Genomic DNA, 54,126 nt, shown 5'->3' with positions numbered 1-54,126 from the left:
GGGGTTCAATCACCACGGACGCGCTACAGGAAGGGAAAAAATCACTACTGTGTAATAGATTCATCTTACCCCCGTTCCTTGGCGCGGCGGGATTACCGCGCAACGTCGGTTACCGATAGTAAGAGAAGCATCAAGGAAGATACCTTAAGTTTTTAACCGAAAAACACGCTAAATCTGTGCATTTTTTAAGAAATGCCGCAGCAATGTTGAGAAATGCGTACAAGGTCACAACCCACAGAAAACCGGGCTGAATGGCAAACTGTGAGCTGCTTCACCTTTACCTTTGCCATTTTGCCAACACATCTTCGGCACTGGCAGTAGCGAGAAGGCTTCGCTACCCGCAACTTTCTACACTGCCCGTCATCAAGCAACAACGGGCTTTCTCTTATGACCACACGCAACATTGCAGCCATCGATCTGGGTGCCTCTAGCGGGCGCGTAATGCTGGCCAGCTATCAACCAGGACAACAGCGGCTCCAGCTACGCGAAGTCAGCCGTTTTACCAACCGTTTGCAACAGCGGAATGGGCAAGATTGCTGGGACTTGGATACGTTAGAGCAGCACATCCGCCAGGCACTTGATCGGCTTGATGGACAGGGCATCCAGCTCGACAGTATTGGCATCGACACCTGGGGCGTGGACTTTGTGCTGCTGGATGCCCAGGGCGAGCGTGTCGGCCAAGCTGTCTCTTACCGCGATGCCCGCACGCAGGGCGTGATGGCACAAGCCCAACGCGCTCTCGGGCGGAGCAATATCTATCAGCGCACCGGCATTCAGTTTTTGCCCTTCAATACCTTGTATCAACTGCGTGCCTTGCGCGAGCAACAGCCTGAACTGTTAGAACGCGTAGCACACCTGCTGCTGATCCCGGACTATCTGCACTTCCGGCTGACCGGGCAACTGAATTGGGAATACACCAATGCCAGCACCACTCAGTTACTGAATATTGAGAGCGACCAATGGGACACCGAGCTGCTCACTTGGGCGGGTGTGCCAGCACATTGGTTGGGTAAACCGACCCCGCCGGGCAACCGCGTAGGTTACTGGACCAGCGCCCGTGGCCAGCACGTGCCGGTGATCGCCGTAGCCACCCACGATACCGCCAGCGCGGTACTGGCTACACCGTTGCAGGATGCCGATGCGGCTTACCTCAGTTCCGGCACCTGGTCGCTGATGGGGATTGAAAGCCCGGTACCGATTGTTAACTCCAGCTCGCTGGCAGCCAACATTACTAACGAGGGCGGTGCCACCGGTTATCGGGTACTGAAAAACATCATGGGCCTGTGGCTGCTGCAACGTACAACGCAGGAACTGAATATCAGCGATTTACCGGCGCTGATCGCTCAAGCCGCGCAACAACCTGCCTGTCGCTCGTTGGTTAACCCCAATGACGATCGCTTTATCAACCCAACCAATATGTGCCAAACCATTCAGGCCTATTGCCGTGAACAACAGATGCCCGTCCCAGAGACGCCTGCTCAGTTGGTACGTTGCATCTTCGACAGCCTGGCCATGCTCTACCGACAAGTGGCACAGGAACTGGCTACCCTGCATGGCCGCCCGCTGAGCCATTTGCATATTGTGGGTGGCGGCAGCCAAAACCATTTCCTCAATCAGCTATGTGCCGATGCCTGTGGGCTGGCCATCAGCGCTGGGCCGATCGAAGCCTCGACGCTGGGCAACGTCGGTTGCCAGTTGATGGCGCTGGATGCCGTCACCGATATCAGCCAATTCCGCCGCATCTTGGCACAGAATTTCCCGCTGCAACATTTCACCCCTCGCGACAATCCCGACTTTGCCGCCCACTGGCCGCAATTTCAGTCGTTGAGTCAACTACCTAAGGAACTTTGTGTATGAAAAGCTCTATTGAACAAGCCTGGGAACTGGCAAAACAGCGCTTTGCCGCCGTTGGCGTTGACGTTGAGGCCGCCATTCAGGCCATGGATACCTTGCCTGTCTCCATGCACTGCTGGCAGGGTGATGACGTAGCCGGCTTTGAAAACCCGCAGGGTTCGCTGACCGGGGGGATTCAGGCGACCGGCAGCTACCCCGGCAAAGCGCGTAATGCCAAAGAGCTACGCGCCGATCTGGAGCAGGCGCTGGCGCTGATCCCTGGCCCGAAGCGCTTAAACCTGCATGCGATTTACCTCGAATCCGAGACGCCGGTAGCGCGTAATAAAATCGAGCCGCGCCATTTCAGGCACTGGGTGGAATGGGCAAAACAGCACCGACTGGGCCTGGATTTCAACCCTTCGTGCTTCTCGCACCCGCTGAGTGCGGACGGTTTTACCCTGTCGCACGCCGCTCCAGAAATCCGTCAATTCTGGATTGAACATTGCCAGGCCAGCCGCCGGGTTTCTGCCTATTTCGGCGAACAGCTCGGCACGCCGTCGGTGATGAATATCTGGATCCCGGACGGCATGAAAGATACGCCGATCGATCGCTTGGCCCCGCGCCAGCGTTTGCTGAGCGCACTGGATGAAGTGATCGCCGAAAAACTCGACCCGGCCCACCATATCGACGCCGTGGAAAGCAAACTGTTCGGCATCGGCGCAGAAAGCTACACCGTCGGCTCCAATGAGTTCTACCTCGGTTACGCCACCAGCCGCCAGACTGCGCTGTGCCTGGACGCCGGGCATTTCCATCCCACCGAAGTGATTTCCGACAAAATCTCCAGCGCCATGCTGTATGTGCCACGCCTGTTGCTGCACGTTAGCCGCCCGGTACGCTGGGACAGCGATCACGTGGTGCTGCTGGATGACGAAACTCAGGCCATCGCCAATGAGATCGTGCGCCACAAGTTGTTCAACCGCGTGCACATCGGCCTGGACTTCTTCGATGCCTCGATCAACCGCATCGCCGCTTGGGTGATCGGCACCCGCAATATGAAGAAAGCGCTGCTGCGCGCCCTGCTTGAACCAACCGAAATGCTGCGGCAAATCGAGCAGCGTGGCGATTACACCGCGCGTTTGGCCCTGCTGGAAGAACAAAAATGCCTGCCGTGGCAAGCGGTGTGGGAAACCTACTGTCAGCGCAACGATGTCCCGGCTGATGCCCGTTGGCTCGACAACGTGCGCAGCTACGAACAACAGATTCTCAGCCAACGTTAAGGATACTGCGTAATGCAACAGCTACTCTCCTCTTGGTTTATCCAGGGTATGATCAAGGCCACCAGCGATATGTGGTTCAAAGGTTGGGATGAACGTAACGGCGGCAACGTCAGCCTGCGGCTAACGGCGGAGGACGTTGAACCATTCCGTAGCAGCTTCGCCGCTCAACCGCGTTGCGTTGAATTGACGCAACCAGCCAGCGAACTGGCCAATTGCTGGTTTCTGGTCACCGGCTCAGGCAAGTTCTTCCGCAACGTGCAGTTGGCCCCAGAAGAAAATCTGGTGCTGCTGCAACTGAACCATAATGGCACCGCCTATCACATCCACTGGGGGCTACCGCAAGGCGGCTTACCGACTTCAGAACTGGCGGCTCATTTCCAGTCGCATATCGTGCGGATGCGGGTCAGTTCTGGTCGCGATCGCGTCATCATGCATTGCCACGCCACCAACCTGATCGCGCTGAGCTTTGTGCAGGAACTGGACAACGCCCGCTTTACCCGCCTGTTGTGGGAAGGCAGCACCGAATGCCTGGTGGTGTTCCCGGATGGCATCGGCATTGTGCCGTGGATGGTGCCGGGCACCGATGGGATCGGCACCCAGACCGCCGAACAGATGCAGGCACACAGCCTGGTGCTGTGGCCGTTCCACGGCATCTTCGGCAGCGGCCCAACGCTGGATGACGCTTTCGGCCTGATCGATACCGCAGAGAAATCCGCCGAAATCATGGTGAAAGTGCTGTCGATGGGCGGTAAGAAGCAAACCATTTCTGCCAGCCAGTTAGCCGCTCTGGCCCAGCGCTTTGGCGTCACCCCGCTGGCAGCAGCGCTCAAGGATTAGCGCCGATCACCACGTTGTCATTCGGAGGAAATTCGATGATCCGTAAGGCTTTTGTCATGCAGATTAACCCAGATGCTCACGCGGAATATCAACAGCGCCATAACCCGATCTGGCCAGAGCTGGAACAGGTGCTGAAAGCTCACGGGGCGCACCGCTATTCCATTTTTCTGGACGAAACACGCAACCTGCTGTTTGGCTATGTTGAGATCGAATCGGAAGAACGCTGGAACGCCGTGGCTAATACCGCCATCTGCCAGCGCTGGTGGCGTTTTATGGGCGATGTGATGCCGAGCAACCCGGATAACAGCCCGGTCAGCTCAGCACTGCGTGAAGTGTTTTATTTGGCGTAAACAATCAGGCGGCGGTTAAATCCCGTCGCCGTATTTGAAATATCAACGTAATTACATGTTATTTATTAACTTCATTAAATATAGATGTGTTTCATAGTCCTTTATGTAGTCCCATAGGCAAAAGTCACCATCACTTTAGCCTGCTTTTTGGCCTCCTACCGTCACCCCTGCCGTCCAGGGAAAAACTGCTTAGCCTCGCTCAACCGATCCCAGCCTGAGAGCTGTCCTCGTCCATTTGGGTACATACGGGATAAACCCGCATCATGGTGAAGAATGCCCCGGCTGTGATTTCTTATTGTAGGATAGATGTATCCCACATTAAGGAATCCACCAGCCATGAGAATGACCAGCCGCAAAAAAGAGATACTGAGCTACTTTGAACCTGATAACGCCAAATGGGTGACGGGTGAGATTGGACCACCGCCTTTCGACGTGTCTGGTGTGGCCTACCTGCTCCACGGTATAACCTCGCATGATAACCGCCACCAGATCGAATCTACCCGGCGAACGCTGGAGGCAATGACGAAAGACGGCCTGTTAGAAAAGGTAATCAGCTACGAACAGCGGCAGGATACTACGCAATCAGGCGGCGGCGCGGGTGTTTGGTGTAACTGCTCCCGTTATGGCCTGCCCGGTTCCTGTAAGCTGCGACGTGATGAAGGCGGTAGGCGTGACGCGATAGAGGGTGAGGCGGTGCGGGTAGAATAGCTGGGGTGCGATACCAAAATGCTACGCTACCGGTATCCGCTCAGAAATAGCCTTTTGGGTGGCAACCGACTTGGCAACCTCACATCTGGCAACCAGTATCACCCCCTGGAACGCCGCTGCTTTTGTTGGTTGGTGTAAGCGTGACCTACCTCTTTTGCTGCCTGGGTCATGATTTTAGCGGTTAACGCATAGTTGCCCATGCTTTCCGTGCGCCTTGCCATGCGATCGAGGATGCGTAGTCGGCATACCTTATTGGCGATCGGCGTATCACTCACTACGCACTGAAATCGCGCCCTGGTAGCTTGGAATAAATCTACCCACACTTTGCCGAGAGCCTTACCGTTCGCCTTGGTTGGGTCGTACAGCTCTATCTGCTGCTTGGTCGTTATCACGCCAAATTCTTGTTTTACAAACTCAACCACTGCTGAGGGGGTTTCATAGCAGGCAAGATGCTGAACTATAAATGCTTTAACCTCATTCGATAACGCTGCCATTGGCTACCCTTTGTCAATGCTGGTCAATGTAATCAGGCCGATTTCAGCACCCGCCCGCCATAAATTATTCAGGACGATAACATCACAACAATGATACTCGAACCCAGACGGGATGAGGCTTTGAGCATTTTACGCGATTCCCGTTTGTCTCAAACAGTCAAGGTTGGGCCCGTGCTTGATAACGGATTGCGGGCTTTGATAACGGATAGGGTGATTTGGTGGCGCTTCGGCATGACCGGCCACCATGAAACGCTTACGACGTTCCTATTTGTTCCTATCCGATCTGCTCAAACGTCTATATTTGTCGCTATTTGATGCCTTGAAAAACGTCTGAGCCTTACTATTTCTTACTATCTTGACGCATGGCGGCTTTTGCTTGGGCAAGTTGTGACTTTACCTGCGCCAGTTCCAGCCGTGCCAGCTTGAGCGCCAGCCTGGACTTACCCAGCTCCAGCTTTGCCATGCGCCTGGTATGCTGCCACATGATACCGTCCAGCAGCATCAGTTCACGCTGTGTCGCCGGGTCAGCGTTCGGGGAGGTGCGCCATAATTCCCCTATGCGTTCGGCGATAGCCAAATTATTGGCTCGTAGGGACACCAGCGGCGGTAACTGCTCAGCGCCAGACAGCGTAAAGAATGCCCGTCTACTCCGTTCGCCATGCTTCACGGCGTTCGTGTTACCCAGGGGAGCGCCAGCACCCGCACGCTTACCACCCCAGCCCGATCTTGATTGTTGGTTCGATTTTTTCATTTTGCGGCCCTTCTGCGCGGCACGGGCTTTTTCCACTCATACGCCGGCGCTCTGATTTTTTGAATAAAACGTTCACGGTTTTCCGCACTGCGGATAATCAGCCTTTCCAGTTCCCGGCACTCAAACGGCGATACCGAACCGCCGTTCGCCCGAATGCTTGCCGCGGCTATTTCTGCCAGGTGCTTTGGTTTCATGGTCGTTGCCTCAAGGATTGCGCTATTTGATTTTACCTTGGATAGCGTAATGAATACCGGCGCACTGTCGTTCCGCCAGTTATGTCACCTGCAGGAGCGTTACAGCCAAGCCGATTTTATCTTGAGGTTTCCACTCTGGTTTCCGGTGGAAACTTTCCAGTGGAAACTTTTGCGATGTGGAAACTTAAGCGACAACTCAAGCCGGAACGCTTCGGGCGGTGGTACGCAATCCACGTATCGGTTTCGTATCTGGCGTTGTATCGTTCGGCCTTGGTGCGTACTTTTCGCCATTGCCAGCAGTGAAGGGGCTTTACTTGGTACGCACCTCGGTTTTTTTGCGTACCTGCGTACCATTTTTGCGTACCGCTCAATCTCCCATCGATGGGACTAAAAACAACAAAACACAGAGCAACCGGTAATCAACTGCCAGCAAAGCCGCATTCCACCGTTTGAAAGTGCCTTTTTCCCCTGAAATTTCTCTATATATAAGCGTAAACATGTTGGTTCAGTCGGTTCAGTTGGTTCAATTTGTAAAGACGATTGTTTTATATGGATTTATTTTCAAAAAGTGAACCAACACAAGGCCATTTTGAACCAACAACCGGGGTTTTCGTGTTGGTTCAGTGCCGATCACCCTGCAGCGTGCATCACGGCTATCACCTTAGCATTTCTGTACATCCGGCTTGTGTTGCCGTGCGTGGCCTTGCTGTGGGTCGCTGGTGGAGCGTGCGGAGCATTACAGGCGCGGTACTGCCTTCTTCCACTGGTAGGCCGGTGCGTTCATGTGCTGTCGGTGGAGTGTCGTTTCTTATTCGCTCAATACTCAATCGGCGGATTTCTCCGCCGATTACCAATCTAACACCTGGCCTACCGCTACTCGCTGTGCACAAAAAAACCACGAAACACCGCGATTAACCGCGCTGAAAAATGCGAAATACTTGCGCTTTCTTGCGGCTCGCCCCCTCTGAATTCGCAGTTACAGACAAGCCGTTGTCAGACGTGGCGGCCTTCTTGCCAGTTTTGCGAATTTCACCGTTCGCAGTTTTATTCGCAGTTTTTTTGCGAATTGCCAATTTTTATATGGCGCTTGGCAGTTGAATACTTGATACCCTGAGCTTTGCACCAATCCTCTGGAGATATACCTGTTTTGGCATGCTCAGCGAGGAACTGTTTCTGTAATGCTCCCCAGTCCTGTCTTGCCATAAATTCCTCTAGACATTTTTTTTAGTTTATTCGAAGGTTGGCAGTCGCGATGTTCGAGCAGCATCAACGATGAATTTTGCTTGTCGATACATGCTATTTAAAAGCCTCAGGAGGGTGAATGGACTCAAATATTTTTAATGATGGGGTTTCTATGGCTGCCTACAGGTTTCCTGTATGCACAAGTAAGCCTATCCATCTAGAGCAAAGGAAAGTACTTGGTCTTTATAATCAGTCTAACAAGGGATCACCCAGACAATCGGTCTGCGAAACTGTTCGTAATTGGCTCACTAAAGAGGCCCCTCGATATGGCTGGAGAAGCGTTACATTTACAGATAACGGAGGCGCAACCCTAATGCCGTGATTTGCTCCACAGCTAAATGCTGCCAACGCGCCTATCCTTAATCAATATGTAAAAGTAAAAAAGGGCTCTTTCACTGGGCCTTTTCTTTCTGTTATCCGTTAGATCTCAACGCTACTCATTACCTGATACTCCGCTGCTACTTAATCTCCCCTCAAGACGTGAGGCGCAGTTATCAAGTTCACTCTGAATTCGCCGTACATAAAATGCGAAATTTGGTTTTTCTTGGGGGCGCTATTCGCAGTTTGCGCATTTGTCCAAACCTGCCTGCAGGGCTGACAAAAGAAAAACCCGCGCTGGTGGCGGGCTTCCTGTAGGCTTTACTTACTGCAGGTGTTTAGCATTTCAGTATGGATTGATTCTTTACTGGTTGCTCTCTCACCGAATTTCCCTGCGCCCAATAACTCGCCGTGCGTAGCCGGGTCGTCGATGATTGGAGACTGGCCGCCATCAAGTGGGGTGATCTTCTCCAACTGTGCCGGGTTGCCCTGTGCTGCTTTGCTGTCGTTTTTCATTGTGGTGCTCCTGTGCTGCCGTTACCGGTTTGAACGCCGCCGTGTGTGTGCCCCTGCAAGCTTATATTGCCCGCTTTAATGTCGCCTCTAGCGTTGATGCTGCCGCCAAAGGAAGCATCCCCTTTGCCTTCTGACTGCGTTATGGTCGAGTTGAACATAACAGGGCCATTGAACACTACAGGCCCGTTTATCGTGATTTCCTGAGCCGTTGCGGTCAGTTTTCCCGATGTGGTGACCGTTACCGCATGGCTTCCCGGGTCCAGTTCGATAAATGCCGCGCCATCGTCGGTACGCAGTTGCGCCGCGCTGGTGCTAATACCGCTGATTTTCTGCGCCTGCGATTGCGGGCCTGGAATGACAAAAGCGTCCGACAAGTCTTGCATGCGATTATCCACGCGTTCTTGAGAGCCGCCGTTCTGCCACCAAAAATCAATACAGCGATCAGCAAACACCACCAGGCATTCGTCACCGGCTTTAACCGGGAACGTGAGTGTGACACCGCCCCCGCGTGGGAATATCACTGGCACATCCACCAGCAGCGGTAATTCTGGTGCCGCTTTGCCTGTTGCGCCATATTCGGTGGAGCGTTTGCCCTTTAACCCGAGAGAAACAACGCACGTCACCGACTCAGGATCGAATGATTGGATTATGCCGGGGGTCGCGCTTCGAGCCTGTGAAACGGCAAGCTTAACCCCCGCTTCAAATACTTCTTGGTCGTCTATAGGTCTTACGTTAGCCACTGAATCCCCCTTAATCCGATATCTTTTTACAGTCGAAAGAACCAATAAGGCGCGGTGCGTCCATGTCACGCCGGATAAGCTCAACGTTAAGCCACCGTTTCTTACTTCCGTCCGGGTGAATGTATTCAAAACCGTACATCTTTCCGTTACTGGCTGGCATCAGAGTCATATCCATTTTCATACCGCCACTTCCGAGCGCCGCTATTTTTTGCGACGTAACAAACTCGCCGTTAATTTTAGACATCGAGTTTTCGATCATTTCCAAGCGAAACTCACCGCAATTGTAACGATGCGTGGTAATTGATTGAGCGTTGCTCGCTGTGGAAATAAAAATACCGAGCAAAAAAACAACCCTTTTCATTATGAATCCTGTCGTTGTAGGAATGAACTTGACGGCAAATCAGTCGCTCCGCGAGCTTCACAAGCCATCTCCATGTACCAATCTTTACCGCGTGTATCGCCCTTGTAAGTGATATAACGCACAATATAAACGCCATCAGTAGCCACGCTGGCCGGTTGAGCCATAGGCGGCGCGTCAACCCAATTTCCCTCAGCATCCCGCACCTTTCCGATAGGTGCAAGGTTGCCGTTTATCTCCTTTTCGTTGAATACACCGCTGTAGATATCCTGATTTTGAAGCGCAGTGCGGTACACAGACGCCTGATCGAGCTGAATCAAGCCATTCAGCTTAATGTTGGGATTGATGAGACATTTCACATTTACCCCGGCCCCGATGGTCTGCTGTGGCATGCCGATCAGGCCCGTATGCGAGTTAAGAACAAACGCTTCATGCGCGATCATGTCTTTCGTGCGCATATCGACCCGACCATAAGCAAATTGCCAACGGGCGCTACACTGCTCGGCCAGATTATCAAGGTATTCATGTACGGGGCCATAAAACGATTTACCCCGAGGGAATACCGTTGCCGGGAAGTCTGGCACGCTGCCGCCAACAATCCCGTATGGTTCGAGTGAACGCATCAGCAAGTGATAAACGTCTTTCAGCGTGTAGCCTTTCGCTAGCGTGGCGCTGATAAACGCTTTTTGAAACACTTCCAGCCCATCACATGCCTGAATAAATACCCAGCTATCAGTGCCATTGTCTTTGCCTGAAACCGTGAACCGAATATCGCCGCTATAAATCAGACCGAAATTCATGCCGTTAATCTGGCCGACTTCCTGATCTGATATTTCCCGCACTTTACCAACGTCACTCGCGGGTACGTTCGGGGCGATCCCGTCATAGCCTGCAATAATCTTCATCTTTGAATACTCACGCGCCAGGATAAGATTTTGTGTGCTCGGCGATAGGTTATAAATCCTTACATTGGCATTGCTCGGCCATTTATTATCATTCCATTGGATATCAAAGGTAATTTTGAAATCACTTAAAATAATCCCTTTCCCGTCATTGTCGGAAAGAACAAGCTCAAAATGACGCATCCAGTTCTGGCTCATTTTCATACCTCAACAAAATATAAGTGGCTACCGATCCCGAGGTTGTCTTTCGTCGGGTATTCTTCTGCGGTGACATCGCTGGCTACAACCAGCATGCCATTGATGCCTAGGTGCCTAAACTGACCCAATAGGTCGCGCCCTGGCACCAACGGCAACCCATAGGCCATAGCGCCGCCTGCTTCGTCGGTTAAATCCAGAGTCCATCCAGCCACACCCCGCCACTGAATGCACATGTTGACGACTTTCCCGCCCAGGCTAATCCTGAATCGCTGGTTGTTAGGTGTGAGGGGGATTTCACTAATAATCATTGAGGCCTCCCGTTAGCGTAATTCAGCAGGGCCTGAAATCCGCCTTTGAGTTGTGAGCCAATACTTTCGTTAACCGGTACAAGGGTTTTCGTTCCGGCGTTCTGTATGGGTGCGGTACTGACACCAAACAGCATATCGGCCTTGTCAGCCGCGTTTATCTTCTGCGTTTCGGAAATAATGACCTCTCGCAACGTAAGAACACACATCAACACGTTTTCGCTTGTCTTATCCGTAGTGACCTCGATCGCCCGGATTAACATGTTGTTGTAAGAGCGTTTGCCCGTGATGACATCAAACGGGACTCGGCTTTCTTGCAAAGCAAGGAGCTGTTTGTAAACGTCGGCAGGACTGGTGCCTAACGACAACCCGGTATCGATATTGAATATCTTGGTCGTATCGATGCCATCAATCAGCGATCCTCCACCCGCAAAGCCCAATTCCATGGTGACCTCTGAAGGTCGCTTGAATGCGTGGTCGCTCAATGGTGCGCCAACCTCCACCGGGTGCTCGGTGATTTCCAATGCGTCGGAATGTTTTTCCGAGATAACCACGCTGGGGATGATTGCGCCAATACGGCGGCGCTGTTGGGAAAATAAAACAGAAAGAATATCCACTATTAAATCCTCTTGTTAATTGTTAATAAGTCATGCGCCGCCACCAGCCAGGGAAAATCCCTTTGTTGGTTCAAAACGGGCATTTGTTGGTTCAGTGTTGGTTCAAAATCGGTATCTCTGAAAAATAATTACTTTTAAAAACAATCATCTTTAAAAATTGAACCAACTGAACCGACTGAACCAACATGTTTTTGCCTCACGTGTAGAAACGTTATTCCTCTGGCTGGTCGCTCTCCGGTAGATGGTGGATCACATAAACGTTAATCTGCCGCCCATCAATGCGCGGTGATTTCCGTTGAAAGCCTCTCCCACTGGCTGGCGGTGTCAGCATCCCCGCTTCTGCCAGCGCCTTGGCGAAATGCTTCGAGTTGAACCCTCGCGCTATCTCATCCTCAAACGCTGCCGGAAACGTGTAGAACACCATCGCATCACAATCATGTTTCCCTTTGTCCCGGTACCCGGCCAAATCACGAATAGGCAGGCTCTGCGGATCATAGGGCAGCGGTGCGAACCGGCTCAGCCCGTAGGCATTAAGGAAGGCTTCAGTAGCCTCGATAATCTGCTGGTGTTCTTTGTTGCCGGTGCCGAACTCTTTGATCCAGGCATTGAAGTTGTGTTGTATCGCGTCCCGGCATTCCTGCGCATCCCAGCCGGTCACTACATGGCCCAGCAACAACGCCGCTTCCAGTACAGCGAACCGCGCCGCCACCCGGTGAACCTGCTCGCCATAGTCTGCCGGTATAAGCGAACGCCAACGACTCTCCGCCTCTCTCACGGCGGCTATGGCCTGCTGCTGCTGGTCGGCAAGGTACTTGATCCAGAAGCGCCCGGCGGCCCCGTAGTGGCTTTGATATGCATCTTTCAGGGCATCGGCGTGTGCTTTGCCGTTGGCCGCGCCGTGGAACTGTTGCGCCTTTTCCAGTGGGATATTCAGCAGGCGTACCAGTTGCCCCGCCTTCACCTTGCGGCCAGCGGTAGCAATGAAGGTTTCAATGTCCATCTCCCCGGTACTGAGGGCTACCGTGCGCCAACGTTTTAGCTCCCGGTTGCCGCCTTCCTTGGCCCCCTGGAGCTTGCCGACGCCGTTAAACAGGGTATAGGCCGATTTCGCCACACTATCCGGGTCAGCGCCTTGGCCTACCTCATCGAGCGGCATCAGCCCGTCATTGTGTGCGGCGGCCTCGTTGGCTATCCCTAACGCCGTACCGAACCACGTCAGGCGCAAGGCGTCCGGCTCACCGTACAGGCTGCTGGCCAGATTGGCGGTCGTCGTCTTACCGGCACTGGATTGCTCGTAGAAGTGAATGCCGAACCCATCAACGCCAGCCAACCCAATGAGGGGAGCAGCCAACGCCGCACCGATCCCGGCCATCATGGAGGGGTTACCCCGTGCCAAACGTGCCACCGAATCGCGCCAGCTCTCCGGCGTTCCTTTCACGGTGTACCCGGCAGCGGCAGCACTGCGACCATTGAACAGCACCGGCTTTTCTGGCGTGCCGATGATCTCCCCGTCCGGCATGATGTAGGCCCCGCATTGCCATCCCGTAGCCTGTGCCACACGCCAGATTTCACGAGAACCGCCACACTGTAGCCAGTCGGCCAGAATGGCCCTGAGGGTGTTTTTCGTGGTCACATTCACGCCACCCGCCTTGAGCGTTCGCCAACCCTCCCGCTCGCCAATATCGGCCAGCGGAATGGCGGCAGTTGTCGGCAGGCTTTCGCCCACCGGTAGCCAGCGGATAACCAGGTATTGGTCTTTGTCGTCCCTACCGGTGCCGATCACCTCCAGCGGTGAACACAACCAGCTTTCATGATTGATAACGTCGCCGCTTTGCTTGTCTACCTGTGGTGTTATCCAGAAAACGCCATCTTTCCGACTGACCACATGGGGCTTTAATGGATCGCGCTGAGTATTGTCCTGCTTGCCGCCCTCAATGGCTTTCAGTTGAGCGGTCACGCTTTCCCCCTTGGGTTTGTACAGAGAATTGTTAAATGCCTGCGTGGCGGCTTCCAGGCCGTTCTTCTGCCGGTAGTCGTCCCAATCGGCTTTGTGTTCTGTAGGTGGCACTGATACCCATCCAGAAACAGCGGCGGCAGCCTTCTCTGCGCCTATTTTTCCGCCATTCTTCTTGGGTCTGCCGTGCTCGTCCAGTTCACCGGGTAGGTGCCAGTCGTTATCCCCGGCAATGATGACCTGCGCGTCGGGATACTTCCGGCGTATCACCTCCGCAACAAGCAGAAGATTACCGGCATCAATAGCCACCACAACCACCGCGTCAGGGCGCATCAAATGGACAGATAAGGCGGTCGCCAACCCCTCAGCAAGGATTACGGTTTGTGATTGCTGCGGGGCTTCGCTGAGGATGTGAAAAGCCCCCCGCTTGGCCCCATCCGTCACCTGCCGTTTTTCTCCGGTGGGGGTAATAGTCTGCGCTGCTGCGACTATGCCGGTTTCGTCGGTCAACTCCACCAGCAACCGCCCATCGGCCAGCATAGGGAAGGTGAATCCGGTCAGCCCTTTGGCGTTCAGGTATGCTGAACGGCCTTCCACCGCACCGGCTATCAGTGATTTCCAGCGCCGATTAAATAGCGCTTTCCGCCGCGCCCTCTCCGCTTCGACTTCCTGCAGGTGATCCTGCTTGCGCTGCTGGCGATCCGCTTCTGCTGCCGCCTTGCTCTGGCTATGGGTCTGATTGCTGGTTTCCTCTGCCCGGTAAGCAATTCCCAGCACATCAGCCACCAGTCGCGCCGCTTCAGTAGCGTCGCATTGTTTTACCTTCTGGATAAGATCTAACCCGTCACCGGCCCCGCACTGGTTACAGAAATGAGAACCGCGCCCATTATCATCGAACCGGAACCGGTCGCGCCCACCGCAAGCCGGACAGGCCACCTGTGCGCGTTGACTGGCGGGAACGTCGATCCCCACCATCGGCAGCACATCAGGCCAGCGTCCCGCCGCCGCTTTGGTTACTTCGCGGATCAGGTCAATGTTACGCATCAAGCCGCCCTCCATTCCGCGCCAGGGTTGCGCCCATGTCGTTAACCATGCTCTGCCAGATTTGCCACCCGGCAGGCGTCAGATCATTGCCATCCAGGTATTGCCCAAACAGATGGATTGCCAAGGGTTCCCACTGCAGATAATTCTGCTGTAGCGCTTCCAGATAGTAGCTATCCACCAGCATACGAACCCCGGACACGCCGCCAAGGATATTCACACTGATCGCCTGCTCACCGGCTTTCATGGTGAAGAACTCGCCGCCGCTCTGCTGCGTTATGCGGTTGTATAGCGCTGCCGCATACTGATTAGCCAGCGCATTAAGACGGAAGTTTTTAGTTATCAGCTTCATCGGTTTAGCTCCCTTAACGCTGCCTTGTACGCTCTCATTACTGCGGGTGTTTTACCTGTAATGGTGCTTTTCACCATCAAGCCAATACGCCTGGATGCTGCAACATTCGCAGACAGCAACGCGGCATCAAGCACCCGGTTATGCCTGCGGTATTCGAGAATTAAGCCTGTTATGGTCAGCTTGGCTATCGCGCCACTGTCGAGGTAATCAATTTTCATGATTTACCATCCCGTTTCGCCTGTTCTTTAATCAGCCACGCCGCCACATCACCGGTAATACAGACTAATAACGCGGCAATGGCAGTAATTTCGCTATCAACCAAGCGGTGAGGGTAACTTTCCATCATGCGGCACACGATTTCAGCCTGGTGTGCCTTCTCAACTGCCTGTTCCAGTGTGATTTCTTGGCTCATGCTTTACCCTCCAGATGTTCACGCATAACGTAACCAGCCAGTTGAGCGTCTGCTTTTTCGATCACCTCCGGCACGCCATCTAGTAAAGACATCACCGCGCCTATCAGGATCGCGCTCCTATCATCAGCCATGGTGATCTCAAGCCACGTGCTCAGAACGACAAGCGCTTGCTCAACCCTGCATCCGGCATCAATCACAGGTGGGGTGTGAACCTGCTGATTCTGCTGAGTGACTTCTTTGTGCGCTTGAAGGTTAGATACACCGCCCCCCTGCCGGGTAAATTCACGCCTGAATGCCTCCAGTGAATAATCATGGCTGGCGGCGGGGTATGGCTCGTAGGAGAACACCACGCGCTTTCCTGCGCAGCGTTTAACAATAGCTGACATTCCACCTTCATTTTGCGTATAGCGATCGCCTGCCAGTGGCAGCGATTCAGGGAATTCCTGAGATGAGTTGTTATCAGAAATGTTACGCATGGCGCACCTCCATCACTTCGCCCGGCAAGCTGTTGCGTTCTGCAGGTAACTCGGTACGCTGCATGGCTGGATTTGCCCGCTCCAGTGTCTTCAACTGGCTTTCAATCATGCAAAGCATGGCGCTTACCTGCCCCATAGCGCCATGCATACGGGCATTCATCGGATCTTTGATTTCTAAACCGACCTCGTAGCGCTGGCTCCAGGCTGTAGCGATAAATTTCTGGTGTTTAGCCAACTCATTGAAGTACCGGCGTAGTTCAATAATCGCCTCTGCTGGTGATGCGTCAGCGGCAAGCAATTTGCCACTGATAACCACAGTCGATTCGATGGTGTCTGCCGGTGCTTGGGTAGTAGGTAAATTACGCATGGGTAGCCTCCTGAACCGGCAGGCGTGCGGCCAATGACAGGATGAAGTGAGGGGCCAGCACTTGGCGGGCTTCGCATTCGGTGGGTGCCTCAACGGACATGCGGCAAGGTTTGGCGTTACGGTCTGAGCGGGATACCGCCAGAAAGCGCCAGGTGAACTTATTCGGGGTGAGGGAATTCCGCCCGGTTAAGGGTGTGGTATGATCTGACATAGCTACCTCGATAATCACTCTATCGTTGTGGTTAGAGGCCCGGTTAGTGTTGACGCACTGCCGGGCTTCACTATTTGTGCAACACCTGTGGATAAGGTGTGTAAACAAAGTTAACCCATGGTGTGTAAACAAATCAACTCTTTTTTTTGTTCCACTCATGTTGTATTTTGTATAAACACCACCGCCACTAACCATAGGTTTTGAAATGGCTACAGGAAATAAGAACGGCAAATCAACATACAAAGGGATCAGGTTCCCAAACGAGCTAATCGACGAGATAGACGCAAGCGTAGAGCGAGAGAAGCCAGAAAACCCCAGCGCCAACTTTTCCGCCTGGGTGCTCGACGCCTGCGGTCGCAAACTCAAAGCTGAACAGCGCAAGAAAGCCAAGGAAACACCAGAGGGCTGAGCCAGTGGCGCACTGCTCCAAAGGGCAACATTATCTGTGCTGCCTTTTTTTATTGGCTCAGAGCCACCAGCAGAACGGTAAAGGCGGCCAGCCAGGGAAAAGGCTTCTTTCTGGCAGGCTGCGCTATTCATCCTCACCCCCGGCGATCAACTGGTAATCCTTACTGAAACACTCCAACGGCTGAATACATGGGTGTTCGTACCCGTCACGGTAAAAGGTCACACGCTGGTAATCGGCATGGGTCACCGTTACCCGGTGGCCGTGGGCGTCTTTGTAGCGCTGGTTTGGCTGCGGCTTGCTGGTGGGTTTACTCATGATCTGCCCCCAGGCGCTTAGCCATCCAACGTTGAGAGAGGCGGCATAGTTCCGCTTTACGCTGGTCGTAGGCCATACCCATATCGATCAGCGTTATGTTGGTGCTTTCCAGGTAGGTGAGGTGCTCCAGTTGTTCCGCGTTCATGCTGTCGTGTGGATCACCGTCAATGCCGTTCACCTGCGCCCACCGCTTCGCCGTCAGGCCACCAAGGACAATCCGGGCAATCATGTTGCTCTCGTTGTTGTAGTGGTGCTGTAACGTCTGCTTGCCCTGTTCGGCACGGGCAGCATCAAGCGCGGCGCACATCGGTTTAAACTGGTTGGCGGCACCGATGCGGGCTTTAAGTTGACGGCGTAAACGTGCCGCCACCTCTGGAACACTGCGGTGTAATTCTTCCTCACACTGGATGAAGTAACGGCGAACGGCGCGGCCCTGCTCGTTGCGCTCTACCATTGCCAGTTCTTTCGCTGTTGCTAAGGTGGGGTAGTAGTCTTTCTCAGGACGGCCACGCTTTTTAATATTCCCCGAAACGGGGGAATATTGTTCATTAATCAACCATGCAGCGCTTTGGTCATCGTCGGTAAAGTAATCCACACCACGGACAAAGCCATATTCCCGAATGCGTTCATTGAACCAAGTGGAAAGGTCACGCCCCACACCAAGCGTTTTATGTAATGCCTTGGCGCTTACGATATTGTTTTTACGTCCGCCAATCTGACCGGAAATAACCGGCACCAGTGCGGCAAAGTCATTACCGTTAATATCGCTATGGCTTTCTTTGGGGTGAGTTTGGCCCCGGCCAGTGTTGGCCGTATTTTTCATTGTCATGTTTTCAGGCTCCGATTAAGCGGCGGTGAAGGCGTCCGGGTATAGGCTCAGAATGTCGTTAACTTCCTGCTGTGACAGGCCACAATAGCCGCATGAGCTGGCGTTATGGTTTACCAACTGGATCACGCGCAGAACGTCAGCGCGGCAGGTGAAGCGATAGCGGAAATGGCTACCAATGCCGTCCGGGTTCTTCTCGTCGATACGCTCCAGGCAAATATCAAGGCTGCGTTCTAATTCGCTCGCGTAGTTGCGGCCAGACGATAGGCGGCAATATTTGAGGATGTCGTTTTCAGTCCAGCCATTAACACCGGTTTTCAGCATATAGACACGGGCGCGGTGCTTCTTCGGTGCTGGTTTGATAGCGGGGATGGCGGTATTATCGGAGGCGCTAACCTGTCCGATAATTCCCGCCTCTGTGCGGGTTTTCTTTTGCATTATGCAGCCCTCACGGTGCGCTCGGTATCACGAGCCTTTAACCACCCTTCCACCTCGTCGGCATACCAGCCAGTACGGCGAATGCCAATGCGGATCGGTTTAGGGAAGTCGTGAGTTTTCCACATTTCATCAAAGGCACTATCTGCCGAAATGCGCAGAATGGCCTTAACTTCTTTCTTGAGTAGGATTTTGCGATCTAGCAGGGACATATATCTATACTCCTTGGTAATAACCGGCTTACCGGTGGATACAGATATATTTACTTTTGACGAGGGGAAGTTAAATCACATCCCTCATCATTAAGGGAACTCGTCCCCTTATTAAGGGATTTAAGCAGCAGGTAATTTTAATTTTGATACATCTGACTTCCAACGCTTCACTGTATCTCTATTGAATTCGTACACATACCCAGCGACTTTAACCTCTGCGGTCATGATATCGGCAGCTCGTTGGTAATTTTTGCTGACATCACCATGCTGCTGCTCGTGTCTTGAGATAATAAGAACCTTTGCCGCGTCAGATAGCCTGCCGGAGGATGGTAGGATCGGCACTTCATGCTTAACAGCCAGGTTTAAACATTCTGGTATCTGGATTTGAACCGGATTAACATTGTTTCGAAACTCGATCTCTTTGAGCACTTCACGCTTACTAAGGAAAAAGTCAAATCCTTTGTTTTGCTCAAAGCCATCCTCAAGCGACAACTCTGATTCATAAGGCTGATTAGAATCCCCCAGTCTAAGGGTTTTTACGGTTCCCCTTTGAACGGCCATCTTGAACGCCTGCAAGCAAAGGTCATACTCGTAGTCCTTTGCAAGGAAATAGCCATCAAAATCAGTGTATCCATAAAAACCCAGCGCTCTAGCACCATCAATTGGATCAATGGGGTTTAGGCGGCATAGGTATTTTGTAGCAGTTTGCAGGTCATAACCCCCTATATCAGCAATACCTCTAATCAGTTGCCATACAGGAACAAAATTATGATGGTCATCAAGAATCTCCCAACTCATACCTTTCCCCGCCGCCGCTAAATGATGGTTACTATCTGTTTATATCTGCTATTTTAGCGCGGCACTGTACAGATATCCACCCACGAAGCACCCTCCAAAAACGGGAAGAACATACTTTTATGTTATTGAATTTTATTATTATATTTATTCACCCTGTGGATAACTTGGATGAAATACTTTATTGACAGTTTATTTATCGGTTGTGCCAGCGATGTATAATATCCGCCCACTAACTCGCAATGGATCTTAACCCCCTAAGCCCACCCGATGCCATGACCTGCCCGGATGCCGCCTGCTCTACATAATTGCCCCAAAAATCCATCATCACGCGCCGCTGCTCTAGGTAGGTGCTGCGGTTGTATGCGTTCCTGACCGCATCCTTGCCTCTATGCGCCAATGCTGCCTCGATCACGTCCGGGTTGAATCCTTCTTCGTTTAACGCAGTGCTGGCTATAGAACGCAAGCCGTGAGATACCAATTCCCCTTTGTACCCCATGCGCTTAAGCGCCATGTTTACAGTCTGGCTGCTCATTGGCTTTTGTGGGTTTTTGAATGACGGGAAAACATGCACGCGGTTGCCGCTAATAGCCTTCATGGCCTGAATGACGTCTAAGGCTTGCTGACAGAGGGGAATGACGTGCTCGCGCTTCATCTTCATCCTATCGGCGGATATAACCCAAACCTTGGCCTTAATGTCTATTTCACTCCATTCAGTATCGGCAGCCTCACGCGGTCTGGTCATTGTGAGCAATTGCCATTCGATCAGTAACCGGGTTTGCAGTTCTAGGCGCGAAACAGCTACCAATTGCAAAAGTCTCGGCAATCCCTCCGGCCTGATTGTTGGGTTATTGGTTCTTACTGGCTGGCTGAATGCGGTAGAGATCCGCGATATGGGGTTGGCGGTGATGTAACCAGCATTAGCGGCATAGTCCATAATTTCACGTAGGCGCTGAACGGCTCGGTGTATTGTTTCAAGCCTTCCCGCCTCCTTTAAGGTTTCCATCGCTTCAATAACCCGGCGCGGGGTAATCATGGTTACTGGCACCGAACCCATAGAGGGCAGCAAGTACACATTGAGCATTCTGTTGATCTGCTTAATCGTATTCTCGCTAAGGTTTTGAGAAATTTTCACCGCCAGCCAGTCAGCGGCAACCTTTGCCAGTGTGTTGGCTTTCGCCTCGTAAGCCTCTGTCATTACCTCCCGTTTGTACTCCTGCGGGTCTATACCCTTGGCAAGCAATGCCCTGGCGTCCTCACGGTGCTGGCGCGCATCTGCTAACGAGATTTCAGGGTATGCGCCAATAGTCATTGTCTGGCGTTTGCCGGTGATCGGTTTGTAGTACCTAAATCGCCACACCTTCGATCCTGACAGCTTTACATACAGGATCAGCCCATCACCATCATACAAAGACAAGTCCTTGCTGGTGGCCTTAGCGCTGCGAATCTCTGTATTGGTTAATGGCTTGGTTTTTACTGGCATGGGACTACACCTTTTGAGCCTACGTTAACGATAGTCCCTAGCATAGTCCCAAAATGAAAGAGTAATAACAAGGAATACAGATATAAACCGATACATGAATTTGACTACACACACCGGTTTACAAGGGTTTTTGGGATTTAAGAGGTATTCAAAGATAACTACAGATATGTCGATCAGATACCGTCGCCGTACTCAAACCCGTGATTTACGCCGTTGAAATACTGGTTCATGTCCATTGATGGCGTATCACTTTCAGGCCGCCCGACGATGCGCGCAGGCACACCTGCTGCGGTAGTATGCGGAGGGACCGGCTGTAGCACTACCGAACCGGCACCGATTTTTGCCCCTTTGCCCACTTCAATATTGCCAAGAATTTTGGCACCTGCGCCAATCATCACACCTTCACGGATTTTCGGGTGGCGATCGCCGCTGGTTTTGCCGGTGCCGCCCAAGGTCACCGATTGCAGGATGGAGACGTTATTCTCCACCACAGCGGTTTCACCGATCACAATGCCGGTCGCATGGTCGAGCATAATCCCGCAACCAATGGTGGCTGCGGGGTGAATATCCACGCCAAAGGCGACAGAGATCTGATTTTGCAGGTAAATGGCCAACGCCTGACGCCCTTGCATCCACAGCCAGTGTGCAATGCGGTAGGCCTGCAGAGCGTGAAAACCTTTGAGATACAGCAATGGCGTAGAATATTTATCCACCGCCGGATCGCGCAGCCGCACCGCGAGAATATCGCGAGCGGCAGAAACAATCATATGTGAGTCGGAGCGGTAGGCGTCTTCCGCCACTTCACGCACCGCAATCGCTGGCATGATCGGATTGGCAAGCTTATTGGCCAGGATATAGCTGAGCGCACTGCCCAGATTTTCATGCTTAAGCAACGTCGCGTGGAAAAAGCTAGCCAGCATAGGTTCACAATCAGCCAGTGCTCTCGCCTCTGATTTTATATTGCTCCAGACCTGCTCTAACTCTTCTACTGACATCGCTTTCCTCTCTGCCTTACACAACAAACCACCCTGCCGGGGCTGCCAGCAAGGTGGTTCAATACAATCCAGAGGCACAAGACACCTACTCGGTATTTTGAACCCTTCCTTAGGTCAAGCGCTATGTTTTTCGTCTTTTCTGGTGCGCCCCAGCAGACTCAGTGCCGCTTCACGGGCATTTTTATCACAATACAGCACCTGATAAATCTGCTCGGTAATCGGCATTTCCACACCGTAGCGTTGCGCCAGCGCCAATACCTCTTTGGTATTGCGATAGCCCTCGACCACTTGGCCAATGCTGTCTTGCGCTTCCTTCACGCCGACCCCTTGCCCCAACATAATACCGAAACGGCGGTTGCGTGATTGATTATCTGTGCAGGTTAACACCAGGTCACCCAACCCGGCCATGCCCATAAAGGTCGAAGGATCAGCCCCGAGCGCCGAGCCGAGGCGGCTCATTTCTGCCAGCCCACGGGTGATCAACGCAGTACGTGCGTTGGCACCAAAGCCAATACCGTCGGACATCCCGGCACCGATAGCGATCACGTTCTTCACCGCGCCCCCCAACTGCACCCCAATGAAATCCGGGTTGCTGTACACACGGAAGCTTTTGCCACAGTGCAGCAACTGCTGCAGGTCTTCGGCAAATTGCTCATCGGTAGCGGCCAATGCGATCGCCGTCGGCAACCCGGCAGCCAGCTCTTTGGCAAACGTCGGCCCGGAGATTACCGCCAGTGGGATATTGTCCCCCAGCGCTTCACGCGCCACATCCTGCAGCAGGCGACCGGTTTCCGCTTCCAGGCCTTTGGTCGCCCACACCACTCGGGCATCCGGGCGCAAATGCGGCTTCAACTGACGCAAGACGTCACCAAATACATGGCTGGGCACCACAACCAATACATCACGGCTGGCCGCCAGCGCACGAGCCAGATCAGCTTCAAGCAGTAAAGTATCGGGGAAAGTGACGTCGGGCAGAAACGCCTGATTGCAGCGATCGCGCTGCATAATCTGAATTTTTGCGGGGTCATGGCCCCATAACACAACCGGGTGGCCATTACGCGCCAGCGTAATGGCCAATGCGGTGCCGTACGAGCCGGCACCGATAACAGTCATTGAAGCATTGACGGTGTTCATCAGGCATCCTGATGTGGTTCTGCACCTTCGCTTTCGGCCTGCTGTTGTTGCTGTTGCAGATAGCTCATAAACAGCGCGTCAAAATTGACCGGTGCCAGGTTCAACTGCGGGAATGTACCGCGAGAAACCAGGCTGGTGATGCACTCGCGCGCATACGGGAACAGAATGTTCGGGCAGTATGCACCCAGGCAATGCGCCAGTTGCGTCCCTTCGATACCGGCGATGGAGAAAATACCCGCCTGCTGAACTTCACACAGGAACGCAGTTTCTTCACCCAGAGACGCCGTTACGGTTACACGCAGTACCACTTCATACACGCCATCAGCCAGTTGGCTGGAAGCGGTATCCAGATCAAGTTTAACTTCTGGCTGCCATTCCTGCTGGAATACCTGTGGAGCTTTTGGCGCTTCGAAAGAAATATCTTTGGTGTAAATACGTTGGATCTGGAAAGCCATTTCGGTCGTGTTTTGTTCTGACATTTGTCTGATACCCTTAGTTAAATATCCTTATTGACACTCAGTAACCGCTATACCCGAGTGACTTGCAACCGCAATGCGGTGCCAACCCCTCGAAGCACAACTAGCCGCTTAAAGCAGCGGATCAAGGCCACCGCGAGCATCGAGTGCATGTAAATCATCGCAGCCACCCACATGCTGGCCGCCGATGAAAATCTGTGGCACGGTGGTTCGCCCACTGCGCGCAATCATCTCTTCGCGTTTCACATTATCGCCATCGATGGCAATCTCGTTAAACGCTGCTCCCTTACTGTTCAGCAACGCTTTGGCGCGATGACAGAACGGACAGGTCGCCTTGGTGTAAATATCGATGTTAGCCATGGAAAAAACCACCTCAAACTACAAACTACTTGAACAAAATTACTTGCCGCGCGCCAATGGCAGGTTTTCACCGCTCCAGCCCGCAATACCGTCTTTCAGAGTGTAAACGTTGGCAAAACCGGCTTTACTCAGGTTTTCTGCTGGCTCACGCGACGTGGTGCCGTTAGCGCACGCCACAATTATTGGCTGGGATTTGTGTTTTTCCAACTCGCCAAGGCTGCCATTTTTGATCTCGCTCGCCGTCAGATTAATGGCGTTGGCAATATGGCCTTTGCGGAAATCGTCTCGGCTGCGGGTATCCACCACCACAGCATCTTCTTTATTGATCAGGCGAATAGCTTCACCGCGAGCGATCTCTTTCACTTTGGAAAAACGGCTCTTGATGGTCATGACGATCACAGCAGCCAACAGCGCAACCCAAGCCAGACTCAGTATGGGATGCCTGCTAACAAATTGCATAATTTCTTGCAGCATGGGGTGTAACAACTCCCGTCAGTTAAGGGAAAATAAGTCAAGGTTTCAGAGTATACCTGCCGAATGCGGCAAATACAGCCAATAAGCAAACGTGAATGCAGAAACTGCGGCCTGCACCGAGAAATTACCGCAAAGGCATCAGGAAAGTCGCCATTGTCACCGCAACTTTGATCTTTCTAGGCCCTTTTTGCCCCGCTTTGTTATAAAATCATCCGGTTCTGGAGGGTGAATAGCCATCACTCCAATGGGTTGATGGCTATTCACAACTTAAGCGATCATAACGAGGTTAGAGCAATGTCGAGTACGAAAAAGCCCATGGTTCTGGTGATCCTGGACGGTTATGGCCACCGGGAAGAACAGCAGGACAACGCGATCCTGAATGCCAAAACGCCGGTCATGGATCGTCTGTGGCAACAACAGCCACATACCCTGATTGCCGCCTCCGGTCTGGATGTTGGCCTGCCTGATGGCCAGATGGGCAACTCGGAAGTCGGTCACGTCAACCTGGGTGCCGGCCGCATCGTGTATCAGGATCTGACCCGCCTGGACAAAGAGATCCAAGACGGTGACTTTTTCACCAACGCCACCCTGACTGCGGCGGTAGACAACGCAGTGAAAGCGGGTAAAGCGGTACACATCATGGGCCTGATGTCCCCTGGTGGTGTACACAGCCACGAAGACCATATTCTGGCGATGATCAAACTTGCCGCGCAGCGTGGTGCCAAAGCCGTTTACCTGCATGCGTTCCTTGATGGGCGTGATACTCCGCCGCGCAGTGCTGAAAACACACTGAAACGTTTCAGTGATGAGTTCACCAAACTGGGTGCCGGGCGCATTGCTTCCATCGTTGGCCGTTACTACGCCATGGACCGCGATAACCGTTGGGATCGCGTGCAACTGGCTTACGATCTGATGACCCAGGCCAAAGGCGAATACACCGCCGATAACGCCGTTGCCGCATTGCAGGCCGCCTATGCCCGCGACGAAAACGATGAGTTTGTGAAGCCAACCGTGATTCAGGCCGCAGGCGAAGCCACTGCGGAGATGAATGACGGCGACGCGCTGATCTTCATGAACTTCCGTGCCGACCGCGCGCGCCAGATCACTCGCGCCTTTGTCAATGCCGATTTCGACGGTTTCCCACGTGCCAAAGTGGTGAAATTCGGTGATTTCGTGATGCTGACCGAGTACGCCGCCGACATTCAGACCGCCTGCGCCTATCCACCGGATTCCTTGGCGAACACTTTCGGCGAGTGGCTGATGAAGCACGATAAAACCCAACTGCGCATTTCAGAAACTGAAAAATACGCTCACGTCACCTTCTTCTATAACGGCGGTGTTGAAGAGCCGTTTAAAGGCGAAGACCGTGTGCTGATCAACTCACCCAAAGTGGCGACTTACGATCTGCAACCAGAGATGAGCTCCGCAGAACTGACCGAAAAACTCCTGACCGCCATCAACAGCGGCAAGTACGATGCCATCATCTGTAATTACCCGAACGGTGATATGGTCGGTCATACCGGTGTTTATGAAGCCGCAGTCAAAGCCGTTGAAACGCTGGATCACTGCATTGCGCAGGTGGTTGATGCGGTGAAAGCCGTTGACGGCCAGTTGCTGATCACCGCAGACCACGGCAACGCCGAGCAGATGCGCGATCCGGCCACCGGTCAGGCACATACCGCACACACCAGCCTGCCAGTGCCACTGATTTACGTTGGCGGCAAACCGGCCAAAGCGGTTGAAGGCGGCACATTGTCAGACATAGCGCCCACCATGCTGACACTGATGGGGATGGAAATCCCGCAAGAGATGACTGGTAAGCCGCTGTTCATCGTGGAATAATCCTTCTCCATGAGGGAGAAGGCGAATTTTGCACTATCAAGGGTCACCCGAAGCGCCAACCCAGGCAGCCAGCCGCTGCCTGAACGCTCTGCGCCATGGACGTTGACCACGGTTTGCGCCAGCGTACTTTTCGCTGGCGCATTGTTATGGCCGCTAACCAGCCATGCGGCAGAAGACAACAAATCCCAGCTCAAAGACCTGCAGCAAAGCATCGCCGAAAAAGAAAAAGCGGTTAAACAACAGCAACAACAGCGCAGCTCATTGCAAGAACAGCTCAAACTGCAGGAAAAGACCATCGCACAGGCCAGCCGTTCGTTGCGTGATACGCAAAGCACGCTCGGTGAACTGGGCAAAGATATTTCCGGCCTCAATACCTCAATCGCCAAACTGCAAAAACAGCAGTCTACCCAGCAGGAAATGCTCGCCAAACAGCTTGATGCCGCGTTCCGCCAAGGGCAGCACAGCGCGTTGCAACTGATCCTCAGCGGCGAAGAGAGCCAGCGCAGCGAACGTATTCTGGCCTACTTCAGCTATCTGAACGTGGCACGCCAGCAATCCATTGAGCAACTGCAACAAACCCGCACCCAGTTGGCTGAACAGAAAAGTACGCTGGTGAGCAAACAGGACCAACAGAAATCGTTACTCGGCGAACAGCAAACCCAACAGCAGCAGTTGGAACAGGCACGCAGCGCACGCAAGAAAACTCTGACGTCACTGGAAGCCTCGCTGGAAAAAGATCAACAGCGGTTGGTTGAACTGCGCCAGAACGAAACTCGCATGCGTGATCAGATCGCCCGCGCCGAGCGTGAAGCGCGGGCCCGTGCCGAACGCGAAGCGCGTGAAGCCGCCAAAGTGCGTGAACAGGTGAAGGCCAAAGAACAGCAGGCGAAGAAAACCGGCACCAGCTACAAACCAAGCGAAGGTGAGCGTTCACTGATGGCGCGTACCGGTGGCTTGGGCCGCCCTGCCGGGCAAGCCGTTTGGCCGGTCCGTGGCCGTACCGAACATCGCTTTGGCGAACCGCTGCAAGGTGAATTACGCTGGAAAGGGATGGTGATCTCGGCAACCGAGGGCAGCGAAGTGAAAGCCATCGCCGATGGCCGCGTTCTGCTGGCCGACTGGCTGCAAGGTTATGGCCTGGTGGTGGTGGTCGAACACGGTAAGGGCGATATGAGCCTGTATGGCTACAACCAGAGCGCCTTGGTCAGCGTCGGGGCGCAAGTGCGCGCAGGCCAGCCTATCGCGCTGGTCGGCACCAGCGGTGGTCAGGAAGCACCATCACTCTATTTCGAAATCCGTCGCCAGGGCCAGGCCGTTAACCCACTGCCGTGGTTAGGAAGATAGAGTGCACTCTACCAAATTGCGTATAGCTACCCTGCTGGGTGCTCTGCTGCTGGCTTGCGCTGCGCAGGCCGGGAAATTGTCTATCGTGATTGATGATGTCGGTTATCGCCCGCACGAAGAAAACGCCGTGCTGCAAATGCCGATAGCTATCTCTGTGGCCGTATTGCCCAACGCTCCCCTGGCCCGGCTAATGGCAACCAAAGCCCACAGCCAGGGGCGTGAAGTGCTGATCCATCTACCGATGGCCCCGCTCAGCAAGCAAGCGCTGGAGCCAGATACGCTGCAACCCTCAATGAGCAGTGAAGAAATTCAACGCATCATCCGTAATGCCGTCAACAACGTGCCCTACGCCGTAGGGATGAACAACCATATGGGCAGCGCAATGACTTCCAGCCTGCCGGGCATGCAACGGGTGATGCAGGCGCTCGACGGTTATCAGCTCTATTTTCTCGACAGTATGACCATCGGCAACAGCCAGGCAACACGCGCTGCTGCCGGTACCCATGTCAAAGTCATCAAGCGCAAAGTGTTTCTTGACGATACCGCCAACCCCGACGATATCCGCCGCCAGTTCAACCGGGCGGTTGATTTGGCACGTCGTAACGGCTCCGCTATTGCCATCGGCCACCCGCGCCCGGCCACGGTGAAAGTGCTGCAACAGATGCTGGCCACGCTGCCGAGCGATATTGTGCTGGTGAAACCCAGCGCACTGCTGAACGAACCACAGCAAAGTAGCGGCGGCTATGTTCCACCGCCGAAGCCGCACACGACCCAGCCGAAAAATCCGTTTACCGGGGCTATCAAGCAGTGCAAGGTTAAACCGCCGCAAGAGCAAGTGGATGCCAGCACCGCACTGATGGTGATTGGGGAGAGCGTGGCACAGTCGCCCGTGGTGCTGTTGCTCAAACACCACTGGCAGTATTGGTTGGGTGCGGAGCAGACTACACCAAAAGCATAAACCGCCCCTGCCTATGATGGATTGCCAGTTGCACGACGCTGCAACTGGCAAGACGAAGATGACATCAGCCCCAGCTTAAAACCACTTTCCCAGACTGACCAGAACGCATCACGTCAAAACCCTGCTGGAAGTCGTCAATCGAGAAACGGTGGGTGATCATCGGCGTCAGATCCAGACCAGACTGGATCAGAGCCGCCATCTTGTACCAGGTTTCGAACATCTCACGGCCATAAATCCCTTTGATAAATAGCCCTTTGAAGATCACCTGATTCCAGTCGATAGACATATCCGATGGTGGAATTCCCAGCATCGCAATGCGGCCACCGTGGTTCATGGCATTGAGCAACGTGCGGAAGGCCGGTGGCGCACCGGACATCTCCAGGCCCACATCGAACCCTTCGGTCATCCCCAGTTCGGTCATCACATCGTTCAGGTTTTCTTTGCTGACATTCACCGCGCGGGTCACGCCCATTTTGCGAGCCAACTCCAGGCGGTACTCGTTCACATCGGTGATCACCACATGGCGTGCCCCCACGTGTTTGCACACCGCAGCCGCCATAATGCCGATCGGGCCAGCGCCGGAAACCAGTACGTCTTCCCCCACCAAATCGAAAGACAACGCGGTATGCACCGCATTACCAAACGGATCGAAAATCGAGGCCAGCTCGTCGGAGATATTGTCGGGGATTTTGAATGCGTTGAAGGCCGGGATCACCAGATATTCCGCAAACGCCCCTGGGCGATTCACCCCGACGCCAATGGTGTTACGGCACAAATGCGTGCGGCCAGCGCGGCAGTTGCGGCAGTGCCCACAGGTGATATGGCCTTCACCGGACACCCGATCGCCAATGCTGAAACCTTTGACTTCTTGACCGATCGCCACCACTTCACCCACGTATTCGTGGCCCACCACCATCGGCACCGGGATGGTTTTCTGCGACCAGTCGTCCCAGTTGTAGATGTGCACATCGGTGCCGCAAATGGCGGTTTTACGGATTTTGATCATCACATCATTGTGGCCCAGTTCAGGCTCGGGCACATCGGCCAACCAAATGCCTTGTTCCGCTTTCAGTTTTGATAGTGCTTTCATGCAATGACTCCAAGTTGTTTGCCGATGCGGATAAACGCAGCAACCGCGCGCTCAATCTGCTCTGGGGAGTGATCGGCAGACATCTGGGTGCGGATGCGTGCCTGGCCCTTCGGCACCACCGGATAGAAGAAACCGGTCACATAGATGCCTTCCTTAAGTAAAGCATTGGCGAAATCCTGCGCCAATTTTGCTTCACCCAACATCACCGGAATGATGGCGTGATCGGCACCGGCTAGCGTAAAACCTGCTGCAGTCATTTTTTCACGGAACAGGCGGGCGTTGGCCCACAGGCGGTCGCGCAACGCATCGCCGTCTGCCAACAGTTCCAGCACTTTGAGCGACGCCGCGACGATCGCCGGAGCCAGTGAGTTGGAGAACAGATACGGGCGCGAGCGCTGGCGCAGCCACTCCACCACCTCTTTCTTGGCAGCCGTATAGCCGCCGGAAGCCCCGCCGAGCGCCTTGCCCAGCGTGCCGGTAATAATATCGACGCGACCCATGACTTCGCAGTATTCGTGCGTTCCGCGCCCGTTGTCACCGACAAAACCTACCGCGTGAGAGTCATCCACCATCACCAGCGCGTCATATTCATCGGCCAGATCGCACACGCTTTTCAGGTTGGCGATCACGCCGTCCATCGAGAACACCCCATCGGTAGCGATCATGATATGGCGAGCACCATCGGCCTTGGCCTGCTTGAGTTGCTCAGCCAGTTCACTCATATCATTGTTGGCGTAGCGATAACGCTTGGCTTTGCACAACCGCACTCCGTCGATGATCGAGGCGTGGTTCAGCGCATCAGAGATAATCGCATCTTCCGGGCCAAGCAGAGTTTCAAACAGGCCGCCGTTGGCGTCGTAACAGGAGGAATACAGAATGGCATCCTCCATCCCCAGAAAGTCGGCCAGCTTCCGTTCCAACTGTTTATGGCTGTCTTGCGTGCCACAGATAAAGCGCACCGATGCCATGCCAAAACCGTGACTGTCCATGCCCGCCTTGGCAGCAGCAACCAGTGCCGGGTGGTTCGCCAATCCCAGATAGTTGTTAGCGCAAAAATTGATCACATGGCGGCCATCAGCAACGGCGATATCGGCCTGTTGTGCAGAAGTGATAATGCGTTCTTCTTTAAACAGCCCTTCGGCACGGGTAGTCGCAAGCTGTTGTTCCAGTTGCTGGTAAAAGGACGTGGACATTCGGTAATCTCCAGAATAGGGGCGTTTTCAACATATTTTACTGATTTACTGGCAAACTGACGATATTGCACGATAGAGAATATGAAAAGTGCAGCAGATATCACGGCAGGCTATCATATACGCCCAGCAGGCGGGATATTAAGAGCCGTCACGCTGTTCCCGATGGCATGAAATGCTATTATAGGCAGCATATAGGGTGGGGCATTGTGCGTCACCGGGAAGAATACAGGGGTGAACCCAATGATTATCGTCACTGGCGGCGCTGGGATGATCGGCAGCAACATCATCAAAGCACTGAATGACACAGGGTACCGCGATATCCTGGTAGTAGATAACCTGAAAGACGGCACCAAATTCGTCAATCTGGTGGATTTGGATATCGCCGATTATATGGATAAAGAAGATTTCATCGCCAGCATCATGGCCGGTGACGATCTCGGTGATATCGACGCCATTTTCCATCAAGGTGCCTGTTCCTCCACCACCGAGTGGGACGGCAAGTACATGATGGATAATAACTATCAATACTCTAAAGATATCCTGCACTTCTGCCTGGATCGCCAAATTCCGTTCCTGTATGCCTCTTCCGCCGCCACCTACGGTGGGCGCACCGATAACTTTATCGAAGAGCGCCAGTACGAACAGCCGTTGAACGTTTACGGGTATTCCAAATTCCTGTTCGACCAATATGTGCGTGAAATCCTGCCAGAGGCGGAGTCTCAGGTGTGCGGTTTCCGTTACTTCAACGTTTACGGCCCGCGCGAAGGCCATAAAGGCAGCATGGCCAGCGTCGCATTCCACCTGAACAACCAGATCAACCGTGGCGAGAACCCCAAGCTGTTCTCCGGTAGCGAAAACTTCAAACGTGACTTTATCTATGTCGGTGATGTTGCGGCCGTTAACCTGTGGTTCTGGCAAAACGGCGTATCCGGTATCTTCAACTGTGGTACTGGCCGGGCAGAAACCTTCCAGGCGGTGGCCGATGCGGTGGTGGAATACCATCAATCAGGCGCAGTGGAATACATTGAATTCCCAGAAAAGCTGAAAGGCCGCTATCAGGCGTATACTCAGGCCGATCAAACCAAACTGCGCGCGGCAGGCTATAGCGCACCGTTCAAAACGGTCGCCGAAGGCGTCAAAGAATACATGGCCTGGTTGAATCGCACTGCCTAAGCGGAAGGAACCTGTAAAGGGTATGAAAATACTGGTTATCGGCCCTTCGTGGGTTGGCGATATGATGATGTCGCAAAGTCTCTACCGCGCCCTGAAGGCCGAATATCCGTCAGCGGAAATTGATGTGATGGCACCCGCCTGGTGCCGCCCATTGCTGGCACGCATGCCGGAAGTGAATCAGGCGCTGGCGATGCCGCTAGGCCACGGCAAGCTAGGGCTGGGTGAGCGCCGCCGCTTAGGGCACAGCCTGCGCACCAAAGGTTACGATCGTGCCTATGTGTTACCTAATTCATTTAAATCTGCCCTGGTACCGTTTTTCGCCAAGGTGCCGCAGCGTACCGGTTGGCGCGGTGAAATGCGCTATGGCCTGCTCAATGATATCCGGGTGCTGGATAAAGCCGCTTTCCCACTGATGGTGCAGCGTTATGTCGCCCTGGCCTATGGCAAACAGCAGGTACAACGTGCCGCAGATTTACCGCAACCCTTGCTGTGGCCGCAATTGCAGGTAAGCGACGAAGAGATTGCCGAAACCACCTCCGCCTTCAACCTCACCGATCACCGGCCAATTATTGGTTTTTGCCCAGGGGCGGAATTTGGCCCGGCAAAACGTTGGCCGCATTATCACTATGCTGCGCTGGCACAACAGCTTATCGACCAAGGTTACCAGATAACCCTGTTTGGCTCGGCCAAAGACCATGAAGCCGGGGAACAGATCCGCGCAGCACTGGCTGAAGAGGCGCGTGATTTCTGCCGCAATCTGGCTGGGGAAACCCAGTTGGAACAGGCCGTCATTCTGCTGGCTGCCTGTCAGGCAGTGGTCAGCAATGACTCAGGGTTGATGCACGTTGCTGCTGCGTTGAACAAACCACTGATAGCCTTGTATGGCCCAAGCAGCCCGGACTTTACGCCGCCGCTATCCAACAAGGCAAAAGTCATCCGCCTGATCAGCGGCTATCATAAAGTCCGTAAGGGTGATGCCGATCAGGGCTATCATCAAAGCCTGATCGACATTCAACCACAGCAGGTGTTGGACGCGCTGACGCCGTTACTTGCCGCCAGCGAGGAATAAATATGCAGGTTCTGCTCGTCAAAACTTCATCCATGGGGGATGTGCTCCATACGCTGCCTGCCTTGACCGATGCGATGCATGCCATCCCCGGCATTCGTTTTGATTGGGTAGTGGAAGAGGGGTTCAGCCAGATCCCTACCTGGCACCCGGCGGTGGACCGCGTTATTCCGGTGGCCATTCGCCGCTGGCGCAAAAACTGGTTTGGCCCCGAAACCCGCCAACAGCGCTGCGATTTCAAACGTCAGATGCAAGAGCGCAGTTATGACATCGTGATCGATGCGCAGGGGTTGATGAAAAGCGCCGCCCTGGTGACTCGGATTGCCCGCGGCAGCAAGCACGGCCCGGACTGTAAAAGCGCACGCGAACCATTTGCCAGTTGGTTTTACAATCATCGTCATGAAATTAATAAGCAGCAGCACGCGGTGGAGCGCATCCGTGAACTGTTCGCCAAAAGCCTGGGTTATGAAAAACCGCAGAGCATCGGTGATTACGCCATTGCCGCCCGTTTTCTCAACCAGCCACCTGCGGATGCCGGACAATATCTGGTCTTCCTGCATGCCACCACGCGCGACGAGAAACACTGGCCAGAAGCAAACTGGCACGAATTGATTGGATTAGTCGCTGCTACCGGGTTACAGATCAAACTGCCATGGGGAGCCACGCATGAGTATCAGCGCGCTTTACGCTTGGCGGAAGGGTTTGCACATGTCGAAGTATTGCCGAAACTCAGCTTGCAACAGGTAGCAGAAGTGCTGGCCGGAGCAAAAGCCGTGGTGTCGGTGGATACCGGGCTCAGCCATCTGACCGCCGCGCTGGATCGCCCAAATATTACGCTGTTTGGCCCCACCGATCCGGGGTTGATTGGGGGGTATGGGCAGAATCAATGTGCCTGCCGCCCGGAAGCGGGGAATAATATGGCTGATATTAGCGCGCAGCAGGTAATGGGGTTGTTAGCACCAATCTTGGTTCACAAGGATACGCGTTAATATGCCCACACAGAATATTTTGCTCAGTATTGTTATTGCTGCACACAATAGCGGCAACTACCTGCGTGACACGCTGCAGAGCCTGCTTGATGCGCTAGGTGAAAGCATTGCGAAATGCGAGATCATCTTAGTTAATGATGCTTCAACGGATAATACCGGGGAATTGCTCACCGACTTCGCCCAAGCGTTTCCTCAAGCACGTTATTTCAGCGTAAAATTCAAAAATATCGGTAAAGTGCGCAATTTTGCCGTTGCAAACTGTCAGGGTGAATACGTCACCATGCTCGACAGTGATGACCAGCTAAAAAGCGGTTCCCTGCATGAAATAAGTACTTTTCTCGACCACAAGAAGCCCGACCTATTGTTGACCAAACTGCATGAGGTGCATGACCTTACTAAAGCAGACAAAAACTGGAACGGTTTACAAACAGAAGCTCTGGCCCAGGATGATGCGATCACACGTTTCCTGCTCCATAAAGATTTTCAGGCACATTTGATCGGGCAATTTATCAAACGCTCGCTGTTACAAGCTAACCCGATCCCTGACTTTACCTGTTACGAAGATTTCTATGTGTTCCCAGAAATTCTCACACAATCTCAACATATTATTTTCTCGCGCGAGAGCCATTATCTGTATATCAAACGGAGCTCCAGCCTATCGAACTCACCATCAGCAGAAAAGATCCATAATCTGTTTTTATGTACCGAAAAAATGGATACGCTTTTTGGTTCCAAGTTCCATGATTTGGTCCTATGTCATTGGTTAGACATTGAACTAAAACAGAAAAAATGGATTAAACAAGGCGTACTATTGGATACTTTGAGTAAAAAAGTACGTGAAACTCGTTGTCTTGGTTTTTTTATCAATCCAACGATAAGATTCAGCTATAAGAAAAAAGCGGCAAAGTTATTATGGAAAAGATAGGGCAAAGGTTGTACTTCATCAGTTTTGTACTGGCTATTTTATCTGTTGTTTTTACTTTGATTATTACGGCCCGTCAGCGTGAGCTTTTCTATTTCTCATTCTACGCTGCTATGTTTGGCATTTTCATCGAAAGAAAAAATATCCGCTTGCCAAGGATGGATATTTCTTATGCTATCATTATGATAGGGCTGATTAAAATTATCTGGACGCTGGTACTGTATCGTCATACTCAAGGGTATGGTTATGGAGTTACGCAGTTGGAGGCGGGTAAAAAGTTGGTGATCGGTGGGATATTGATTTTTTACATAACCCAATTCTCACACTACTTAACCACTTTCAACTATCGCCAGTACTTACTTGCTGCATTTACTTTAGCTTTTGTACTATCGACAGGTTACGGCCTCTATCAGATTTATCACGGTATTGAGCGTATCGATCTCAGCACCAACCGCGCTACTATCGCGGCTTATATTTACTCAACACTATCAATTTTACTTATCTACCTGCTGGTCAAGTTAAAACACAGCACAGGCTACCGCATTGCAACAGCGGCGATCATTATTATTTCATTCCTGATCATAGTGATGACAGGAACTCGCGCCGCTATACTCTCACATCTGCTACTGATCCTGCTGATGATGCTGTTTCATTTCCGCAAAATCCATCTTAAGCCGCTACTGCTCGTCATGGCATTAGTGAGTTTGGCTGGCGTAGCCTCCTACGATAAATATATTAAGCCCAAGATAAAACAAACCAGTACCGAAATCATGTTGTACCAGAAAGGCGACGACTACTCCTCGCTAGGCTCTCGTTTCTCATTATGGTATGTCGGACTGGAAATATTCTCGCAGCATCCTTTCGGCAATACCGTGGAGGCGCGCCACACACAAACCGCTGAGATCATCATCGATGACCCAAAAAATCAAACGGCTCTGGTCTATATCAACTCACATCTGCATGACGAACTGCTCGAAGCCGCCTCATTGCAAGGTATTGCTGGCCTACTGACGGTGTTGTTTTTCTATGGATACATCATTACTAAATCGTTGGTTCAGAGAAATACCCCGTTACTGATGATTGGCGCCTGTATGATCGTCTATGGCTTAACTGACGTCTTGTTAATTAGCGCAGAATCATTACTATTCTATATGACGTGTATCGCCCTGTTTGCAAGAAATAACCCAGTGATGGTGGACTCATAATAATGTAGCCCGGCCTAAACTCTAGGTCGGGCTACATACTACTTACCGTGGTAATTTATCAAAATACTGTCAAGAGCCTGTTTAAAATTCGAGTAATAACGCTCGTCATAAAACTTGGCAATAGAGCGCTTGATCTGCGTTTGATCAATCATAATTTCCCCATCAACCAATCCCTGCAAGATCTCCGTCAACTTAGCCAGTTGATTGACAGGATATAAATGGCCATTAGTGCCATCAATAACATCTGCCGGGCCGGTTGGGCAATCCGAACTCACGCAATATACACCGCGAGCCATGGCCTCCAACAAAGTCATCGGTAGCCCTTCAAATGCAGATGTCAGTACCAATGCCTTGAGATCGCCAATCTGCGCCTCAACATAAGTCCAAGGCTGTGCTTGCCAGCCATGCCAAAAAATTCGGTCAGAGAGCCCCAACTGTTCGGCGTATTGTTGACATTGGTGCACATCTCCACCATTCCCTACCACATGCAACCGCCAATCCCCTTGCAAGGTTACCAGCGAATCCAGTAGGTCTTTCAACCGCTTTTGCCCTTCAAAAATAACACGCCCAATATAGATGAAATTAGCAGGTGAAACGCTAACCGGGATAGTATCCTCCGTTTCTTCTACCGGATTAAAAATAGTGTAGATATATCTCTCTTTTACCCCAAGCTTCTGGACCTGTTGATTAATACCGTGGCTAATCACTAAGTGAGCATCTGCCTTCAAGATATAGACGTATTTGTAGAGATCATATAATGAAAAATGCAGCCAAGAAGCGATAGGATATCTACCCATGCACAGCTTTCTGGCAATATTGGCGATGTAACAGGAAAGGGTATCCAAAACAATAATCACATCCGGCTTATTCTTACGCAAAAAACCGGACAGAGCGAAGGCAAAATGCAACCGCCTGAGCTTAGTATTACGCAGAGTTGAAGAAACTACTTGAGTGCTAAGCCCCTTAAACCAATGTTCATCTATTTCCCCCTTTTCATTGAAGAAGATAAAATCAACCTTGGAGTCTGGATTGTTTATTGTAATCAGTTCAACCAATCTCTTACAGACGGTTTCCATACCACCGTAACCACTTAACGCATATCCTGCAATCACAATATTCATTTCAATATTTCACTGTTCTATAGTGACATGGGGATTAGCGGCATTGCTCCCCCCAATTTGGGTCGCTGCTGAAATCACCCCTATGGTTACTAATGCAGAATACACCTGCGCAACAGGAATAATTGACAATGGCTGTTCAGGATACTCATCCAAGGTATCATCACTGCAACCAGAAAGATCGATCACGTGATGCAACTCTCTATCCTGATAAGGACCCGTAAACTTGGGGTTAACGGTAACAAACAGGCTGACGGTGGGCACTTTAAGTGCCACCGCCAAGTGCAGTGGCCCTGTGTCACCAGTGACCAGTACATCCAGAGAATCTATGACACTGAGCAACTGTGGCAATGACGTTTTGCCCACATAGTTGACCACTCTCTGCAATCGCTCATCATTCAGTTCTGCCAGCAGTGAATCAGCCAGATCGTGATCTGCCTGCGAACCAATGATCACAATGTCGCAATTATCCCCGTGCAGAGCCAACAACTCTTTAGCCAACTCTGTAAAATGGCTAACTGGCCAGCAACGCTCTCGAGTTGATGCCCCCATATTGAATCCGATCCGTACCCGCCCAACAGGTTTGGCTAACTTCTCAAACGAACAAGGGATTTCCATCTCTATCTTAGTGGTATCACCCCCAAGAAACTGCATTAAATTTAGCTTACGCTGGATCAGATGCCCACTGAAGTTTAATGAACAGCTTATCACCCAAGAATCTAATTCCTTAGGCAACGTCAGGTAATTATCTCTAAGAATATATTGGCAACCCGCTAAAGCCGCACTGAGAATATCGTAAGGCAGATGACCATGCAGAATGACAGCCAGTTCAGGCTTATGCTTGCGGAGCTTACGCACGGTTTGCATCATATCCCGGAATTTATTATTCCAGAAAATAACCTCATCAAAACACGCGTAGTCCTTCACCATGGCATAATTAACGGTGCCAGCAACCAGCGTAATATGCGCGTCTGGGTAACGTTGGCGTAAGGCACGCATCGTTGGGGTATTAAACATAAAATCCCCCAATGCCGTCGTAGAATACACAACGATACTTTTGAATGAGTAATCTACCTTCAACGATTCTTTTGGTTTTATCTTACCAAACAGCAAATTATAAACAGATAAAAACCAATGGGCGTACTTCATCTTTCTGATTTTCATGCTATTAACCCACTTTCATCTGCTTTTGATAATATTCAGCCAACGTCATCCCCACCGTTCTCTGTTGCAACCAGGCAAAAAGCTGCTCCAAATCGCGATACAAACCTTCAATATCCTGCTCGGTTTTAAACGTCGGGCTGCCACCGGGCATAAACTCGGAGGAGTGCAGCATAAACTCAACGTAATCATTGCCTTCGGCCAGCGAGCGTTGCACCACCTGTTGCATTTGCTCCACATTGCCCCCCGCTGGGCGCAGCCAATGCACCGACGGGGAGCGCTTTTTCCCCCGCAGGCGATCATAGCCCTGTTTTGCCGCATTCATCAGCGCCGAATGTTTATGCTGAATACTCATAGGCACTTCCAACAACGTCGAATGGCCGGGTTTGGCGATATCTTGCAGATCGATAAAATAAGCCCGCGACGGGAAGCGGCAATAATCGGTACCGCCTTTGCCCTGCGGATGGCCCGGAGAATATTGCCAGTTGACGCGCGGCGTAACGGAACAATCCACCTGATAGCCATATTCCAACAACAGTGAGGCGTAAAATTCATTAAACGCCCAACGCCCGGCACGGTGGCTGAGCATTTTAGTCTGGAAAGCATCCTCCAGCAGCTTGGTCATATGATCAACCTTGGCGCGGATCTGCTCAGCAGGGTATTCAATCAGATAGGGCTTATGCCGCCAGTCATCATCGGTGAGCGGCACCAACGGCGGGCTGTTCCAGGCATGCAGGTGCATCCCGACTTCCCCGGTTCCACGAGCAATCACATCACGGGCAAATTCGACGTATTCCGCATCCATCGCCATTTCATAGTTAGTGAGATAAACCGGCTTGAAAGCATATTTTTCGCACAACGCCTGAAAGCGCGGCAGAAAACGCGTGTTCTCGGTCGAAATTCGATCGTGGTTTTGCCACAGATTATCGCCTTCGGTATCAATAGTGATAAGAAACGCCGGTTTAGTCATAAATATCGAGCCTGATATCAACGGAATACATTATGTTACGCAGCCTGTTTACCAAGGGCAAACAACTTTACTGCCTCGCTTGGACAACTTTGCACCGCGTTTATACCCAGAACCGATTATTTTTACGTGGCCGGTAAGAAAATTGAGCAATAGTAGCCACATGCAACCGGGTCATTTAGAATCAGTGACTGGTTTCTCTAAAAGCGACTGATGATGAACGATGCGCCAGCCCTAACACCTGCCACACCAGTGCAGCGGATTTTGCTTATAAAACTCCGCCATCATGGCGATATGTTGCTCACTACACCGGTCATCAATACCCTGCGCCAAAACTACCCTGATGCGCAGATTGACGTCCTGCTCTACCAAGAAACACAGGACATGCTGGCCAGCAACCCGGCGCTGTCGCAGATATTTGTCATCGATCGCCAATGGAAAAAACAGGGCATCAAAGCGCATCTCGGTCACGAGTTGAAACTGGTCCGTCAGTTAAAAGCACAGCATTACGATCTGGTGATTAATCTCGCCGATCAATGGCGCAGCGCACTGCTCACCAAGCTGACCGGTGCGCGTATCCGTTTGGGTTTTGATTTCCCCAAGCGCCGTGGTTTTTTATGGCGCCATTGCCATACACAACTGGTCTCAGTGGCCGATCATGCCCACCAGCATACCGTTGAGCAAAACCTGTCCCTGCTGCAACCGCTCGGTTTACCCAGCGTCAGCCAGCAGGTGACCATGAGCTATAGCCCGCAGGATTGGCAAACCAGCCAGCAGCTTTTGCAACAAAAGGGCATCACCGGTAGCTATATCGTGGTACAACCCACTTCGCGCTGGTTCTTCAAATGCTGGAGTGAAGAAAAGATGGCTGCAACCATCAGCGCACTACAGGCCGATGGGCACCAACTGGTGATCACTTCAGGGCCGGATGCCAAAGAGCAGCAAATGGTGACCCGGATCCTGGAGCAATGCCCACCACATAAGGTAGTTTCTTTGGCTGGGCAGTTGACTCTGCGTCAACTCGCGGCGCTTATCGATCACGCAACGTTATTTATCGGTGTGGATTCCGTGCCGATGCACATGGCCGCTGCGCTGCAAACCCCTTGCATTGCGCTGTTTGGGCCGTCCAAGCTGGTATTCTGGCGCCCTTGGCAGGCGACCGGCCAGGTTATCTGGGCCGGAGACTACGGCACGCTACCCGATCCCGATGCCATCAATACCGGCACCGACGAGCGTTATCTCGACCTTATTCCTACAGACGTGGTGATCGCAGCCGCGCGGAGCACGCTTGCATGAAAGCATTTCGTTTGGCGATTGTCCGCCAAAAATACCGCCCGGACGGCGGGGCTGAGCGTTTCGTTTCCCGAGCATTGGAAGCGCTGGAGCAGCAAGATTTGGATCTGAACGTCATCACCCGCGAATGGCAGGGTGATGCTAATCCAAATTGGCATATCCACCTGTGTAACCCGCTGAAATTCGGGCGTATCAGCCGCGAACGCGGTTTTGCCGAAGCGGCCAGAGCACTGTGGCAGAAAGAAAATTTCGATTTGGTGCAAAGCCATGAGCGCATTCCCGGTTGCGATATTTACCGTGCCGGTGATGGTGTACACCGCCGCTGGCTGTTACAGCGCGCACGCCTGTTGCCTGAGTGGCGGCGCAAATGGCTGTTCTCTAACCGTTATCACCGTTACGTGATGTGTGCCGAACGCGCCATGTATGCCGCACCTGAACTGCAAGCCGTGATCTGCAACGCAGAGATGATCAAGCAGGAGATTATCGCTGATTTCGGAGTGCCTGCTGACAAAGTCACGGTGATTTACAATGCCATCGATAATCAAACGTTCTTGCCCGCCAGTGAACAACAGCGGCAACAGTTACGTGCGCAATACCAAATTCCCCAGCAGGCGCATTGCCTGATCTTTGTCGGTTCAGGTTTTGAGCGTAAAGGGTTGGCGGCAGCTATCCGCGCGATCGCTCCAACCAACAGCTACCTGTTGGTGGTCGGCAAAGATAAAGCCGAAAAGCGCTACCGGGCGCTGGCACAATCGTTGGGCTGTAGCGATCGGGTGCGCTTTATGGGCGTACAAAAGCACACCTTACCGTTCTATCAGGCTGCGGATGCCCTGCTGCTCCCAACGCTGTACGATCCCTTCCCTAACGTGATTCTGGAAGCGATGTCTTGCGGCTTACCGGTGATCACCAGCACCACCTGCGGCGGCGCTGAATTTATTACGCCGGGGAACAACGGTTTTGTCGCCGATGCGCTGGATGTCAACGCCCTTACCGACGCCATCGACGCCTTGCCGCAGCAGGCGTTGGGTTCAAGCATGGGAGAGGCTGCCAGGTTGCGCATCATGCCCGCCACGCCAGCCCACCTCTCACAACAACTGATCGCTCTTTATAACCGCTTGTTGGACTGACTATGCGTATCCTGATGATTATCGACGGTTTACCTGGCGGTGGTGCAGAAAAAGTCGTGCTGACACTGAGCCAAGGCATGCAGCAAATGGGGCATGACGTCAGCCTGATTTCACTGCGCGACGTATGTAACTACCCGATTCCCACAGGCATTAATTATCAGGTCGTGGCAGACGGCTGCCGCAAACCTTGGCGTAAGCTGACCGAGATAACACGCCGTGCCAAAATGCTGGACCAGGCGATTAACGCCAACGAACAGCAAAATGGCCGTTTCGACCTGGTGTTCTCAAACCTGCATAAAACCGATCGGATCGTCAGCCGCAGTAGAGTGCTTGCTTCTGAGCGGCTGTGGTTCTGTATCCACGGTATTCTATCAACCTCTTATCTGGGGCATCGCACCGGCTTTGATCGCTGGTTGAAACGGCGTAAGGTTGCCCGCGTTTATCAAGGGCAGAATATTGTTGCTGTCTCGCAGGCGGTGGGGAATGACCTCCGGCAAAACCTGTCGATTCACCCCAAACAGCTTGCCGTGATTAACAACCCGTTCGATATTGATGCGATCGAACAACAGGCAGCAGAGCCCTGCGAGTTGGCAGGTCAAGACTATCTGATCCACGTAGGGCGTTTCCATCCGCACAAACGCCATGATCGTCTATTGAAAGCCTATGCACTCTCCGGTATCCAGGCTCCGTTGGTTTTAGTCGGGACAGGCGATGAACAGGATACCAACGCGATTAAAAAATTGGCCGCTGAGCTGAATATTGCCGCTCGCGTGCTGTTACTCGGTTTTCAGGCTAATCCTTATCCTTTCATTAAGCATGCAGCGCTGCTGGTACTGAGTTCAGATAGCGAGGGGTTCGGCAACGTACTGGTTGAAGCATTGTTGTGCAATACTCCGGTAGTCAGCACCCGCTGCCCGGGTGGGCCGGAAGAGATTCTGGAAAATGCCGGGATGAGCAATGCCTTGGCGGAGTTAAATGAGAAATCACTGGCAGAGAAAATGGCAGAGGTTTATGCCCAGCCACCGGAAATTAATCGCCAGCAGTTATTGAACTATGGTTTACAACCTATTTGCCAACAATATTTAGCCTTAAAGAATTAGTCAGAATGGCAGGAGGCTTCCTGCCATTCTCGCTTATTTCATCGCTTCAATACTGCGCCACACGTCTTCGATCGGAATATCACCACAATTCCCAGACTCTGCCTGTAATATCTGATATTTCCCTGACCATGGATGCCATTCTTCCTGACTGGTTTCACCGAAAAACACCACTTGGTCTTTATCCAACGCCGCAGCCAGATGCATCTGGCCACCATCGCTGCATATGACCAGATCGCAAAGATCAAACGCGGCTAACAGCTCACGCACTGAGGCCGTGGGGTAGAGCGCAACCCGGCCATTCTGGCACTGTTCCAACAGCAGTTCCGCCCTTTTCTGATCGCCGATATCATCTGGCGCCAAGGTCCCTTGCGGCGACCAAAAAATCAGTACCGCAGTGTGTGGATCAGCAGTCAAACGGCGGATAATCTCGGCATAGTGCTCCAAAGGCCAACTGCTCTTTTCTCTGCGATTACTGAAATGCACCGCACAGATACGCGAGCCCCCTTCTGGTAGCAGAGTCTTTAAACGTTGGGTGGCTGCTTGGCGTTCATCCTCACTGAGGTAAATACGCACGGGTGGGATTGGGATATTTTTATCGGTAATCGCAGAAAGATAACTGAAAGTATATTCGACTTGATGCTTGCCCCGAAAATCCTCTTTACGAAAAGCCCGGGTAATTTCAGGCTTGCCCAAATCCGCGCCAATAATATGTTTCACCCCTGCCATTTTCGCCAGCCGCAGGCTATATTTACAAGGAACCGGGTTAGCCAGAATCGCCGCATCAAACTTTATTCTACGCAGCTGCAGAAATATCATTAAACGCTCAAAGTAGATCCCCAGCGTTGTTTCACCCTTAGCCTTATGTTTTGCTTTCTTATAAACAAATACCTTTTCGACATTCGGGTTATTTTTCACCACATCCTGATTGACACTATTGATTAACAGATAAACCTTGGCGTCGGGATAAGCAATTTTCACCCCTTCAATCAGCGGTGTTGTACAAACGAGATCGCCAATGTTGTCGCGGCGAATAATTAAAATATTCTTCATTGCAAGCCTTTCGACGAAACTCTCGCCAGTTATCCCAACCTTCGCCCCAGGTTACCAAGCTAGCGCCTTTCCCTTGCGGTTATGATACTATTCTGCGTAACCCATATAAATGAAATTGATAGAATGCTGCTCCGTTTATATCAGGTACTACTCTACCTTATCCAACCCCTGATCTGGCTTCGCTTACTGTTGCGCAGCCGCAAGGCTCCAGCCTACCGTAAACGCTGGGCAGAACGCTACGGCTTCTGCGCCGGGAAAGTGGTGCCGGGTGGTATTATGCTGCATTCCGTTTCTGTCGGCGAGACGCTGGCCGCTATCCCATTGGTACGTGCGCTACGCCACCGCTACCCTCATTTACCGATAACTGTGACCACCATGACGCCAACGGGTTCCGAACGCGTGCAATCCGCTTTTGGTAATGACGTGCATCATGTTTATTTACCCTACGATTTACCCGGTTCCATGCGCCGTTTTCTCGAACAGGTGAATCCGAAGCTGGTTATCATTATGGAAACCGAACTCTGGCCAAATCTGATTAATGCGCTGCATCAGCGCCAAATCCCGCTGGTGATTGCCAATGCCCGCCTTTCCGCCCGCTCAGCCGCCGGTTATAAGAAAATCAGCGGTTTCATCCGCCATATTCTGCAACGCATAACCCTGATCGCCGCACAGAATGAGGAAGACGGTGAACGCTTTATCGAACTGGGCCTGAAACGTTCACAACTCACCGTGACCGGTAGCCTGAAATTCGATATTTCTGTTACGCCCGAATTGGCAGTGCGCGCGGTAACGCTACGCCGCCAGTGGGCACCGCGCCGCCCGGTGTGGATCGCCACCAGCACCCACGAAGGCGAAGAGAGCATTCTGCTGGAAGCACATCGCAAATTGCTGGAACAATATCCTGAACTGCTGCTGATTCTGGTGCCACGCCACCCAGAGCGCTTCCTCACCGCTAAAGAGCTGACGCAAAAAGCGGGGTTCAGCTATATCACACGCAGCAGTGGCGAAATCCCTTCCAGCATTACGCAGGTCGTGATTGGCGATACCATGGGTGAATTGATGCTGTTGTACGGCATTGCCGATCTGGCCTTTGTGGGGGGTAGCCTGGTGGCGCGCGGCGGGCATAACCCGCTCGAAGCTGCAGCGCACGCCATTCCAGTGCTGATGGGCCCGCATACTTTCAACTTCAAGGATATCTGTGCCAAGCTCTCACAGGCTGGCGGGTTGATTGCGGTCACCGATGTGGATTCTCTGGTGAAAGAAGTGGCAACACTGCTGGCAGATGAAGACTACCGCCGTTACCATGGCCGCCATGCCGTTGAAGTACTGTATCAGAATCAGGGAGCGCTGCAGCGCCTGCTGCAATTGCTGGAACCCTACTTGCCCCCCCGGAGCCACTGATGAACAGCCGCAAAAGCCTGTCGGTGGTGATGATTGCCAAAGACGAAGCCGAATTGTTGCCAGAGTGCCTGCAATCGGTGGCTTGGGCCGATGAAATCATCGTGCTGGACTCCGGTAGCCGGGATGGTTCTGTTGCTCTGGCCGAAAGCCTGGGTGCTAAAGTTTTCACTCATACTGACTGGCAAGGGTTCGGTAAGCAGCGGCAGAAAGCACAAAGCTATGCCACTCAAGATTACGTTCTGATGATCGATGCCGACGAGCGCGTTACGCCGGAACTGCGCCAATCCATAGAGCATGCACTGACTTTCGCAGACGACAACGTAGTTTACAGCCTTGGCCGCCGTAATCTGTTTTTGGGCCGCTTTATGCGCCACAGTGGTTGGTATCCTGACCGGGTTAACCGCCTCTATGCCAATCGGCGCTACCATTACAACGACGATCTGGTGCATGAGTCCCTCAACATCAACGGCGCAAAAGTGGTGCCACTAAAAGGCGATCTGCAACATCTGACTTGCAGAGATTTTTTTGCTTTCCAACGCAAGCAATTACATTACGCAGAACAGTGGGCCGCTCAACGCCATCAAGCCGGTAAAAGCTGCAGTTTTCTGTCTATTCTCACGCACACGCTGGGGGCTTTTTGCAAAACCTGGCTGCTACGTGCCGGTTTCCTTGACGGTAAACAGGGCTTGCTGTTAGCCGTGGTCAACGCGCAATATACGTTTAATAAATATGCCGCATTATGGGCGTTGAACCGTAATTACACCGAGAAGTGAATCATGAGCAGCAAAGCCATCTACCCAGGAACCTTCGATCCGATGACTAATGGCCATCTGGATTTGGTCACCCGCGCCTCATTGATGTTTGATCACGTGATTCTGGCGATTGCCGCCAGCCCGAGCAAAAAACCGCTGTTTACGCTCGAAGAGCGCGTCGCGCTGGCTACGCAGGTAACCTCACACCTGGATAATGTGGAAGTGCTTGGTTTCAGCGAGTTGATGGCTCACTTTGCCGCGCACCAGAACGCTAACATTCTAGTGCGCGGGCTGCGAGCGGTATCTGATTTCGAATACGAATTGCAGTTGGCGAATATGAATCGCCATCTGATGCCAACGCTTGAGAGCGTCTTCCTGATGCCGTCCGAAGAGTGGTCGTTTATCTCTTCTACGCTGGTGAAAGAAGTCGCACGCCATGGCGGCGACATCGCCCCCTTCCTGCCGGATGTCGTCACCCAGGCATTGCTGGAAAAACTCGCAGCCCAATAATCAGCGCTGGCAGCGGCGGCAGAAAAAGGTGCTGCGCTGCCCGTGTTTGGCACTTTCAATCAGGGTTCCGCATGCGCGGCAAGGTTCACCCGCCCGGCCATATACCTGTAATTCCTGCGCAAAATAGCCTGGTTTACCGTCCGATTGCAAAAAATCACGCAGCGTGGTGCCCCCCTGTTCGATCGAACGCAGCAAGACGGCCTTGATGGTTGCCACCAGTAGCTCCGCCTCCGCCTGACTCAGGGAATGTGCCGGACGATCGGGCAGGATCCCGGCAGTAAACAACGATTCACTGGCATAGATATTCCCCACCCCCACCACCAGCTTGTTGTCCATCAGCCAGGGTTTGATCAACGTGCGTTTATTACGGGATTGCTCATACAGGTAGTTACCGTCAAACGCCTCACTCAGCGGCTCTGGGCCAAGATGAGCCAAGACATTACTTGTTGCCAGATCTTCGCACCACAGCCAGGCACCGAAACGGCGCGGATCGGTATAACGCAGGATCATGCCGTTGCTCATTACCAGATCGACATGATCGTGCTTGCCTGCCTCGGTTTCCTCCGCCAACATGCGCAAGCTGCCAGACATCCCCAAATGCACGATAATCCAGCCATAATCCAGCTCGATTAACAAATACTTGGCACGACGCTGCACGCTGAGCACGGGCCGATCGCTCAACGTCAGGATCTGCTCGGAGACTGGCCAGCGCAGGCGAGCATTACGCACCACCGCGTACTGAATGTTGTGTCCAACAAGATAAGGTTCGATGCCACGGCGACTGGTTTCGACTTCTGGTAATTCAGGCATGTTGCGCTCCCTTTCAGATACCTCTATCCCATATAACAAAAAACCCGGCCTTGGCCGGGTTTTCATTAATCCACTAAAATTACTTGATTTTAGCTTCTTTGTAGAGCACGTGCTGACGGACAACTGGATCGAATTTCTTCAGTTCCAATTTTTCCGGCTTAGTACGCTTGTTCTTCGTGGTGGTATAGAAGTGACCAGTACCAGCAGAAGAAACCAGCTTGATCTTCTCGCGAACACCTTTAGCCATGATTCAGTTCCTTTCCTTAATACTTCTCACCACGGGCACGCAGATCGGCCAAAACCGTCTCAATGCCCTTCTTATCAATAACACGCATACCTTTAGCAGATACACGCAGAGTTACAAAGCGCTTCTCAGCCTCAACCCAAAAACGGTGTGAGTGCAGGTTAGGCAGAAAACGGCGTTTGGTCGCGTTCATTGCGTGGGAACGGTTGTTACCGCTCACCGGGCGCTTGCCAGTAACTTGGCAGACTCGGGACATTGTCTATTCTCCAAAAATCAAATCAGCTCGAGCTTCGTATAGGGTATGGCCGCCTCGTCAGGCTTTTAGAGCCCATCTCAGCAAACTTCATACTGAGGAGACTCTCGTCATCAGGTCAGAAACTACACATCAGGCCAGAAACCTGCTGAGATAGGCTCTTAACGCCAAACCCAAGATTCTCAAAGGTGGCGTAGTATACGCTCTGAAGCGTAAGTGCTCAAGTCCCGAACAGCTAAAGATCCCTCAAGGATCGCGAAAAAATGGCTTAAAGCCACCCGCGCTCGGCAAAAGAGACACATTCACCCCGGCCTATCACTAAATGATCGAGCACTCGGATCTCTAATAACCGGCAGGCATTCACCACTTGCTCGGTTATCAAACGGTCGGCGTGGCTGGGCTCAGCCTTACCCGAAGGATGATTATGCGCCAGAATGATGGCGGCTGCATTAGCCTTCAACGCTTCACGCACAATTTCTCTTGGGTGTACGACGACGCTGCTGATGGTACCAGCAAACATCTCCTGATGGCGAATAACCCGGTGTTGATTGTCCAAAAACAACACTAAAAACACTTCACGTTCATGGTGAACCAGCAAACTGTGCAAATAATGCTGGGTCACTTTTGGGTTCAGTAACGCGTTCTCTAAAAGATGCGGGCCAGAAAACAGCCGCAAAGCCAATTCCGAAATGGCCTGCAGTTGGGCATAGGTGGCATTTCCTAACCCTTTCTGACTGGAGAATTGCGCATAATCTGCCGCAATCAGATGATAGAGCGAGCCAAAATGAGCCAGTAGCTGTTCAGCCCGTTGTAAAACGTGAATGCCAGGCAGGCCAGTGCGCAGAAAGATCGCCAACAACTCCACATCTGATAGCGCCGCTGCGCCGTCACGCATCAATTTTTCTCTTGGAGCCAGCTCTCCCGGCCATAACGACATATCCTGACTGCTCATCGCCACCTCCCTGCAATCCGCCGAGCATGCCACGAGGCATTCTGGAGCGCGACAGGTGATTGATAACATTGCGAAGTATTACGCAAACCTGAATGTAACTGGCTGCATACACAGCAGAATCGCTCACCTCGTCAACGGTTATGCTAAAATGCGGCATCTTTCGGTTTTCAATCGGACCATCATGATGACGGGACTTTCAGGCAAACATATTGTGCTTGGCATCAGCGGCGGCATTGCTGCTTATAAATGCCCAGAGCTGGTGCGCCGCCTGCGCGACAGGGGCGCTGAGGTAAGGGTTGTCATGACCACTGCAGCAAAAGCTTTCATCACCCCGCTCACGCTGCAGGCTGTTTCCGGCTATCCGGTTTCTGACGATCTGCTGGATCCCGCGGCAGAAGCCGGTATGGGGCATATTGAACTGGCTAAATGGGCCGATCTGGTCATTCTGGCACCCGCCACCGCCGATCTGCTGGCCCGTGTTGCTGCCGGTATGGCTAACGATCTGCTGACCACGGTTTGCTTGGCAACCGCTGCACCGATCGCTGCAGCACCAGCAATGAACCAACAGATGTACCGTGCCGCCGCCACGCAGGCTAATCTGCATCTGCTACAGGCGCGCGGTATGTTGCTGTGGGGGCCGGACAGCGGCAACCAGGCCTGCGGTGACGTCGGGCCAGGCCGTATGTTGGATCCGCTGGAGATCGTTGAACTGGCCAACGCTCACTTTTCTGCGCCACAGGATCTGAAGCATTTAAAACTGATGATCACCGCTGGCCCTACGCGGGAAGCGTTGGATCCCGTGCGTTTTATCAGCAATCACAGTTCCGGCAAGATGGGTTTTGCTATTGCCCGGGCAGCAGCGGCTCGCGGGGCGCAAGTCACGTTGGTTGCCGGGCCGGTTAATCTGCCAACGCCGAGCGGCGTAACACGCATCGATGTTATCAGTGCCTTAGAGATGCAGCAGGCAGTGCAACAGCATGCCGCACAGCAGAATATTTTTATCGCCTGTGCCGCCGTAGCTGATTACCGCCCAGAACAGATTGCCAATGAAAAAATCAAAAAACAGGGTGATGAAATCATCCTCAAGATGATAAAAAACCCCGATATTGTCGCCAGCGTGGCCGCAATGAACAAAAATCGCCCATTTGTTGTCGGGTTTGCTGCCGAAACCCAGAATGTGGAAGAATACGCACGACAAAAACTGGCACGGAAGAAACTGGATTTAATCTGCGCCAATGATGTATCGCTCGCAGAGCACGGTTTCAACAGTGATACCAATGCCCTGCATCTTTTTTGGCAGGATGGAGAAAAGCGCCTTCCGCACAGCGACAAGGCACTCCTTGGCCAACGTTTACTAAACGAGATAGTCAGCCGTTATGATGAAAAAAATCGACGTTAAGATCCTCGACCCACGTATCGGTCAGGATTTCCCTTTACCGACCTACGCCACCCCTGGTTCTGCTGGTCTTGATCTCCGCGCCTGCCTGGACAGTGCCGTTGAACTGGCTCCGGGTGAGACCACCTTGCTGCCTACCGGCCTGGCCATTCATATTGCCGATACCAGTCTGGCAGCAGTCATTCTGCCCCGTTCCGGTCTGGGCCATAAGCACGGCGTGGTGCTGGGTAACCTGGTTGGGTTGATCGATTCTGACTATCAAGGCCAGTTGATGGTGTCCGTGTGGAACCGTGGCCAGAAATCCTTCACCATCGAACCGGGTGAACGCATCGCACAAATGGTGTTTGTGCCGGTTGTCCAGGCTGAATTCAATCTGGTCACCGAATTCGACAACAGTGAACGCGGGGACGGTGGTTTTGGCCACTCTGGCCGTCACTAAATCCTGTGCGTAATATTATGGTCGGCATGCCACGTCAGAGAGAGGGATATCTTTATGATCAGGCTTGTCCGGCCATCAAGATGGCGTACCTACTCGCCTAAAGAATAATGGTTGAAAAGACCATTGACCCAAACACCATAACAACGATGACACAAGTCGCCCGCAGTTTGCTCTGCCACGGTCGGTGTTTGGGTTCTAGAGAATCTATACCCATATGGATTCAGGGTATAAATCGTTTTAGCAAAGGTCTAACCAAACATGGCAGAAAAAGAAAATACGAAAAGGAACCGGCGTGAGGAAATACTGCAGGCGCTAGCCCAAATGCTGGAATCCAGCGACGGCAGCCAGCGCATTACCACTGCAAAGCTCGCCGCAAACGTTGGTGTCTCTGAGGCTGCCCTCTACCGGCATTTCCCCAGCAAGACGCGGATGTTTGACAGCCTGATCGAGTTTATTGAAGACAGCCTGATATCACGCATCAATCTGATCCTGCAGGATGAGAAAGAGACATTTAACCGTCTGCGCCTGATTCTATTGCTGATACTCGGGTTTGCCGAGCGCAACCCTGGCCTGACACGCATCATGACCGGGCACGCACTGATGTTTGAACAGGATCGCCTGCAGGGCAGAATTAACCAGTTGTTTGAGCGCATTGAAGCACAGCTGCGCCAGGTACTGAAAGAGCGAAAATTGCGTGAAGGCAAAGGTTTTAGCGTAGATGAAACACTGCTGGCCAGCCAGCTATTGGCCTTTTGTGAAGGAATGCTGTCGCGTTATATCCGTTCTGAATTCCGCTATCGCCCTACACAAGATTTCGATGCACGTTGGCCGTTGCTAGCGGCACAACTGCAATAATCGCTGCCGTGGCAACATGAAAGATTATGCTGACGCCGGGTTTATGCCCGGCGTTATATTTTAAACGCCATATTGCTCGCGATACGCACGCACCGCCGCTAAGTGCGCAGCCATTTCCGGTTTCTCTTCCAGATACGCAATCAGGTCCTTCAGAGTAATAATGGAGATCACTGTGCAGTGATAATCGCGCTCCACTTCCTGAATCGCAGACACATCAGCCCGGCCACGCTCCTGACGATCAAGAGAAATCAATACGCCCGCCAAACTGGCGTTATGGGCGTTAATCACTTCCATTGATTCACGGATTGCCGTACCAGCCGTGATCACATCATCCACCAGCATCACACGCCCTTGCAACGGGCTCCCTACTAGCAGACCACCTTCTCCATGATCTTTGGCCTCTTTGCGGTTGAAGCAATACGGCACGTCGCGATCATGATGCTCCGCCAGCGCTACCGCTGTGGTCGTGGCAATCGGGATCCCCTTATAAGCCGGGCCGAACAGCAGATCGAAATCAATGCCTGAATCCACCAACGCTTCGGCATAGAAACGCCCTAACAGCGCCAGGTCACGCCCGGTGTTAAACAAGCCAGCATTGAAGAAATACGGGCTGACGCGGCCCGACTTCAGGGTAAACTCGCCGAACTTCAATACCTGTTTGTTAAGCGCAAACTCGATAAACTGGCGCTGATAGGCTTTCATTACTGCATCTCCTCGTCTGGTCTGTTACGTCTGTTCTACTGCCGCCCGATCGCCGGGCATAAAAAAGGCGACTTCTCCGTCGCCTTTAAAAAATCAATCTGCCAGCGCCGCTTTCTGCGCTTGGAAAATGGTTTCGATGCCCCCTCGGGCCAGTGCCAGCAACGCCAGCAACTCATCATGGCTGAACGGCTCACCCTCGGCGGTGCCCTGCACCTCGATCATGCGACCATCCTCCATCATTACCACGTTCATATCCGTTTCTGCGGCGGAATCTTCAACATATTCCAGATCGCACAACGCTTCACCGTTAACGATACCTACTGAAACCGCCGCCACCAACCCTTTCATCGGGTTGGCTTTTAGTTTGCCAGTAGCCACCAGTGCGTTAAGTGCATCAGCCAGCGCCACGCAAGCGCCAGTGATAGAGGCTGTACGAGTTCCACCATCAGCCTGCAACACGTCACAGTCTAGAGTAATCGTGAACTCACCCAGTTTTTTCAGATCTACCGCCGCCCGCAACGAGCGAGCAATCAGGCGCTGAATTTCCAACGTGCGGCCACCCTGCTTACCTTTAGCGGCTTCGCGGGCATTGCGACTATGGGTCGAGCGCGGCAACATTCCGTATTCTGCGGTGATCCAACCTTGCCCCTGGCCTTTCAGGAAGCGCGGAACGCCCTCTTCAACCGTAGCAGTGCACAAAACCTTGGTATCGCCAAACTCAACCAACACTGAACCTTCAGCGTGTTTCGTGTAGTGACGGGTCAATGTCAGGGGGCGAACTTGTTGTGGTGCTCTGCCTGCAGGACGCATGGGCTCTCTCCGGCTTCTAATCAACGATGGCTGCGCATTATACGGGCTTCGTGACGTTATGCCTATCTTGACCGCAGGTGCAACGCTATAATCGTTTCATCTTTTCCTATTACGGGTACGCATCAATGATCCGCAGCATGACCGCCTACGCCCGGCGTGAAATCAAGGGTGAATGGGGCAGCGCAGCTTGGGAGCTGCGTTCCGTTAACCAGCGTTACTTAGAAACCTACATCCGCCTGCCAGAGCAGTTCCGCAGCCTTGAGCCGGTGATCCGCGAGCGTATCCGTAACCGCCTGACGCGCGGCAAAGTGGAATGCAACCTGCGTTTTGAACTCGATCCCAGTGCACAAAGTTCACTGATCCTGAATGAAAAACTGGCTAAACAACTGGTTGAAGCTGCTAACTGGGTCAAAATGCAAAGCGACGAAGGGGAAATCAACCCTATCGATGTACTGCGTTGGCCGGGCGTGATGTCCGCTCAGGAACAGGATCTGGATACCATCAGTGCGCAATTAATGGAGGCGCTGGAAGGCGCGTTGGACGACTTTATCGCCGCACGTGAAAGCGAAGGCACAGCGCTGAAAGCACTGATCGAACAACGCCTTGAGGGTGTTAGTGCAGAAGTGGCTAAAGTGCGTGCACAGATGCCAAACGTCCTGCAATGGCAACGTGAGCGCTTGCTCAGCAAGTTGGAAGAAGCACAGGTTCAGTTGGAAAACACCCGCCTGGAACAAGAGTTGGTACTGATGGCGCAACGCATCGACGTCGCCGAAGAGCTGGATCGCCTGGAAGCGCATGTAAAAGAAACGCATAACATCCTGAAAAAGAAGGAGGCTGTTGGCCGCCGCCTCGATTTTATGATGCAGGAGTTCAATCGTGAATCGAACACGCTGGCCTCAAAATCCATTAACGCCGATATCACCACTTCTGCCATTGAGCTGAAAGTGCTGATTGAACAGATGCGTGAGCAAATTCAGAATATCGAGTAAGTATTCAGGAAGAATCAAGAAGCCGCAAAAAATAAATATCCTCCGGCA

The 54,126-nt window shown here is 52.6% G+C and carries 66 protein-coding genes (1 of these 66 only partly in view); 25 read left to right on the top strand and 41 right to left on the bottom strand.

The genetic code is table 11. The features are described from left to right. Positions 1-64, bottom strand: the start of a protein-coding gene (gene rhaS / locus IV04_RS12825) for an HTH-type transcriptional activator RhaS (RefSeq protein ID WP_037401995.1). The gene continues 758 nt to the left of window position 1, outside the view; only the first 64 of its 822 coding nucleotides appear in the window; the start codon lies at positions 62-64; its stop codon lies off the left edge, out of view. A gap of 323 nt (positions 65-387) precedes the next feature. Here rhaS and rhaB point away from each other — a divergent pair, with 323 nt between their 5' ends. The 5 genes from rhaB to IV04_RS12800 all read left to right on the top strand — a co-directional run bounded on the left by rhaB (position 388) and on the right by IV04_RS12800 (position 5,005). Further along, on the top strand, positions 388-1,857 hold the full coding sequence (gene rhaB, locus IV04_RS12820) for a rhamnulokinase (protein WP_037401992.1): 1,470 nt from the start codon (positions 388-390) through the stop codon (positions 1,855-1,857). Then, positions 1,854-3,110 (top strand): L-rhamnose isomerase, encoded by a 1,257-nt coding sequence (locus IV04_RS12815; protein WP_037401989.1) that lies wholly within the window; start codon positions 1,854-1,856, stop codon positions 3,108-3,110. The genes rhaB and IV04_RS12815 overlap by 4 nt, the downstream gene beginning before the upstream one ends. A 12-nt stretch (positions 3,111-3,122) precedes the next feature. Then, entirely contained in the window at positions 3,123-3,947 is an 825-nt protein-coding gene (rhaD, locus tag IV04_RS12810) for a rhamnulose-1-phosphate aldolase (RefSeq protein ID WP_037401986.1), read from the top strand. Between the two features lie 35 nt (positions 3,948-3,982). Then, positions 3,983-4,297 carry an L-rhamnose mutarotase gene (gene rhaM / locus IV04_RS12805; protein ID WP_037401984.1) on the top strand — a complete coding sequence of 105 codons (315 nt, stop codon included), beginning with the start codon at positions 3,983-3,985 and terminating at the stop codon, positions 4,295-4,297. Between the two features lie 336 nt (positions 4,298-4,633). After that, entirely contained in the window at positions 4,634-5,005 is a 372-nt protein-coding gene (locus tag IV04_RS12800) for a hypothetical protein (protein WP_037401982.1), read from the top strand. A 98-nt stretch (positions 5,006-5,103) separates the two neighbouring features. On the opposite strand, the gene IV04_RS12795 is transcribed toward IV04_RS12800, so the two are convergent. From IV04_RS12795 to IV04_RS12785, 3 genes are all read right to left on the bottom strand, one after another. Further along, the gene (locus IV04_RS12795) at positions 5,104-5,499 is read right to left on the bottom strand and encodes a DUF2280 domain-containing protein (protein WP_051916786.1); all 396 of its coding nucleotides are present in this window, start codon (positions 5,497-5,499) and stop codon (positions 5,104-5,106) included. Positions 5,500-5,839: 340 nt separating this feature from the next. Then, positions 5,840-6,250 carry a hypothetical protein gene (locus IV04_RS12790; RefSeq protein ID WP_072010882.1) on the bottom strand — a complete coding sequence of 137 codons (411 nt, stop codon included), beginning with the start codon at positions 6,248-6,250 and terminating at the stop codon, positions 5,840-5,842. Continuing rightward, positions 6,247-6,444: a hypothetical protein gene (locus tag IV04_RS12785; RefSeq protein ID WP_037401980.1), complete on the bottom strand. Its 198-nt coding sequence runs from the start codon at positions 6,442-6,444 to the stop codon at positions 6,247-6,249. The genes IV04_RS12790 and IV04_RS12785 overlap by 4 nt, the downstream gene beginning before the upstream one ends. A gap of 174 nt (positions 6,445-6,618) precedes the next feature. Between IV04_RS12785 and IV04_RS27025 the strand changes: the two genes are divergently transcribed. Then, positions 6,619-6,747: a hypothetical protein gene (locus IV04_RS27025; protein WP_255351735.1), complete on the top strand. Its 129-nt coding sequence runs from the start codon at positions 6,619-6,621 to the stop codon at positions 6,745-6,747. Positions 6,748-7,488: 741 nt separating this feature from the next. On the opposite strand, the gene IV04_RS26570 is transcribed toward IV04_RS27025, so the two are convergent. From IV04_RS26570 to IV04_RS12720, 14 genes are all read right to left on the bottom strand, one after another. Then, complete coding sequence (locus tag IV04_RS26570; RefSeq protein WP_197062187.1) at positions 7,489-7,647, bottom strand: hypothetical protein; 159 nt, start codon at positions 7,645-7,647, stop codon at positions 7,489-7,491. 678 nt (positions 7,648-8,325) lie between these two features. After that, entirely contained in the window at positions 8,326-8,520 is a 195-nt protein-coding gene (locus IV04_RS12780; RefSeq protein WP_037401978.1) for a hypothetical protein, read from the bottom strand. After that, positions 8,517-9,260 carry a Gp138 family membrane-puncturing spike protein gene (locus IV04_RS12775; protein WP_051916785.1) on the bottom strand — a complete coding sequence of 248 codons (744 nt, stop codon included), beginning with the start codon at positions 9,258-9,260 and terminating at the stop codon, positions 8,517-8,519. The genes IV04_RS12780 and IV04_RS12775 overlap by 4 nt, the downstream gene beginning before the upstream one ends. A 10-nt stretch (positions 9,261-9,270) precedes the next feature. After that, a complete protein-coding gene (locus tag IV04_RS12770; protein ID WP_037401976.1) occupies positions 9,271-9,621 on the bottom strand; it encodes a hypothetical protein in 351 nt (116 codons plus the stop codon). Continuing rightward, on the bottom strand, positions 9,621-10,718 hold the full coding sequence (locus tag IV04_RS12765) for a hypothetical protein (RefSeq protein WP_037401974.1): 1,098 nt from the start codon (positions 10,716-10,718) through the stop codon (positions 9,621-9,623). The genes IV04_RS12770 and IV04_RS12765 overlap by 1 nt, the downstream gene beginning before the upstream one ends. Before the next feature lie 2 nt (positions 10,719-10,720). After that, complete coding sequence (locus IV04_RS12760; protein WP_037401972.1) at positions 10,721-11,026, bottom strand: hypothetical protein; 306 nt, start codon at positions 11,024-11,026, stop codon at positions 10,721-10,723. Continuing rightward, a complete protein-coding gene (locus tag IV04_RS12755; protein ID WP_037401968.1) occupies positions 11,023-11,640 on the bottom strand; it encodes a phage baseplate protein in 618 nt (205 codons plus the stop codon). Before IV04_RS12755 ends, IV04_RS12760 begins: the two co-directional genes overlap by 4 nt. A 211-nt stretch (positions 11,641-11,851) precedes the next feature. Then, the gene (locus IV04_RS12750) at positions 11,852-14,638 is read right to left on the bottom strand and encodes a TOPRIM and DUF927 domain-containing protein (RefSeq protein ID WP_037440884.1); all 2,787 of its coding nucleotides are present in this window, start codon (positions 14,636-14,638) and stop codon (positions 11,852-11,854) included. After that, complete coding sequence (locus IV04_RS12745) at positions 14,631-14,981, bottom strand: hypothetical protein (RefSeq protein ID WP_037400290.1); 351 nt, start codon at positions 14,979-14,981, stop codon at positions 14,631-14,633. The genes IV04_RS12750 and IV04_RS12745 overlap by 8 nt, the downstream gene beginning before the upstream one ends. A 2-nt stretch (positions 14,982-14,983) precedes the next feature. Then, positions 14,984-15,205 carry a hypothetical protein gene (locus tag IV04_RS12740; RefSeq protein ID WP_037400277.1) on the bottom strand — a complete coding sequence of 74 codons (222 nt, stop codon included), beginning with the start codon at positions 15,203-15,205 and terminating at the stop codon, positions 14,984-14,986. Next, positions 15,202-15,399, bottom strand: a complete 198-nt coding sequence (locus tag IV04_RS12735) for a hypothetical protein (RefSeq protein WP_037400274.1) — start codon at positions 15,397-15,399, stop codon at positions 15,202-15,204. The genes IV04_RS12740 and IV04_RS12735 overlap by 4 nt, the downstream gene beginning before the upstream one ends. Next, entirely contained in the window at positions 15,396-15,875 is a 480-nt protein-coding gene (locus tag IV04_RS26775) for a hypothetical protein (protein ID WP_231566281.1), read from the bottom strand. Before IV04_RS26775 ends, IV04_RS12735 begins: the two co-directional genes overlap by 4 nt. Continuing rightward, a complete protein-coding gene (locus IV04_RS12725) occupies positions 15,868-16,242 on the bottom strand; it encodes a hypothetical protein (protein WP_037400271.1) in 375 nt (124 codons plus the stop codon). Before IV04_RS12725 ends, IV04_RS26775 begins: the two co-directional genes overlap by 8 nt. Beyond that, the gene (locus IV04_RS12720; protein ID WP_037400268.1) at positions 16,235-16,453 is read right to left on the bottom strand and encodes a host cell division inhibitor Icd-like protein; all 219 of its coding nucleotides are present in this window, start codon (positions 16,451-16,453) and stop codon (positions 16,235-16,237) included. Before IV04_RS12720 ends, IV04_RS12725 begins: the two co-directional genes overlap by 8 nt. 205 nt (positions 16,454-16,658) lie before the next feature. On the opposite strand from IV04_RS12720, the gene IV04_RS12715 reads away from it, so the two are divergent. Beyond that, positions 16,659-16,862, top strand: a complete 204-nt coding sequence (locus IV04_RS12715; protein WP_037400265.1) for a YlcI/YnfO family protein — start codon at positions 16,659-16,661, stop codon at positions 16,860-16,862. A gap of 123 nt (positions 16,863-16,985) precedes the next feature. Here the strand turns inward: IV04_RS12715 and IV04_RS12710 are convergent, their stop codons facing one another. From IV04_RS12710 to IV04_RS12660, 11 genes are all read right to left on the bottom strand, one after another. Next, complete coding sequence (locus tag IV04_RS12710; RefSeq protein WP_037400262.1) at positions 16,986-17,177, bottom strand: DUF4222 domain-containing protein; 192 nt, start codon at positions 17,175-17,177, stop codon at positions 16,986-16,988. Then, the gene (locus IV04_RS12705) at positions 17,170-18,006 is read right to left on the bottom strand and encodes an antA/AntB antirepressor family protein (RefSeq protein WP_037400259.1); all 837 of its coding nucleotides are present in this window, start codon (positions 18,004-18,006) and stop codon (positions 17,170-17,172) included. Before IV04_RS12705 ends, IV04_RS12710 begins: the two co-directional genes overlap by 8 nt. A 15-nt stretch (positions 18,007-18,021) precedes the next feature. Further along, positions 18,022-18,441 (bottom strand): hypothetical protein, encoded by a 420-nt coding sequence (locus IV04_RS12700; RefSeq protein ID WP_037400256.1) that lies wholly within the window; start codon positions 18,439-18,441, stop codon positions 18,022-18,024. Next, positions 18,441-18,650 (bottom strand): AlpA family transcriptional regulator, encoded by a 210-nt coding sequence (locus IV04_RS12695; protein ID WP_037400253.1) that lies wholly within the window; start codon positions 18,648-18,650, stop codon positions 18,441-18,443. Before IV04_RS12695 ends, IV04_RS12700 begins: the two co-directional genes overlap by 1 nt. A gap of 120 nt (positions 18,651-18,770) precedes the next feature. After that, positions 18,771-19,448, bottom strand: a complete 678-nt coding sequence (locus IV04_RS12690; RefSeq protein WP_037400250.1) for a hypothetical protein — start codon at positions 19,446-19,448, stop codon at positions 18,771-18,773. A 229-nt stretch (positions 19,449-19,677) separates the two neighbouring features. Then, a complete protein-coding gene (locus IV04_RS12685; RefSeq protein ID WP_037400247.1) occupies positions 19,678-20,928 on the bottom strand; it encodes an integrase domain-containing protein in 1,251 nt (416 codons plus the stop codon). Positions 20,929-21,101: 173 nt separating this feature from the next. Next, a complete protein-coding gene (gene cysE, locus IV04_RS12680; RefSeq protein WP_037400244.1) occupies positions 21,102-21,923 on the bottom strand; it encodes a serine O-acetyltransferase in 822 nt (273 codons plus the stop codon). Positions 21,924-22,037: 114 nt separating this feature from the next. After that, positions 22,038-23,057 (bottom strand): NAD(P)H-dependent glycerol-3-phosphate dehydrogenase, encoded by a 1,020-nt coding sequence (gpsA, locus tag IV04_RS12675; protein ID WP_037400241.1) that lies wholly within the window; start codon positions 23,055-23,057, stop codon positions 22,038-22,040. After that, positions 23,057-23,536, bottom strand: coding sequence for a protein-export chaperone SecB (gene secB, locus IV04_RS12670; RefSeq protein WP_037400239.1), 480 nt, complete (start codon positions 23,534-23,536; stop codon positions 23,057-23,059). Before secB ends, gpsA begins: the two co-directional genes overlap by 1 nt. Positions 23,537-23,644: 108 nt before the next feature. Continuing rightward, positions 23,645-23,893 carry a glutaredoxin 3 gene (gene grxC, locus IV04_RS12665; RefSeq protein WP_037400237.1) on the bottom strand — a complete coding sequence of 83 codons (249 nt, stop codon included), beginning with the start codon at positions 23,891-23,893 and terminating at the stop codon, positions 23,645-23,647. 39 nt (positions 23,894-23,932) lie between these two features. After that, the gene (locus IV04_RS12660) at positions 23,933-24,367 is read right to left on the bottom strand and encodes a rhodanese-like domain-containing protein (protein WP_037400235.1); all 435 of its coding nucleotides are present in this window, start codon (positions 24,365-24,367) and stop codon (positions 23,933-23,935) included. A gap of 294 nt (positions 24,368-24,661) precedes the next feature. Between IV04_RS12660 and gpmM the strand changes: the two genes are divergently transcribed. Genes gpmM through IV04_RS12645 form a run of 3 tightly spaced genes read left to right on the top strand, consistent with a single transcriptional unit; the run spans position 24,662 to position 28,511 of the window. After that, positions 24,662-26,209, top strand: coding sequence for a 2,3-bisphosphoglycerate-independent phosphoglycerate mutase (gene gpmM, locus IV04_RS12655; protein ID WP_037400232.1), 1,548 nt, complete (start codon positions 24,662-24,664; stop codon positions 26,207-26,209). A 9-nt stretch (positions 26,210-26,218) separates the two neighbouring features. Beyond that, positions 26,219-27,553 (top strand): murein hydrolase activator EnvC, encoded by a 1,335-nt coding sequence (gene envC, locus IV04_RS12650; protein ID WP_037440881.1) that lies wholly within the window; start codon positions 26,219-26,221, stop codon positions 27,551-27,553. A 1-nt stretch (position 27,554) separates the two neighbouring features. Beyond that, a complete protein-coding gene (locus tag IV04_RS12645) occupies positions 27,555-28,511 on the top strand; it encodes a divergent polysaccharide deacetylase family protein (protein ID WP_037400225.1) in 957 nt (318 codons plus the stop codon). A gap of 64 nt (positions 28,512-28,575) precedes the next feature. Here the strand turns inward: IV04_RS12645 and tdh are convergent, their stop codons facing one another. Together tdh and kbl are read right to left on the bottom strand one after the other, a co-directional pair. After that, positions 28,576-29,601, bottom strand: coding sequence for an L-threonine 3-dehydrogenase (gene tdh / locus IV04_RS12640; protein WP_037400222.1), 1,026 nt, complete (start codon positions 29,599-29,601; stop codon positions 28,576-28,578). Next, positions 29,598-30,794 (bottom strand): glycine C-acetyltransferase, encoded by a 1,197-nt coding sequence (kbl, locus tag IV04_RS12635; protein ID WP_037400219.1) that lies wholly within the window; start codon positions 30,792-30,794, stop codon positions 29,598-29,600. The genes tdh and kbl overlap by 4 nt, the downstream gene beginning before the upstream one ends. A 240-nt stretch (positions 30,795-31,034) precedes the next feature. Between kbl and rfaD the strand changes: the two genes are divergently transcribed. Genes rfaD through IV04_RS12610 form a run of 5 tightly spaced genes read left to right on the top strand, consistent with a single transcriptional unit; the run spans position 31,035 to position 36,149 of the window. Continuing rightward, entirely contained in the window at positions 31,035-31,967 is a 933-nt protein-coding gene (gene rfaD, locus IV04_RS12630; protein ID WP_037400216.1) for an ADP-glyceromanno-heptose 6-epimerase, read from the top strand. Between the two features lie 22 nt (positions 31,968-31,989). Next, a complete protein-coding gene (gene rfaF, locus IV04_RS12625) occupies positions 31,990-33,036 on the top strand; it encodes an ADP-heptose--LPS heptosyltransferase RfaF (RefSeq protein ID WP_037400212.1) in 1,047 nt (348 codons plus the stop codon). Positions 33,037-33,038: 2 nt separating this feature from the next. Further along, positions 33,039-34,022, top strand: a complete 984-nt coding sequence (gene rfaC / locus IV04_RS12620) for a lipopolysaccharide heptosyltransferase RfaC (RefSeq protein ID WP_037400209.1) — start codon at positions 33,039-33,041, stop codon at positions 34,020-34,022. 1 nt (position 34,023) lies between these two features. Further along, a complete protein-coding gene (locus tag IV04_RS12615; RefSeq protein WP_037400206.1) occupies positions 34,024-34,947 on the top strand; it encodes a glycosyltransferase family 2 protein in 924 nt (307 codons plus the stop codon). Beyond that, positions 34,935-36,149, top strand: coding sequence for an O-antigen ligase (locus IV04_RS12610; protein ID WP_037400203.1), 1,215 nt, complete (start codon positions 34,935-34,937; stop codon positions 36,147-36,149). Before IV04_RS12615 ends, IV04_RS12610 begins: the two co-directional genes overlap by 13 nt. 38 nt (positions 36,150-36,187) lie before the next feature. On the opposite strand, the gene waaB is transcribed toward IV04_RS12610, so the two are convergent. The 3 genes from waaB to IV04_RS12595 are packed head-to-tail and all read right to left on the bottom strand — an operon-like array spanning position 36,188 to position 39,398. Further along, positions 36,188-37,270 carry a lipopolysaccharide 1,6-galactosyltransferase gene (gene waaB, locus IV04_RS12605; RefSeq protein WP_037400202.1) on the bottom strand — a complete coding sequence of 361 codons (1,083 nt, stop codon included), beginning with the start codon at positions 37,268-37,270 and terminating at the stop codon, positions 36,188-36,190. Positions 37,271-37,279: 9 nt separating this feature from the next. Continuing rightward, complete coding sequence (locus tag IV04_RS12600; RefSeq protein WP_037440879.1) at positions 37,280-38,431, bottom strand: glycosyltransferase family 9 protein; 1,152 nt, start codon at positions 38,429-38,431, stop codon at positions 37,280-37,282. Positions 38,432-38,435: 4 nt separating this feature from the next. Beyond that, complete coding sequence (locus tag IV04_RS12595) at positions 38,436-39,398, bottom strand: polysaccharide deacetylase family protein (RefSeq protein ID WP_037400196.1); 963 nt, start codon at positions 39,396-39,398, stop codon at positions 38,436-38,438. A 210-nt stretch (positions 39,399-39,608) separates the two neighbouring features. Between IV04_RS12595 and rfaQ the strand changes: the two genes are divergently transcribed. From rfaQ to IV04_RS12580, 3 genes are read left to right on the top strand one after another with little or no spacing between them, the layout of a single operon-like run. Beyond that, complete coding sequence (gene rfaQ, locus IV04_RS12590) at positions 39,609-40,691, top strand: putative lipopolysaccharide heptosyltransferase III (RefSeq protein ID WP_037400193.1); 1,083 nt, start codon at positions 39,609-39,611, stop codon at positions 40,689-40,691. After that, the gene (locus IV04_RS12585) at positions 40,688-41,815 is read left to right on the top strand and encodes a glycosyltransferase family 4 protein (RefSeq protein ID WP_037400190.1); all 1,128 of its coding nucleotides are present in this window, start codon (positions 40,688-40,690) and stop codon (positions 41,813-41,815) included. Before rfaQ ends, IV04_RS12585 begins: the two co-directional genes overlap by 4 nt. Before the next feature lie 2 nt (positions 41,816-41,817). Then, positions 41,818-42,915 (top strand): glycosyltransferase, encoded by a 1,098-nt coding sequence (locus IV04_RS12580; protein ID WP_037400187.1) that lies wholly within the window; start codon positions 41,818-41,820, stop codon positions 42,913-42,915. A gap of 33 nt (positions 42,916-42,948) precedes the next feature. Here IV04_RS12580 and IV04_RS12575 read toward each other — a convergent pair whose 3' ends face one another. Further along, positions 42,949-43,965 carry a glycosyltransferase family 9 protein gene (locus IV04_RS12575; RefSeq protein WP_037400185.1) on the bottom strand — a complete coding sequence of 339 codons (1,017 nt, stop codon included), beginning with the start codon at positions 43,963-43,965 and terminating at the stop codon, positions 42,949-42,951. Between the two features lie 123 nt (positions 43,966-44,088). On the opposite strand from IV04_RS12575, the gene waaA reads away from it, so the two are divergent. Genes waaA through coaD form a run of 3 tightly spaced genes read left to right on the top strand, consistent with a single transcriptional unit; the run spans position 44,089 to position 46,628 of the window. After that, a complete protein-coding gene (gene waaA / locus IV04_RS12570) occupies positions 44,089-45,366 on the top strand; it encodes a lipid IV(A) 3-deoxy-D-manno-octulosonic acid transferase (protein ID WP_037400182.1) in 1,278 nt (425 codons plus the stop codon). Beyond that, the gene (locus tag IV04_RS12565; protein ID WP_037400179.1) at positions 45,366-46,139 is read left to right on the top strand and encodes a glycosyltransferase family 2 protein; all 774 of its coding nucleotides are present in this window, start codon (positions 45,366-45,368) and stop codon (positions 46,137-46,139) included. The genes waaA and IV04_RS12565 overlap by 1 nt, the downstream gene beginning before the upstream one ends. Positions 46,140-46,142: 3 nt before the next feature. Further along, positions 46,143-46,628 carry a pantetheine-phosphate adenylyltransferase gene (gene coaD, locus IV04_RS12560; protein WP_037400176.1) on the top strand — a complete coding sequence of 162 codons (486 nt, stop codon included), beginning with the start codon at positions 46,143-46,145 and terminating at the stop codon, positions 46,626-46,628. Here coaD and mutM read toward each other — a convergent pair whose 3' ends face one another. From mutM to radC, 4 genes are all read right to left on the bottom strand, one after another. Then, complete coding sequence (gene mutM, locus IV04_RS12555; protein ID WP_037400173.1) at positions 46,629-47,438, bottom strand: bifunctional DNA-formamidopyrimidine glycosylase/DNA-(apurinic or apyrimidinic site) lyase; 810 nt, start codon at positions 47,436-47,438, stop codon at positions 46,629-46,631. It lies immediately after the preceding gene. 79 nt (positions 47,439-47,517) lie between these two features. Further along, entirely contained in the window at positions 47,518-47,685 is a 168-nt protein-coding gene (gene rpmG / locus IV04_RS12550; RefSeq protein WP_002208990.1) for a 50S ribosomal protein L33, read from the bottom strand. Positions 47,686-47,701: 16 nt separating this feature from the next. Then, positions 47,702-47,938, bottom strand: coding sequence for a 50S ribosomal protein L28 (gene rpmB, locus IV04_RS12545; RefSeq protein WP_004931195.1), 237 nt, complete (start codon positions 47,936-47,938; stop codon positions 47,702-47,704). A 265-nt stretch (positions 47,939-48,203) separates the two neighbouring features. Then, entirely contained in the window at positions 48,204-48,887 is a 684-nt protein-coding gene (radC, locus tag IV04_RS12540) for a DNA repair protein RadC (RefSeq protein ID WP_037400170.1), read from the bottom strand. Between the two features lie 181 nt (positions 48,888-49,068). Between radC and coaBC the strand changes: the two genes are divergently transcribed. The 3 genes from coaBC to slmA all read left to right on the top strand — a co-directional run bounded on the left by coaBC (position 49,069) and on the right by slmA (position 51,577). Then, positions 49,069-50,286 carry a bifunctional phosphopantothenoylcysteine decarboxylase/phosphopantothenate--cysteine ligase CoaBC gene (gene coaBC / locus IV04_RS12535; protein ID WP_037400283.1) on the top strand — a complete coding sequence of 406 codons (1,218 nt, stop codon included), beginning with the start codon at positions 49,069-49,071 and terminating at the stop codon, positions 50,284-50,286. Then, the gene (gene dut, locus IV04_RS12530; protein WP_037400167.1) at positions 50,264-50,722 is read left to right on the top strand and encodes a dUTP diphosphatase; all 459 of its coding nucleotides are present in this window, start codon (positions 50,264-50,266) and stop codon (positions 50,720-50,722) included. The genes coaBC and dut overlap by 23 nt, the downstream gene beginning before the upstream one ends. 258 nt (positions 50,723-50,980) lie before the next feature. Then, the gene (gene slmA / locus IV04_RS12525) at positions 50,981-51,577 is read left to right on the top strand and encodes a nucleoid occlusion factor SlmA (RefSeq protein ID WP_037400165.1); all 597 of its coding nucleotides are present in this window, start codon (positions 50,981-50,983) and stop codon (positions 51,575-51,577) included. 60 nt (positions 51,578-51,637) lie between these two features. Here slmA and pyrE read toward each other — a convergent pair whose 3' ends face one another. Both pyrE and rph read right to left on the bottom strand, forming a co-directional pair. After that, positions 51,638-52,279 carry an orotate phosphoribosyltransferase gene (pyrE, locus tag IV04_RS12520; RefSeq protein ID WP_037400164.1) on the bottom strand — a complete coding sequence of 214 codons (642 nt, stop codon included), beginning with the start codon at positions 52,277-52,279 and terminating at the stop codon, positions 51,638-51,640. 93 nt (positions 52,280-52,372) lie between these two features. Continuing rightward, on the bottom strand, positions 52,373-53,089 hold the full coding sequence (gene rph, locus IV04_RS12515; RefSeq protein ID WP_037400162.1) for a ribonuclease PH: 717 nt from the start codon (positions 53,087-53,089) through the stop codon (positions 52,373-52,375). A gap of 125 nt (positions 53,090-53,214) precedes the next feature. Here rph and IV04_RS12510 point away from each other — a divergent pair, with 125 nt between their 5' ends. Continuing rightward, positions 53,215-54,078 carry a YicC/YloC family endoribonuclease gene (locus IV04_RS12510; RefSeq protein WP_037400159.1) on the top strand — a complete coding sequence of 288 codons (864 nt, stop codon included), beginning with the start codon at positions 53,215-53,217 and terminating at the stop codon, positions 54,076-54,078. Positions 54,079-54,126 lie beyond the last annotated feature (48 nt).

The organism is Serratia sp. Ag1, assembly GCF_000743355.1.
Lineage (GTDB): Bacteria > Pseudomonadota > Gammaproteobacteria > Enterobacterales > Enterobacteriaceae > Chania.
This window is presented reverse-complemented; position numbering and strand designations above follow the sequence as displayed.

What these genes read in the sequence shown, in the direction of transcription:
- IV04_RS26570 (WP_197062187.1), bottom strand. Translation starts at nt 7,647, where the DNA reads ATGGCAAGACAGGACTGGGGAGCATTACAGAAACAGTTCCTCGCTGAG.
- rhaB (WP_037401992.1), top strand. Translation starts at nt 388, where the DNA reads ATGACCACACGCAACATTGCAGCCATCGATCTGGGTGCCTCTAGCGGG.
- IV04_RS12790 (WP_072010882.1), bottom strand. Translation starts at nt 6,250, where the DNA reads ATGAAAAAATCGAACCAACAATCAAGATCGGGCTGGGGTGGTAAGCGT.
- kbl (WP_037400219.1), bottom strand. Translation starts at nt 30,794, where the DNA reads ATGTCCACGTCCTTTTACCAGCAACTGGAACAACAGCTTGCGACTACC.
- tdh (WP_037400222.1), bottom strand. Translation starts at nt 29,601, where the DNA reads ATGAAAGCACTATCAAAACTGAAAGCGGAACAAGGCATTTGGTTGGCC.
- IV04_RS12705 (WP_037400259.1), bottom strand. Translation starts at nt 18,006, where the DNA reads ATGACAATGAAAAATACGGCCAACACTGGCCGGGGCCAAACTCACCCC.
- IV04_RS12565 (WP_037400179.1), top strand. Translation starts at nt 45,366, where the DNA reads ATGAACAGCCGCAAAAGCCTGTCGGTGGTGATGATTGCCAAAGACGAA.
- IV04_RS27025 (WP_255351735.1), top strand. Translation starts at nt 6,619, where the DNA reads ATGTGGAAACTTAAGCGACAACTCAAGCCGGAACGCTTCGGGCGGTGG.
- rph (WP_037400162.1), bottom strand. Translation starts at nt 53,089, where the DNA reads ATGCGTCCTGCAGGCAGAGCACCACAACAAGTTCGCCCCCTGACATTG.
- gpsA (WP_037400241.1), bottom strand. Translation starts at nt 23,057, where the DNA reads ATGAACACCGTCAATGCTTCAATGACTGTTATCGGTGCCGGCTCGTAC.
- secB (WP_037400239.1), bottom strand. Translation starts at nt 23,536, where the DNA reads ATGTCAGAACAAAACACGACCGAAATGGCTTTCCAGATCCAACGTATT.
- grxC (WP_037400237.1), bottom strand. Translation starts at nt 23,893, where the DNA reads ATGGCTAACATCGATATTTACACCAAGGCGACCTGTCCGTTCTGTCAT.
- IV04_RS12685 (WP_037400247.1), bottom strand. Translation starts at nt 20,928, where the DNA reads ATGCCAGTAAAAACCAAGCCATTAACCAATACAGAGATTCGCAGCGCT.
- IV04_RS12765 (WP_037401974.1), bottom strand. Translation starts at nt 10,718, where the DNA reads ATGAGCCAGAACTGGATGCGTCATTTTGAGCTTGTTCTTTCCGACAAT.
- IV04_RS12800 (WP_037401982.1), top strand. Translation starts at nt 4,634, where the DNA reads ATGAGAATGACCAGCCGCAAAAAAGAGATACTGAGCTACTTTGAACCT.
- IV04_RS12585 (WP_037400190.1), top strand. Translation starts at nt 40,688, where the DNA reads ATGAAAGCATTTCGTTTGGCGATTGTCCGCCAAAAATACCGCCCGGAC.
- IV04_RS12735 (WP_037400274.1), bottom strand. Translation starts at nt 15,399, where the DNA reads ATGAGCCAAGAAATCACACTGGAACAGGCAGTTGAGAAGGCACACCAG.
- radC (WP_037400170.1), bottom strand. Translation starts at nt 48,887, where the DNA reads ATGAGCAGTCAGGATATGTCGTTATGGCCGGGAGAGCTGGCTCCAAGA.
- IV04_RS12785 (WP_037401980.1), bottom strand. Translation starts at nt 6,444, where the DNA reads ATGAAACCAAAGCACCTGGCAGAAATAGCCGCGGCAAGCATTCGGGCG.
- IV04_RS12600 (WP_037440879.1), bottom strand. Translation starts at nt 38,431, where the DNA reads ATGAAAATCAGAAAGATGAAGTACGCCCATTGGTTTTTATCTGTTTAT.
- IV04_RS12575 (WP_037400185.1), bottom strand. Translation starts at nt 43,965, where the DNA reads ATGAAGAATATTTTAATTATTCGCCGCGACAACATTGGCGATCTCGTT.
- rpmG (WP_002208990.1), bottom strand. Translation starts at nt 47,685, where the DNA reads ATGGCTAAAGGTGTTCGCGAGAAGATCAAGCTGGTTTCTTCTGCTGGT.
- IV04_RS12815 (WP_037401989.1), top strand. Translation starts at nt 1,854, where the DNA reads ATGAAAAGCTCTATTGAACAAGCCTGGGAACTGGCAAAACAGCGCTTT.
- IV04_RS12595 (WP_037400196.1), bottom strand. Translation starts at nt 39,398, where the DNA reads ATGACTAAACCGGCGTTTCTTATCACTATTGATACCGAAGGCGATAAT.
- rfaC (WP_037400209.1), top strand. Translation starts at nt 33,039, where the DNA reads ATGCAGGTTCTGCTCGTCAAAACTTCATCCATGGGGGATGTGCTCCAT.
- IV04_RS12795 (WP_051916786.1), bottom strand. Translation starts at nt 5,499, where the DNA reads ATGGCAGCGTTATCGAATGAGGTTAAAGCATTTATAGTTCAGCATCTT.
- IV04_RS26775 (WP_231566281.1), bottom strand. Translation starts at nt 15,875, where the DNA reads ATGCGTAACATTTCTGATAACAACTCATCTCAGGAATTCCCTGAATCG.
- rhaD (WP_037401986.1), top strand. Translation starts at nt 3,123, where the DNA reads ATGCAACAGCTACTCTCCTCTTGGTTTATCCAGGGTATGATCAAGGCC.
- IV04_RS12770 (WP_037401976.1), bottom strand. Translation starts at nt 9,621, where the DNA reads ATGAAAAGGGTTGTTTTTTTGCTCGGTATTTTTATTTCCACAGCGAGC.
- envC (WP_037440881.1), top strand. Translation starts at nt 26,219, where the DNA reads ATGAGGGAGAAGGCGAATTTTGCACTATCAAGGGTCACCCGAAGCGCC.
- slmA (WP_037400165.1), top strand. Translation starts at nt 50,981, where the DNA reads ATGGCAGAAAAAGAAAATACGAAAAGGAACCGGCGTGAGGAAATACTG.
- IV04_RS12700 (WP_037400256.1), bottom strand. Translation starts at nt 18,441, where the DNA reads ATGCAAAAGAAAACCCGCACAGAGGCGGGAATTATCGGACAGGTTAGC.
- rfaF (WP_037400212.1), top strand. Translation starts at nt 31,990, where the DNA reads ATGAAAATACTGGTTATCGGCCCTTCGTGGGTTGGCGATATGATGATG.
- IV04_RS12610 (WP_037400203.1), top strand. Translation starts at nt 34,935, where the DNA reads ATGGAAAAGATAGGGCAAAGGTTGTACTTCATCAGTTTTGTACTGGCT.
- IV04_RS12725 (WP_037400271.1), bottom strand. Translation starts at nt 16,242, where the DNA reads ATGCGTAATTTACCTACTACCCAAGCACCGGCAGACACCATCGAATCG.
- rfaQ (WP_037400193.1), top strand. Translation starts at nt 39,609, where the DNA reads ATGATGAACGATGCGCCAGCCCTAACACCTGCCACACCAGTGCAGCGG.
- waaB (WP_037400202.1), bottom strand. Translation starts at nt 37,270, where the DNA reads ATGAATATTGTGATTGCAGGATATGCGTTAAGTGGTTACGGTGGTATG.
- rhaM (WP_037401984.1), top strand. Translation starts at nt 3,983, where the DNA reads ATGATCCGTAAGGCTTTTGTCATGCAGATTAACCCAGATGCTCACGCG.
- IV04_RS12715 (WP_037400265.1), top strand. Translation starts at nt 16,659, where the DNA reads ATGGCTACAGGAAATAAGAACGGCAAATCAACATACAAAGGGATCAGG.
- gpmM (WP_037400232.1), top strand. Translation starts at nt 24,662, where the DNA reads ATGTCGAGTACGAAAAAGCCCATGGTTCTGGTGATCCTGGACGGTTAT.
- IV04_RS12660 (WP_037400235.1), bottom strand. Translation starts at nt 24,367, where the DNA reads ATGCTGCAAGAAATTATGCAATTTGTTAGCAGGCATCCCATACTGAGT.
- rpmB (WP_004931195.1), bottom strand. Translation starts at nt 47,938, where the DNA reads ATGTCCCGAGTCTGCCAAGTTACTGGCAAGCGCCCGGTGAGCGGTAAC.
- IV04_RS12695 (WP_037400253.1), bottom strand. Translation starts at nt 18,650, where the DNA reads ATGTCCCTGCTAGATCGCAAAATCCTACTCAAGAAAGAAGTTAAGGCC.
- IV04_RS12740 (WP_037400277.1), bottom strand. Translation starts at nt 15,205, where the DNA reads ATGAAAATTGATTACCTCGACAGTGGCGCGATAGCCAAGCTGACCATA.
- IV04_RS12615 (WP_037400206.1), top strand. Translation starts at nt 34,024, where the DNA reads ATGCCCACACAGAATATTTTGCTCAGTATTGTTATTGCTGCACACAAT.
- dut (WP_037400167.1), top strand. Translation starts at nt 50,264, where the DNA reads ATGATGAAAAAAATCGACGTTAAGATCCTCGACCCACGTATCGGTCAG.
- coaD (WP_037400176.1), top strand. Translation starts at nt 46,143, where the DNA reads ATGAGCAGCAAAGCCATCTACCCAGGAACCTTCGATCCGATGACTAAT.
- rfaD (WP_037400216.1), top strand. Translation starts at nt 31,035, where the DNA reads ATGATTATCGTCACTGGCGGCGCTGGGATGATCGGCAGCAACATCATC.
- IV04_RS12780 (WP_037401978.1), bottom strand. Translation starts at nt 8,520, where the DNA reads ATGAAAAACGACAGCAAAGCAGCACAGGGCAACCCGGCACAGTTGGAG.
- mutM (WP_037400173.1), bottom strand. Translation starts at nt 47,438, where the DNA reads ATGCCTGAATTACCAGAAGTCGAAACCAGTCGCCGTGGCATCGAACCT.
- IV04_RS12710 (WP_037400262.1), bottom strand. Translation starts at nt 17,177, where the DNA reads ATGAGTAAACCCACCAGCAAGCCGCAGCCAAACCAGCGCTACAAAGAC.
- IV04_RS12580 (WP_037400187.1), top strand. Translation starts at nt 41,818, where the DNA reads ATGCGTATCCTGATGATTATCGACGGTTTACCTGGCGGTGGTGCAGAA.
- IV04_RS12720 (WP_037400268.1), bottom strand. Translation starts at nt 16,453, where the DNA reads ATGTCAGATCATACCACACCCTTAACCGGGCGGAATTCCCTCACCCCG.
- IV04_RS12760 (WP_037401972.1), bottom strand. Translation starts at nt 11,026, where the DNA reads ATGATTATTAGTGAAATCCCCCTCACACCTAACAACCAGCGATTCAGG.
- coaBC (WP_037400283.1), top strand. Translation starts at nt 49,069, where the DNA reads ATGATGACGGGACTTTCAGGCAAACATATTGTGCTTGGCATCAGCGGC.
- pyrE (WP_037400164.1), bottom strand. Translation starts at nt 52,279, where the DNA reads ATGAAAGCCTATCAGCGCCAGTTTATCGAGTTTGCGCTTAACAAACAG.
- cysE (WP_037400244.1), bottom strand. Translation starts at nt 21,923, where the DNA reads ATGTCAGTAGAAGAGTTAGAGCAGGTCTGGAGCAATATAAAATCAGAG.
- IV04_RS12690 (WP_037400250.1), bottom strand. Translation starts at nt 19,448, where the DNA reads ATGAGTTGGGAGATTCTTGATGACCATCATAATTTTGTTCCTGTATGG.
- waaA (WP_037400182.1), top strand. Translation starts at nt 44,089, where the DNA reads ATGCTGCTCCGTTTATATCAGGTACTACTCTACCTTATCCAACCCCTG.
- IV04_RS12750 (WP_037440884.1), bottom strand. Translation starts at nt 14,638, where the DNA reads ATGCGTAACATTGACCTGATCCGCGAAGTAACCAAAGCGGCGGCGGGA.
- IV04_RS12510 (WP_037400159.1), top strand. Translation starts at nt 53,215, where the DNA reads ATGATCCGCAGCATGACCGCCTACGCCCGGCGTGAAATCAAGGGTGAA.